The organism is Belliella filtrata (genome assembly GCF_022549775.1).
GTDB lineage: Bacteria > Bacteroidota > Bacteroidia > Cytophagales > Cyclobacteriaceae > Belliella > Belliella filtrata.
Map to the genome: position 1 here is coordinate 1 of NZ_JAKZGP010000037.1, position 49,360 is coordinate 49,360.

Annotated in this window: 31 protein-coding genes and 1 tRNA gene; 19 read left to right on the forward strand and 13 right to left on the reverse strand. The window is 38.6% G+C overall.

The features are described 5' to 3' along the window. Positions 1-178 precede the first annotated feature (178 nt). From lysS to MM239_RS13575, 7 genes are all read right to left on the reverse strand, one after another. Complete coding sequence (gene lysS / locus MM239_RS13545; protein ID WP_241348785.1) at positions 179-1,897, reverse strand: lysine--tRNA ligase; 1,719 nt, start codon at positions 1,895-1,897, stop codon at positions 179-181. A 58-nt stretch (positions 1,898-1,955) separates the two neighbouring features. After that, positions 1,956-3,140, reverse strand: a complete 1,185-nt coding sequence (locus MM239_RS13550; protein ID WP_241348786.1) for a proline dehydrogenase family protein — start codon at positions 3,138-3,140, stop codon at positions 1,956-1,958. Positions 3,141-3,395: 255 nt separating this feature from the next. Next, on the reverse strand, positions 3,396-4,811 hold the full coding sequence (locus MM239_RS13555; protein WP_241348787.1) for an alkaline phosphatase: 1,416 nt from the start codon (positions 4,809-4,811) through the stop codon (positions 3,396-3,398). Positions 4,812-5,071: 260 nt separating this feature from the next. After that, positions 5,072-6,913, reverse strand: coding sequence for an alkaline phosphatase (locus MM239_RS13560; protein WP_241348788.1), 1,842 nt, complete (start codon positions 6,911-6,913; stop codon positions 5,072-5,074). Positions 6,914-7,093: 180 nt separating this feature from the next. After that, positions 7,094-8,647 (reverse strand): RagB/SusD family nutrient uptake outer membrane protein, encoded by a 1,554-nt coding sequence (locus MM239_RS13565; RefSeq protein ID WP_241348789.1) that lies wholly within the window; start codon positions 8,645-8,647, stop codon positions 7,094-7,096. 16 nt (positions 8,648-8,663) lie between these two features. Beyond that, the gene (locus MM239_RS13570) at positions 8,664-11,735 is read right to left on the reverse strand and encodes a SusC/RagA family TonB-linked outer membrane protein (protein ID WP_241348790.1); all 3,072 of its coding nucleotides are present in this window, start codon (positions 11,733-11,735) and stop codon (positions 8,664-8,666) included. A gap of 157 nt (positions 11,736-11,892) precedes the next feature. Further along, on the reverse strand, positions 11,893-15,552 hold the full coding sequence (locus MM239_RS13575; RefSeq protein ID WP_241348791.1) for a helix-turn-helix domain-containing protein: 3,660 nt from the start codon (positions 15,550-15,552) through the stop codon (positions 11,893-11,895). A 246-nt stretch (positions 15,553-15,798) separates the two neighbouring features. On the opposite strand from MM239_RS13575, the gene MM239_RS13580 reads away from it, so the two are divergent. From MM239_RS13580 to MM239_RS13610, 7 genes are all read left to right on the forward strand, one after another. After that, a complete protein-coding gene (locus MM239_RS13580) occupies positions 15,799-16,398 on the forward strand; it encodes a hypothetical protein (RefSeq protein WP_241348792.1) in 600 nt (199 codons plus the stop codon). 235 nt (positions 16,399-16,633) lie between these two features. Continuing rightward, the gene (locus MM239_RS13585) at positions 16,634-17,665 is read left to right on the forward strand and encodes a LacI family DNA-binding transcriptional regulator (RefSeq protein WP_241348793.1); all 1,032 of its coding nucleotides are present in this window, start codon (positions 16,634-16,636) and stop codon (positions 17,663-17,665) included. A gap of 223 nt (positions 17,666-17,888) precedes the next feature. Further along, positions 17,889-21,038, forward strand: coding sequence for a SusC/RagA family TonB-linked outer membrane protein (locus MM239_RS13590; RefSeq protein ID WP_241348794.1), 3,150 nt, complete (start codon positions 17,889-17,891; stop codon positions 21,036-21,038). 23 nt (positions 21,039-21,061) lie between these two features. Next, a complete protein-coding gene (locus tag MM239_RS13595) occupies positions 21,062-22,567 on the forward strand; it encodes a RagB/SusD family nutrient uptake outer membrane protein (RefSeq protein WP_241348795.1) in 1,506 nt (501 codons plus the stop codon). A gap of 142 nt (positions 22,568-22,709) precedes the next feature. After that, positions 22,710-25,028: a GH92 family glycosyl hydrolase gene (locus tag MM239_RS13600; protein ID WP_262918663.1), complete on the forward strand. Its 2,319-nt coding sequence runs from the start codon at positions 22,710-22,712 to the stop codon at positions 25,026-25,028. 194 nt (positions 25,029-25,222) lie between these two features. Beyond that, positions 25,223-27,538 (forward strand): GH92 family glycosyl hydrolase, encoded by a 2,316-nt coding sequence (locus MM239_RS13605; protein WP_241348796.1) that lies wholly within the window; start codon positions 25,223-25,225, stop codon positions 27,536-27,538. Positions 27,539-27,559: 21 nt separating this feature from the next. Continuing rightward, the gene (locus tag MM239_RS13610; RefSeq protein ID WP_241348797.1) at positions 27,560-28,603 is read left to right on the forward strand and encodes a glycoside hydrolase family 43 protein; all 1,044 of its coding nucleotides are present in this window, start codon (positions 27,560-27,562) and stop codon (positions 28,601-28,603) included. A 175-nt stretch (positions 28,604-28,778) separates the two neighbouring features. Here MM239_RS13610 and MM239_RS13615 read toward each other — a convergent pair whose 3' ends face one another. Both MM239_RS13615 and MM239_RS13620 read right to left on the reverse strand, forming a co-directional pair. Then, the gene (locus MM239_RS13615) at positions 28,779-30,605 is read right to left on the reverse strand and encodes a RagB/SusD family nutrient uptake outer membrane protein (protein WP_241348798.1); all 1,827 of its coding nucleotides are present in this window, start codon (positions 30,603-30,605) and stop codon (positions 28,779-28,781) included. Between the two features lie 23 nt (positions 30,606-30,628). Further along, positions 30,629-33,703 (reverse strand): SusC/RagA family TonB-linked outer membrane protein, encoded by a 3,075-nt coding sequence (locus MM239_RS13620; protein ID WP_241348799.1) that lies wholly within the window; start codon positions 33,701-33,703, stop codon positions 30,629-30,631. A gap of 377 nt (positions 33,704-34,080) precedes the next feature. Here MM239_RS13620 and MM239_RS13625 point away from each other — a divergent pair, with 377 nt between their 5' ends. The 10 genes from MM239_RS13625 (at position 34,081) to MM239_RS13670 (ending at position 43,418) form a co-directional block, all read left to right on the forward strand. Continuing rightward, entirely contained in the window at positions 34,081-34,620 is a 540-nt protein-coding gene (locus tag MM239_RS13625; protein WP_241348800.1) for an RNA polymerase sigma-70 factor, read from the forward strand. Positions 34,621-34,775: 155 nt separating this feature from the next. Next, the gene (locus MM239_RS13630; protein ID WP_241348801.1) at positions 34,776-35,765 is read left to right on the forward strand and encodes a FecR family protein; all 990 of its coding nucleotides are present in this window, start codon (positions 34,776-34,778) and stop codon (positions 35,763-35,765) included. 73 nt (positions 35,766-35,838) lie between these two features. After that, positions 35,839-39,087 carry a SusC/RagA family TonB-linked outer membrane protein gene (locus tag MM239_RS13635; protein ID WP_241348802.1) on the forward strand — a complete coding sequence of 1,083 codons (3,249 nt, stop codon included), beginning with the start codon at positions 35,839-35,841 and terminating at the stop codon, positions 39,085-39,087. An 11-nt stretch (positions 39,088-39,098) separates the two neighbouring features. Then, on the forward strand, positions 39,099-40,697 hold the full coding sequence (locus tag MM239_RS13640; RefSeq protein ID WP_241348803.1) for a RagB/SusD family nutrient uptake outer membrane protein: 1,599 nt from the start codon (positions 39,099-39,101) through the stop codon (positions 40,695-40,697). Between the two features lie 339 nt (positions 40,698-41,036). Further along, the gene (locus MM239_RS13645; RefSeq protein WP_241348804.1) at positions 41,037-41,480 is read left to right on the forward strand and encodes a DinB family protein; all 444 of its coding nucleotides are present in this window, start codon (positions 41,037-41,039) and stop codon (positions 41,478-41,480) included. Continuing rightward, positions 41,477-41,941 carry a GNAT family N-acetyltransferase gene (locus tag MM239_RS13650; protein WP_241348805.1) on the forward strand — a complete coding sequence of 155 codons (465 nt, stop codon included), beginning with the start codon at positions 41,477-41,479 and terminating at the stop codon, positions 41,939-41,941. Before MM239_RS13645 ends, MM239_RS13650 begins: the two co-directional genes overlap by 4 nt. A 244-nt stretch (positions 41,942-42,185) precedes the next feature. After that, on the forward strand, positions 42,186-42,368 hold the full coding sequence (locus MM239_RS13655) for a hypothetical protein (protein WP_241348806.1): 183 nt from the start codon (positions 42,186-42,188) through the stop codon (positions 42,366-42,368). Between the two features lie 293 nt (positions 42,369-42,661). After that, complete coding sequence (locus MM239_RS13660; RefSeq protein WP_241348807.1) at positions 42,662-42,838, forward strand: hypothetical protein; 177 nt, start codon at positions 42,662-42,664, stop codon at positions 42,836-42,838. Positions 42,839-42,985: 147 nt separating this feature from the next. Further along, on the forward strand, positions 42,986-43,237 hold the full coding sequence (locus MM239_RS13665; RefSeq protein WP_241348808.1) for a hypothetical protein: 252 nt from the start codon (positions 42,986-42,988) through the stop codon (positions 43,235-43,237). Then, positions 43,227-43,418: a hypothetical protein gene (locus MM239_RS13670; protein ID WP_241348809.1), complete on the forward strand. Its 192-nt coding sequence runs from the start codon at positions 43,227-43,229 to the stop codon at positions 43,416-43,418. The genes MM239_RS13665 and MM239_RS13670 overlap by 11 nt, the downstream gene beginning before the upstream one ends. A gap of 113 nt (positions 43,419-43,531) precedes the next feature. On the opposite strand, the gene MM239_RS13675 is transcribed toward MM239_RS13670, so the two are convergent. Further along, positions 43,532-43,605 (reverse strand) — tRNA-Asn (locus tag MM239_RS13675). Positions 43,606-43,902: 297 nt separating this feature from the next. On the opposite strand from MM239_RS13675, the gene MM239_RS13680 reads away from it, so the two are divergent. Beyond that, positions 43,903-44,556, forward strand: coding sequence for a GDSL-type esterase/lipase family protein (locus MM239_RS13680; RefSeq protein ID WP_241348810.1), 654 nt, complete (start codon positions 43,903-43,905; stop codon positions 44,554-44,556). Between the two features lie 65 nt (positions 44,557-44,621). Here the strand turns inward: MM239_RS13680 and MM239_RS13685 are convergent, their stop codons facing one another. The 3 genes from MM239_RS13685 to MM239_RS13695 form a co-directional block, all read right to left on the reverse strand. After that, positions 44,622-45,230: a YiiX/YebB-like N1pC/P60 family cysteine hydrolase gene (locus MM239_RS13685; RefSeq protein WP_241348811.1), complete on the reverse strand. Its 609-nt coding sequence runs from the start codon at positions 45,228-45,230 to the stop codon at positions 44,622-44,624. A gap of 183 nt (positions 45,231-45,413) precedes the next feature. After that, a complete protein-coding gene (locus MM239_RS13690) occupies positions 45,414-45,701 on the reverse strand; it encodes a hypothetical protein (protein WP_241348812.1) in 288 nt (95 codons plus the stop codon). A gap of 53 nt (positions 45,702-45,754) precedes the next feature. Next, the gene (locus tag MM239_RS13695; protein WP_241348813.1) at positions 45,755-47,425 is read right to left on the reverse strand and encodes a helix-hairpin-helix domain-containing protein; all 1,671 of its coding nucleotides are present in this window, start codon (positions 47,423-47,425) and stop codon (positions 45,755-45,757) included. A gap of 159 nt (positions 47,426-47,584) precedes the next feature. Between MM239_RS13695 and MM239_RS13700 the strand changes: the two genes are divergently transcribed. Further along, the gene (locus MM239_RS13700) at positions 47,585-49,213 is read left to right on the forward strand and encodes a transcriptional regulator (protein WP_241348814.1); all 1,629 of its coding nucleotides are present in this window, start codon (positions 47,585-47,587) and stop codon (positions 49,211-49,213) included. Positions 49,214-49,360: the final 147 nt, after the last annotated feature.

A 49,360-nucleotide genomic window follows, 5' to 3' on the forward strand; every position in this document is an offset into this window, starting at 1 on the left:
TTTTGCCGCCAGCTTCCTTCAGATTCCATCTCACAATGGACACCCTTGCTATTGGCTAGTGGTTGGCGATTACAAACCCCCACAGTGGACTTTCACCACCTAGTTAGTTACCATGCACGGCACACATTAAAAAAACCAAGACCGAAGCCTTGGTTTTTGTTATGGTTAATAAGTCTTGTTATGCCAACCAAGATTCTACTTCTTCTTTGGTTGGATTACTTGCATCAAGCTTAAGTTTTTTCCTTCTTCCACACACATCGTTGAAGAGTTTGTTGACATCTTGCTCTTTGAGTTGCTCAAGGGTATGAATATTCAAATCTCTCAATGCGGGGATCAGTCCTTGAGGTATTCCCAAAGCCATAAAGTCCTCATCAGTCGCAATTTTCACTTTCTTCTCAGGACGCATCTGAGGGAAGAATAGTACCTCTTGAATCGTGGTCTTGTTGGTGAGCATCATGGTCAATCTATCAATACCGATACCAAGCCCAGCTGTAGGTGGCATTCCGTACTCCAATGACCTCAAAAAATCTTCATCCATGGCCATAGCTTCATCATCTCCTCGCGCTGCCAACTTAAGCTGATCTTCAAATCTTTCACGCTGATCTATTGGATCATTGAGTTCAGAATATGCGTTTGCAATCTCTTTTCCATTTACAAATAGCTCAAATCGCTCTACTAACCCAGCTTTGCTTCTATGCTTCTTGGCCAAAGGAGTCATTTCGATAGGGTAATCGGTGATGTATGTAGGCTGAACCAGGTGAGCTTCTACTTTCGCTCCAAATATCTCATCGATCAATTTCCCTTTGCCCATGCTCTGGTCTGTTTCGATACCTAGGTCTTTACATACTGCTCTCAAACCCTGCTCATCCATTTCTGAAACATCAATACCTGTATATTCTTTGATAGAATCATACATGCTAATCTTTCTATAAGGACCTGCAAAATCTATCTCACGATCGCCAACCATCACTTTGGTTGTCCCATGTATGGCATGCGTTACTTTCTCCAACAAATCCTCAACCATCTTCATCATCCACACATAATCTTTGTAGGCGACATAGATTTCCATTGAAGTAAACTCTGGATTGTGGGTTCTGTCCATCCCTTCATTTCTGAACATCTTCCCAAACTCATACACTCCTTCAAATCCACCAACAATCAACCGCTTCAAGTAAAGCTCATTGGCTATCCTTAAGAAAAGTGGCATGTCCAAGGTATTGTGATGCGTCTCAAATGGTCTAGCTGCTGCGCCTCCATGCACTGCTTGCAATATTGGCGTCTCCACTTCCAACCAGCCATTATCATCAAAAAACCTCCTCATGTTAGAGATGATTCTGGATCTGGTGACAAATACTTGCTTCACCTCTGGATTCACTGTCAAGTCAACATAGCGCTGTCTGTACCTCAACTCTGGATCTGTAAATCCATCATACACATTACCTTCTTCGTCTCTTTTGACTACTGGAAGTGGTTTGACTGATTTAGATAGCACTTTCAATTCGGTAACATGAAAAGAAATCTCACCAGTCTGTGTCGTAAAAACGTAACCTTTGACTCCTATAAAATCCCCTATCCCTAATAGCTTTTTGAATACAGTATTGTAATAAGTCTTGTCTTCTCCCTCACAGATATCATCTCTTCTAACATAAATCTGCAGACGACCTGTAGCATCCTGAATTTCAGCAAAAGAAGCTGAACCCATGATCCTTCTACTCATCAATCTACCAGCTATGCTTAGGTCCTTGTAATCGGTTTTGTTGTTTTGGTAATTCTTATGAATATCTGCTGCGGTCACATTGATCGGAAAAGACTCAGCTGGATAAGGATCTATTCCTAATTTGATCAATTCCTCCCTGTCTTTTCTTCTCTCTATTTCCTGTTCACTAAGTAGTTGCATTGTAGTTTATTTATTGACTTTGACTAAGTACTTCAAAATCTGTGTATATAATTCGCTCTTATTTAAGATTTCTTCTTCTGGCAATTTCCTTCTTGATAAGTTCAAACTCTCTGGAGCTCTGACCTGCTACTGCGGTATTTTCTTCTGCCCTCCTACCCAAATATGGCATCACTTTCTCCACTGGGCCGTAAGGTACATATTTCATCACATTGAATCCTTGATCAGCTAGATTAAATGAAATGTTGTCACTCATTCCGTAAAGTTGCGCAAAATATACGCTTGTATCATTGTGACTTACCTGATGTGCTTCCATCAAGTTGCCAAGCAAGATATTGCTTTGCTCATTGTGTGACCCCGCTACCAAATGGATCTCCCCCAAATTCTCCAAACAATAGACAAGTGCAGCATCAAAATCTCTATCAGATGAGGCTTTATCAGGCTGAATGGGACTTGGATAACCTTTCTGTTTTGCTCTTGCCCTTTCTTTTTCCATGTATGCTCCTCTTACCAGTTTTGCACCAAGCTGATAGCCTTTTTCTTTGGCAACTTGATGCGCATTTTTCAACCTCTCCAACATATCATGCCTATACATCTGATAGGTATTGTAGACTATACAAGATTTTTTGTTGTACTTTTCCATGGCTTGGTAGGTAAGTTCATCTATCACATCCTGAAACCACGATTCCTCTGCATCTACCAAAATCTTCGTATTGGCTTCATATGCAGCTTTACACAATTCATCTACTCTGGATTTAAGCTTTTCAAATGCCAATTGCTCCTCCTTGCTAAGCTGCTTTCCTGCTTGAACTTTGGTCATCACTTCGTAACTCCCCAAGCCTGTCACTTTGAATACAGCAAATGGAATTGCTTGATCACCTGCTGATCTCTTTATAGTTCTCAAAAGCTCCTTTTTGGTAGCTTCAAAGCTTACTTCATTACCTTTACCTTCTACAGAGTAATCTAAAATTGTCCCTATTCCAAAGGCTGACAATTCATCAACTGTCTTCTGACAGTCTTCTATATTTTCTCCTCCACAAAAATGCCCGAACATGGTTTTTTTCATCAAGCCTTTGATCGGAAAATTGATCTTGAAAGCCAAATTCGCCATTTTAATCCCCATTTTCACGGCGGCATTATTGTTCATTGTAGCAAAAATGAGATACATTTTCCTCAATTCTGCATCTGATTTAGAAGCAAAAGCTACTTCTAAGTTCTCCAAAGATATTTTGGTTTTTGTGGGCATATTCTGTGTTTGAAGGTGCAAATATACTCTCTGAATCATCGTCTTCCAAACCTTGTATGGACTCTCATGCGATAATTCTAAAAGGATTTTTCTAAAAAAATGTTTTCCAAACATCAATGATAATTATCCCAAAATGAATCACTGGCTGATAACCTCCTATTAATTCAAAAAAAAGGCCTTCAAGAACATCTGATGTCTTTGAAGGCCTTGGCAGGTGGTTCATTTTATGCTTTTAAGATACAATGTATCTATCAATCACAAAGCTGAAGCAAACTCCCTTTTGCTTACTCCTGCCACTTCCAAAAGGAAATTGTGCAACTCGTAGTTTTTCACAAAGCCTGGCAAACGGTCACTTCCTGGCCCAAAAGCCGCAAGCTCTACATAATCTCCTGAGTGATTTGTATTGGCCCAACTCACAGCATTATGCTTGGATAGCATGCCACCAAATAGCTCCATTGGAAGCTTGCTGGTATTGTATAATCCATCTTCACCCATACTAAAGCTTTTTCTCAACGTGTCAGCTTCATCTTTACTGATAGCCACGTTTTGGTGATGCTGGATGATCTCTATCATTTGAGCATTAGACATATTGGCATTGATTTGTTTGAGTAAATGCTCATTGGAGCACTTTACATCAAACAAGGTTTCAAATTTAGCATTCTTTGACCCTGGGTTGAACATTCCGGGGTTTGCATTTCCGTGATCTGTAGTTACTATTACCAATGTATTTTTGTCTTTAGCAGCAAAATCAACAGCTACGCGCACAGCATCATCAAAATCTACTTGATCATACAGTATAGCTGCTGCATCATTGGCATGAGCTGCCCAGTCGACCTTTCCACCTTCTACTTGCATAACAAACCCTTTCTGATTCTTGCTCAAAAGCTCAATGGTCTTTTCAGTCATTTCTGCCAAACTTGGTATATCTCGCTTCAAATCCTCATTATTTTCCCTATCAATAGCATAAGGAAGACCATCTTCCGTAAAGACAGCCATCAAAGGTTTTCCTGCCGTAGCTTTAAGCATTTCTGCTTTGGTTTTGGCTACTTGAAATCCATCCTTTTGAAAATCAGCATAAAGATCTCGCCCATCAGCTCTTTTTGATGGATCAAAAAGTTCTTGCCCTCCTCCCATCATTACATCAAACTTAAGCTTAAGATAGTCTACTGCGATTTCAGGCATGGCATTTCGACTATTTTGATTTACACAAAAAGATGCTGGCGTCGCATGTGTGATTTGTACAGATGTGACACAACCCACTGATTTTCCTGCATCCTTGAATTTTTGAAGTATTGGCTTATGCGCTTCTCCATTGGGCCCTATGTTCAAAGCCCCATTATTGACTCTGTGTCCTCCACCCCATGAAGAACCCGCAGCAGCTGAATCTGTAACAAATGAATTGGCTGAAGCTGTATCCATTAGTGACCTTTTAAGTTCACCAGATTCATACATTGATATCCATGTGGATGATTGGCCGAGCTTGTTTCTCATAAGTATATCAGCCATGTTTAGGGTACCAGAACTCATGCCATCTGACACCATAAAGATGATATTTTTCACCCCATCTAGTTGACGATGAGTCAAAGGCGTTCCAAGAATAGGCCTAGAACCCAATACACCAAAACCTACAGTAGTCAATAATCCATTCCTAAAGAAATCCCGTCTTTTCATTTTTTTAAATTCTTAGATATCCAATTGATTTATTATTATTTCTTTAATTATTCACCTCTCATGATTTCGAAGTTCTTAGGCTGTAATATGTTTAAGCTATCAAGCTCTCAATCAAAAGTCAATGATCAACAACACATTTAGCTCCTTATTTCATCCTTACTATTTCATCCTTCATCCTTCTTATTTCTATAATACCTGCAACTAGCTTGCAATAAACAGAAATATCTACCTCAAACTGGAAAAAGGAATTTAGGAAATTGTTAAGGTTTTTGGTGGTACTTTTTGATAACCTGTATGATTTTGTGATAAACCTCTGTGTTTTCATACACTCCCATGAATAGATCTGCATGCGGTCCGTAAGCAAAAATTGGCACCAAGATCCCTGTATGATCTTCAGTGCTAAACTCAAGCTCAATCTGTCCTTGATCAATATTTCCTTGTGGTAAGGTCAAGCCACCAGTCTCATGGTCTGCAGTGATGATAACTAATGTGCCTGGATATGTATCCGCAAATTTCAATGCTTCCGCTACTGCTTGATCAAAATCTATCAATTCTTCAACTACCTTTTGTGCATCATTTTGATGGCCACCGGTATCGATTTGAGCTCCCTCTATCATCAAGAAAAATGGCCGCTCTTTGCACTTCAAGTAATTCAGGGCTTGTTTGGTGGCTTGTGACAAGAAACCTTTTCTACCTTTTAAAACAGAGGGTAATCCATGATTAGATGCAAAATAACCTAATTTTCCTGCCTTTGAGGAGCTAATCTCTTGGATTGAGGATGCCATGTGAAATCCTGATTTTTCCAAACTGTCCAAAGCACCATTTTTATATCGAAGGAAATCATTTTTTCCTCCAGCTATGAATAAGTCTATGTTACTTCTGCTTAAATCTAGACTTATTCCATTGATGTTATCTCTTTCCTTCTCAAATGCATAAAATGCTGCTGGAGTTGCTCCAGTCACATTGTCAGTTGAGATGATACCATTGCTGAAATTCATTCTTGCCAAAGAAGTAGTCAAATTGCTTTTTGGAAACTGATCATATTGACCTATAGCTCTATTGTTGGCTTTTCGGCCTGTAGCTAAAGCCGTGCCTCCTGCTGCAGAATCTGTAGTAAAATCATCTAAAGCCTGCGTTTTAATTAGTCCCATATGCTTCAAGTTCATAATGTTTAATGCATTTCCATTGGCTACCATACCTGCATGGAGCTGTGCCAAACCTGTACCATCACCGATGAGTAAAATAACCTGATCAACTCGATCATGCAGACCATCATTTTCAAATGAAGGGGTATAAATTTCACTTCTTCCTTCAGCTATTACCAATCGGTTCTTTAAAGTGCTCAAGTATTTTTGTGCTTCGTAAGGCTGATCTGTATTGATAAAGTCAACACCCAATTCATGTAATGCCTTCCAAGAGGACTTTGAATCAGGTGTAGCCCAAAAACGAATAGGTTTCCCAACATCGTGGACTTGTTTTATCACAGCTTTTAACCCCTGTAACTCTTCCTCGATAATCCGACCCTTACCATTCCATACCGAGTAATTTTCAAAGGAAAGGCTGACCATTTCCACCTTTTCTAGCACTATTTCTCCCAAGTCTTTTATACTTTGGTGATCAAAAAAGATGTATTCTGGATAGGCTGAATACTTTTCTGCTGAAGGCCTATTACCAGAAATCACCAATTTGATACCCTTTGGATTTTGCTCACTATATAGAAGATCAACGTATGCTTGACTAGCCTTGATGATATGTTCAAGCGTCTGCTCAGCTTTCGTCTTGATATCCACCAAAAGCACAAATGGCTCGTGTCCTGGATTCAAATCTTTGGCTTGTCCGATGCGTTCAAGGTACAACTTTTCAAAAGTATATTGAGCTGAAATGCTTTCTTGTTCGTGAGCGACAAACAAAGTGTCGTTTCGCAGAATAACATCCACTTCTATTGACGCAGCTTTATTGGCATATGCTGTCCAAAAAGGGACTGCTTGGTGATAATCATTGTGGCTATGTATAGCTATACGCTGTGCGTATGAATTGGCAAAAACAAAAAGAAAAGCTAAACAACAAAAGGCCTGATTTAAAGTGTTTTTTACAACAAACATATATAACATTTAAAATAAATAACAACTGATCCAAACTTTCTGGTCAAATCTAAATTATATCAGAGAAAGCATTTAGATTGTTATTAAATAGTGTTTCAAGGTTGATTACAGTAGAAATAAACAGACCAAAGACTTTGCTTTGGCCTGTCCTCTTACAATTAAACTAATCTATCATTAAATTTACCATCCTTCATTTTGTGCTATTCCCGACACCGAAATGGTATTTGGAGGAATTGGCCACACATGATGTATTGCAGGATTGAAGGTTCTTGCTGGCCATGTTTGATATACTTCAAAGCCAGAATCTGGATTGGTCTTATTGGCATGGTTTCTACCAGTGGCTGGTCTGGCATAAGCCGCTTGAGCATCTCCCCATCTTACCAAATCTAAGTGTCTGTCAGCATATTCACCAGCAAGCTCTACCCTTCTCTCTTGTTTCAAATCTGACAAAGTAGCTCCAGTTTTTGGTGCCAATCCTGCCCTAGACCTTACCAGATTGATAGGTTCATCACCATTTTGACCTTGCATGATCAATGCTTCTGCTTTGATCAACAATATCTCTGCAAACCTGATTAGAGGAACATTCAGATCGGTAGTAGGATAATCACCGTTTGGGTTCAAGTGCACATCTTGAGGGAATCTGTATGGATGCATGTATTTATTGAATTGAATACCTGTCCAAGAGTTACCAGAGTAATACCTTCTTGGATTACCCAAAAATGTAAACTCATCGCCAAAGGCTAACAAAGTAGCTTTTTTGCGCGCATCACCAGACTCAAAAGCATTGTAAAGCTCCAAAGTAGGTGAAAATGTGCCCCAGCCGTTGTACAATCCCCACCCAGTATTTTCAAGCATCACGCCTGGTAATATCTGACCACGTTCTTTGCTAGAAACAGTCGAGAAAACATATTCTGAAGAAAAATTATTGTTTACATAAAACACACTTTCAAAATCAACTTCAGGGTTCCCCGTATTGATTAGCCTCCTATCCGTTGGTGAGTTGATCACCATGTCAGCATACCTGACTGCATCAGCCCACTTTCCATTCTCGTGACCAGCCCAGTACAAGGCATTTTTTGCCAAGTAAGCATAAGCTGCATCTTTGTGAGCCCTGCCTAAATCGCTTGAGTTGTAAGTAGTAAAATAGGGTAGTAATTCTGCTGCTTGCAAGAGATCTTGTTCGATCAACCTGTAGTTTTCGATTACATGAGCAGGTCTGGTGAATTTCAAGTCGTCCATGTTCTCCACAGTGACGATAGGTATACCTGCTCTGTGATCACCATATCTAGGAGAAAGCCACAAGTATGCGTGTGCACGAGCAAAGTATGCTTCTCCCAAAACACGGTTTTTCACATCCTGATTGATGTTCATGTTTGGTACATACCTAAGTACTGTGTTTGCTCTTTGAATTACAGTATAAAGCAATGGATAAATTTGGGCGATTCTTCCCTCCTGTCCTGTTGCTTGAAAATTTCGAATCGCACTTGCTGCTGCATCAGTTCTCCCTTGGTGAAAATCATCACAAGCAGCAATGAAATACATGATTCCTCTTCCAAATAGGTGATCATTGTCCCAGTGTTGATAAAGGCCATTGGCAGCATTGATAGCATCCTCTTCTGATTGCCAATAGTTACCAGAAGTAACACTTCCTTGTGGAATTACATTAGTGAAATCTTCACTACAAGCACTGCTTAGGATAAGCAAGGCTAAGGATAAATATTTTAAAACTTTCATAATTCTTACACTTGAATTAAAGATTGAGATTCAGACCTACAGTAAATGTTCTTGGTAAAGGGAAAGTACCATTGTCGATCACAGGCCCTGCGCCCACTTCTGGGTCCAAACCTGAATATGGAGTAAATGTGATTAGATTTTCTGCGGCTAAATAGACCCTAAGGTTGGTACCTGGCTTCAAGCTTCTCCATACAAAATCCGGAACAGTGTAGCCAAGAGATAGATTTTTGATCCTGAAGTAGTCACCTTTCTCCAAAAACCAATCAGAAGCTTGACCAAAATTGGCATTTGGATCTTGGGTAGAAAGCACAGGAATAGTAGCATTTGGATTACTTGGTGTCCAAGCATCTAGCACTCTCCTATCCAAGTTGTAACCTTGGAGACCTGCATTGTAGGTAGAGAACTTGTAGCCATTGAACAATTTCACTCCTGATACACCTTGACCAAAAAGCTGAAGGTCAAAATTCCTGTATTCTAAGCTGATATTGATGCCATAGTTAAAATCAGGCATGGCATTCCCCATGAAAATCCTGTCGGCATCACTGATTCTTCCATCTCCATTTACATCTTGGAAAATCAAATCCCCAGGTCTAGCATTCGGCTGAATTTTCACCCCTTCTGCATTGACGTACTGATCGATCTGTGCTTGGTTTTGGAAGATACCCAAATGAGGGATCAAATGATAAGAATACAATGGCTGTCCTGGCTCACTTCTGAATGGATAGATGATACTTCTCAAGTTTTGAGTATGCTGGATAAAATCATCCGTAAATTCATCCAAGTCTTGCAAGGTATTTTTGATCGTAGCGATATTTCCTCCAACATTATACTTCAATCTACCAGCTTGACCTGCATAGCTCAAACTCAACTCCAGCCCTTTGTTGGCAACAGTACCTACATTGGCAAGTGCTCCAGTAGGCACACCAGAGTGTGGATCTGGAGAATTTCTTTGGATCAAGCCCCTTGTATATTTTTCATAATATTCGAGTGCCACATTAAGCTTATTGGACAATAATGTCGCATCCAAGCCAACATTGATTGTCTCTGAGCGCTCCCATCTTAAGTTTGGGTTGGTCATCTCATTGATAGACAAGTGTCTATTCCTAAGTCCGGGATCACCAAGTATCACATTATTACCAGCAGCCAAAGGCACATTGAAAGCGTAATTCCCTACTGATGAAATATTCCCTATCTGTCCCCATGAACCTCTTAATTTCAATAGGTTGATCGCTGGTACATTGAAGAACGATTCAGAAGAAATCTTCCAGGCGGCCGATGCAGCATAGAAATAATCTGATTTGGTAGAAGCGGGTAGTCGCGAAGTCTCATCCCTTCTGATACTTCCCATGGCAAAATACCTATCATCATAATCATACATCAACCTTCCAATCGCAGAAGTCAACACATCTTCAAATGCTCCACTACTTGGGATATTCAAAATAGCACCTGCATTACCTGCATACTGAAACCAATCATCTTCTCTGTCAAAATCCTGAACTTGGAAACTAAAAGACTCCTCTTGCCTGTATTGAGCTGTGTACACTCCTGTCAATGCAAAATTATGGCTGCCAAATGATTTGTTGTAGTTCACCTGCTGATCCCAGATCCAACGACTGCTGTTTCCTGATCCTTGATTTAGAAAATTCATATTGCTAGGCCTGCCTATCTCTGGAGCTCTTGGAGAAAAACTCTTGTTGGTCCAAGACCACAAATCGATAGAAAAGCTAGACCTGAAAGTCAAATCCTCCAAAATATCATATTCCCCAAAAGCAATAGCATTCATATTCAGCCTTGGTGAGTTCACGTTTGGTCTAAGTAAAAGTGATACTGGATTGTAGGTATCACCATATGCTCCTGCAAACTGTGAAAGTTCGAATGGAACTGTTCCATGAAATCTTCCTTCCTCATCATAGACAGGAGCCGCAGGATTCATATATATTGCATTAATGATCGCTCCACTGTAGCTACTTCCGGTGTTTGTGCCTCTAGAAATCTCTCTGTTGAAATACACGTTATGCCCAAGTCTGAGCTTGTTAGTGATATCATAATCAGCTTTGATCCTAAATGAGAAAAGCTCATAATCAGTATTGAGTAGTAAGCCTTCTTTTTTATGGTAGCCAAAAGAAGAGCTATACCTACTTTTTTCCGACCCTCCACTTAGTTGTAAGTTCAAATTGGAAACTGCCGCAGTTCTGAAAATCTCATCCATCCAGTTGGTTCTTGTCACTTGACCCCAAGGATTTTGCGCTGGATCATGGGCTGCTGGAGCTATTGCACCAGCATGCTCTGCTGCATTTCTATAAGCTTGAGCGTATTCAGCTGCATTTAGCGCTTGAGGAGTCTTGTAGGCAGACTGGACACCCCTATAGACATCCAATGCTACCTTTGGGGTACCTGATTTTCCACTTTTTGTCGTGATTACTATCACACCAGAAGCAGCCTGCGCTCCGTATATAGCTGCTGCAGCTGCGTCCTTGAGTACTGTCAGCGTCTCTATGTCGTTAGGGTTGATTCTACCACCATAGTATGGCATACCATCCACAACATATAGTGGAGACTCATTGCCAAATGTACCTACCCCTCTGATTACCACTTGTGGGGTACTTCCCGGGTCACCTGATCCTGACACTACACTTACACCGGCTATTTGTCCTTGAAGCATTTGCTGTACACTTGATATAGGCCTGTCAGCTGTACGCGCTACCTGTTCCAATTGTCCCACTGAAGTAGTCAAATCAGCTCTTTTGGCAGTTCCATAACCTATAACCATGAACTCATCCAAATTACTCATCGATTCAGATAGACTCACTCTCAAAAAATCAGACACATTATATCTCAAAACCTGTGTTTCCATTCCAATAAATGAAACAGTAACCTCTCCAGTCACTTCAGGTACATCTAATGTAAATGTCCCGTCAAGTGCTGAAACGGTGCCTCGGTTGCTATTCCCATTTGCAATGATCGTAGCTCCAACAAAAGGGGCTTGATCAACATCAGACACTACCATACCTCGAAGTGTATGCTGTGCTTGTAAGTCCAATCCTGTAAAAACGCACAGAAAAAGGACGTAGTAAAATTTAAATTTCATAAGATTTCATCTATTTGATTTGAATGCAAATTGGTCACAGTGGACATAAAAAAGGTGCAGTATTTATGCTAAAAAAGTGTGCTTTTATTTCAATTTGGTGCATAAATACAACCAAAAAACACGGCTATCTGATCAGTAATAATGCCGTAATACAGCCTTAATGAGCGTTTAACAAACCCCTAGTAAATTTCAACTGATAACGCTTCGGGCTCACACCATGATATTTCTTGAAAAGCTTGCTAAAATGCTTGGGATCATTGAAACCACAGCTATAGCTAATCTCCGAAATATTCATTTGGCTCTGCTGCAATAGCTTTTCTGCCTTCTCCATGCGGAGTTGTATAATAATATCAGAAGGACTCTTATCAATGATCTCTTTGAAAATCCGATAGAGCTTGATTTTAGAGACTTTCATTTCTTCAGCCAAAGATTCAAGTTTGAAATCTGGATTGGAAAAACTAGCCCTAATCTTTGCAAATGCTTCTCTGACTAATTTCTCATTTGGACTTAAGGGTAAAGATTCGTCAACATCTTTCAAAACCTTATCGATAATGAAAGGCTTATCTTTTTGCTTTTTTTCTTTGATCAAATTTTTGATAGTCTTATTAACTAGGGCAACCCCCATGGGAAGTTTTACAAATGTCCCTACCCCCATATCCATAAGCTTTTCTTGAAGTGAAGGCGAAATGTGCTCATAGATATACACTACAGGAATAGCGTATTGCTCTTTTTTTGATTGAATCGCACCAAGAAGTTTAGCTACATTATCTGTCAGTTTTTCGTTATAAATCACCAAGACATCGATCTTTATGGCATGCAGTGCCGAATCTACCATCACTGCCTCATGCTCTGTAATCAAAAAGAATTGATTGGGGTCAAGCATCTTCACCAAACTGTCAGATTCGTATCTCTTTCCAAAAATTAGCACGCTACTTTTCCCCGCTGGAATCTGACTCCTTAAATCCAAATGCTTCCAATGCCTTTGCTCCAATGTATCCTCTTGTCCAGGCAGAACTCCAAAAGGTACATAAACAGCTAAATGCACCTCTTCCTTACTTAGTTTAAGCTCTAACTCTCCTGCTATTTCTTTGAGGATCCTTCGGCCAGCTTGCAAATTCAAATTGAACTGATCAAACTCTGAAAAGGCATCTATCAAGGATTGGCTATCCGTCTTCATTTGAAGATGAATTTTTTGAAAACTTGTATAAAGAAATACTTCCAATATAGCATCTCTATCCAAAAAACGAACGAGAGCTTTAAATAAGAATTGCAAAAACAGTTTCAATCTAGTGACATCAAGTAATACCCAGTCTGAACACAATTCTTCTGAAAAACTATATTTAATCTGATGCTTGATCATGGTATTTTCTAAGTCTTTACTCCAAATTTGAAAAAGATCTGGCAACAAGGTCAGGGAAGAAGAAGGTGGGTCAAGTTGATTGATAAAACTATCTGATTCTAAATCTTGTACAAATGCAAGAACTGGAGATAGCGAATTTAAAATCAAGGACTTGTCCTTTGAATCTCTAAACGAAGCTTCTTCAAGCACCATGTTCAAATCAATCAGATTTGGCTTGATTTCTTTAAGCAAAAATTCAACAAATTCCTTTTTTTCCATATCCATATTTTGCTGTCTATTATGAAGTTCCAAAAGTCTAGATCGCTGTGCTTCAATCTCCTTGTTCTTAGAATCCAAATCCTTGTATTGCTTTTCTAAGGCTTTGGTCTGATCAGCAATCACAGCTGTTCTTTCTACTACCTTTTTCGCGAGTTTGGCCCTCACCTTCTTGAACTGATATTGCCTTACGAGTAAAACTAGCGCCATCAACACTAAAGTGGGGAAAACATAAAAATACCACTTGGTATAAAGTGGAGACTTGATCTGAAAGGCCTTAGACACCATTGCCCCAGAAAAATCATTGAGATTCTTTACCTCCAAAAAATACTCCCCATCCTTCAACCTATCTATAATCAAAGACTCATCACTGGGAAAGCTTTTCCAATCAGGTTGTTGAGGTAAAAGTCTATAAGCATAATTTCCCTTTAAAAAATCTCCAATTCCTATCTCCTTAACAAAAACTTCAATGTGATCAGTTTTGCCTACATTGCTTTGAACTATTTGAAAGATGGGATTAATCTGTTTCTTGTCTAATAGGTCTGGATGAAAATAATTCAATCCATTGACGCCACCGTAATACAAAACCCCATTTGTCGATTGGAAAGAAGCCCCTTCCGAAAACTCAGAAGATTGCCATCCTTCCTCAGGGGAAAAAGTTCTTACTGAGAAATCAAGGATATTAATAAATCCAACACCTTTGGCAGTATGAAACCAAACTTGATCCTGATGTCCGTAAATGCTGTAAACCAAATCACTTAATAAACCATCAGATTGCGTGATATAAGAAACTTCACCTGATACTTCATTCCAAATTGTAATTCCAGCATGAGTGCTGATAAAGACCTCATCTTCTTGAGGATACTTAAAAACAGCGTAGGTACTATTGTCTAACAATCCATCATTGGAATCAAAATAACTGACTTTACCATGGTTTAATACCATTACACCACTTTTTTCAGTAGCTACATACAGCTTGTCTTTATAGAAATTAACACTTCGTACATGCTGTCCATAAAACTCCTCTTGCCCTTCGTAGGAAACAAATTTGTTTAAATTTAGGTCAAAAAGTAATACACCACCCCAAGAGGCTACCCAAATTTGTTTTTTTGCACGATCCTCTGCAAAGCCATAGTTTCTCCTTATAAATCCAGGCTGATTAGTTTCATCAAAAACCTGTTCAACTTTCCCGTTTTTGATTGTAAATACACCTTGGTAAGTCCCCACCCATATGGTCCCCTCACTGTCTTCATAAATTGCCCTTGTTCTTTTCCAGTTCTCATCTTGAAGGCTTTTCGGATAATCAAAAGCCTGAAACTTTCCTTGTCCTTCTTTTCTTAAATATAATCCTGCCCCGTAGTAACCCATCCAGAGTGTCTGATTCCGATCCTGTGCAATGGCTCTGACTGTCTCATTGACCAGCTCAGGGTGTTTTTTAGGATGAGCAAAAACATGCTCAATTTTAGCCCCATTGTTAAGAACTCTAGCGATCCCACCATCCTTCATACCTAGCCAAACGTTATCAAAACTATCTTCCAGTATGCACGTAACCTCACTACTCCTAAGGCCATATATGTTATAAGGATCGGCATGATATTGTTCGATATGCAAAGATCCTCTTGATTCTATTTCTTGTGATGCATAAAACAACCCCATAGACCTCGTCCCCCACCACAAATTACCTAATCTGTCCTTGTAACTACAAAGAAGCCGTTCCTTAGATACAGGTGAGGGGAATGGTAAATCTGACGAAACTTTTGCTTGACATGTAGTGCAGGGCTGAAAATCATCACCCACAAACTCCAATTTATCACCATTGATTAAGCTTACTAAAACAACTCCTTGTTTGTTTAAGCTCAAGCTGGCGATTCGACTTTTGAATGTAAAATTCACAAAACTATCCGACTGACTTTTCAAACTCACACTTTCAGGATCTGACCATATCCAAACGTTATTTTCACTATCGATTTGAATATCGTTCACATAGTTTCCCGCTAAGCTATTCGGATTGCCCAGCTGATGATTATATACTTCAAAATCATTTCCATCAAAAAAATTTAATCCATCCCAAGTTCCAATCCAAATGCCTCCTGAAGGATCATTGATCATCACATTGACAGAGTTGTTGGACAGTCCATGCTGAACCTGATATGTTTTAAATTTGAGATTTTGACAAAATGCACTAAAAGTCAATGAGTACAAAAAAATAAATAAAACCTTCGATGATATTTTACTGATATACATGTGCAAAAATACAGAGAAGTCAGGGTTTGAAAATTAAGCTAACATTAAGATATCATTACCCACTTTCAAAAAACGATTTGATCTCAAACTTAAAAGTCTACTTTAGTATCATCAAATACCAAATCTCTATCAAATCAAAGTAAGGTATCAAGCATTATCAATTTTTGGTTAATTTTGAAGCTTCATCCAACCCCAAAAAATACCATGAAAAAAATCATCTTAAAAACATGTGCAATCTGCATCATTTCCTTGGCTAGTGCATGTCAAGGAGAAAAAAAGGTTGATTCCTATTCGGAAGATTTTATTTCAGAAGAGGAACAATCAAGGATAGATTCTCCACAAAGCTCAAGTTTCAGGCTAAATTTAAAGTTGGGAGAAGGTACATATGAAGCAAATGAAGTAGCAGTAAATGAAGTTCAAGGAGGTACAGAAATTAGTAAAGGGAATTTTGCAGTGATTTTTTATGCAAAGGCAAGTCAAGGAACTCAAAATGAACTGCAAATTCAATTCAATTTAATGGATTTTGAATTCTCACCAGGGAAAGTCAATGTCAAAAAATCAGAGGTCTACCAAAGTGATGTAGTCGATGAAATGGATGTAGTCTTGACTGGTAAAGAAGTTGCAATGGAAATTACCGAAATCACCAAAGTGTCTTCAGAATCAGTAGCAGGTATGACAATGACAAAGTACGAGTTCAGTGGGAGTTTCTCTGGAAAATACAGAAGCATGGGTGGAAAAGAGATTGAAATTAGAAATGGCAGTTTTGAAAATGCCCACCTTTCAGTGACTAAGTATGATCAATGAGGGATTTACAATATAAGTCTAATGGATGTGACCTGTCAATTCCACTACCATAAATATACATAGCTTCATGGGTGAAAAACATTATAAAATATTGATATAAAATCATTTAACCATTAAGTAACGTGACAAAATTGCATCTTAACTAAGTTCAACTTCCAAAGAAAATATAAGTCAAAAGGAATGATAGGTTGATTTAAAGCATATCCTTTTTAAATTAGGGGCTGAAAAAATTTACATGGCAAAGAAAAAGTACTCCATTAAGAAAATTGCAGAAGACTTAGGCATATCTGTAACTACCATATCATTTGTCCTAAACGGAAAGGCTGAGGAAAACAGGATCAGTCCCGCAATGATCGAAAAAGTAAAACGTCACGTAAAAAAAATAGGATATCAACCCAATCAGCTCGCGAAGAGTTTGAGGACGGGTAAATCTAATCTTATCGTCTTCATGGTAGAGGATATTTCCAATCCATTTTTTGCAAATATTGCCAAGCTGATCGAAGATGAAGCTTCCAAGTTAAATTACAAAATCATCTATTGCAGTACCAATAATGATCCTGACAAGACCATGTCAATGATCAACCTTTTTGGCAACTTGCAAGCAGATGGGTTTATCATAACACCACCCAATGGACTTGATGTCAATTTTGTTAAAGAATTGTGCGAAGAACAAGCTCCGATCATCTTATTTGACAGGTACTTGCCAGAGGTAGATTGTAGCCATGTAGTGATCGCAAACTATGAAGGGACTAAGCTTGGGTTGAATCACCTCATTGACAGCGGGTTTCACAAGATTGGATTTATCACCTTGGACTCTGATCAATCCCAAATGCACGATCGACTTGAAGCCTACCAGGATTTGTGTGCCAACCATAGCATGACCGCAAAAATCCTGAAAATACCCTTTTATGCTTTCAAGTCAGGCGAAGAAAGTAACCTAATAAATAACTTTTTGGATGAAAACCCTGAACTTGACGCTATCTTTTTTGCTACCAATTATTTGGCAATTCGAGGTATCAAGCTACTTAAAGATAGAGGGGTAATCATCCCGAATGACTTAGCTGTAATGGCCTTTGATGACAATGACTTCTTCCAGTTTAGCACGCCATCCATTTCTAGTATTGTTCAACCCAAATCCGCAATTGCTACGCAACTCATAGAGCTGATGTTCCAAACTTTGGAAACTGATATAGATCAACGTAAACCAGTAAAAGTTGAACTCCCGGTATCTTTGAACATTAGATCTTCAACTAAAAATTGTAACTAATCATTAATTTTTATAATTTTTCAAGCCGTATCCATATTATAATATTCATTTTCCAAAATCATATAAATCAAAATATCAGCACTTTATCATTTTTTTGAAAAAAAATAGCCCTTAAGTTTTTTAATATAGCTAAAAGCATTTAGCTTTGGATTGCTTCTTTTTCCAACGAAGAAGCATGGGAAACTCCCAGCTATTATTCAATAATTACCAAATTTAAAACCCAATGAAAAACAACCTTTTACCCAAATCACCCAGGAAGTTTACCCAAAACTCGGGGAAACTTTTCAGGCCGAATCCCTTATCAATTCTCTTAGCATTTGTCTTGTTTTGCACCCTCATGAATCCAATGATGGCTACAGCACGACAAGCTGCTAGCACAGCGATCACTGGAAAAGTAACAGATGATCTTGGGGATGGAATTCCTGGAGTCACCATAGTAGAAAAAGGTACAGACAATGGAACTGTCACTGACATTGATGGAAACTACGAAATCAATGTACGCAATAACTCATCTGTTTTAGTATTTAGCTTCATGGGCATGAGACAAATTGAGAGGCGTGTAGGAGAACAATCCACTATCAATGTAGAAATGCAAGGCGATGAACAATCCCTTGAGGAAGTTGTCGTGATTGGATATGGATCACAAAAAAAATCTGATCTCACAGGTGCTGTTTCTTCTGTGAGTTCTACTAGTCTTCAAGAAAGACCTGTGACCAATGTAGAGCAAGCCCTTGCCGGTAGGGCTCCGGGTGTCAATGTATCTACTAACTCTGGGAGACCTGGGGGTAATACCAATATCAGAATCAGAGGTAACAACTCTGTCAATGCGAGTAACAGCCCACTTTACGTAGTAGATGGGGTAATCGGCGCAGGACCTATCAACTACCTGAACCCAAATGATATCGCCTCCATGGAAGTGCTCAAAGATGCCTCTGCAACTGCAATTTATGGAGCAAGAGGTGCCAATGGGGTAATCATCGTCACTACCAAAAGAGGTAGCAAAGACGGTGGTCAAGTCAATTACAGCAGTTTTTACAGTATGGGAGAGATTGCTAACAAAATCGACGTTTTGAACTCAGAACAATTCTTGCAAGTTGAGCAAAACGCTTACAACAACTCCCAAAAATTTGATCCAGATGGATGGGCTGCAGGTAGGTATGAAGACCCTATGAACTACAGGGATAATCTAGACCTATTTGACGCCAATGGAAACCCATTATACAATACAGATTGGCAAGACGAGGCTACCAGAAGAGCTTTCAGTCAGAACCATTCCCTATCCTTCACTGGTGGAGATGAAGACACTTCCTATGGTCTATTTATGAACTATGCAGATGAGCAGGGGATCGTCCTAGAGTCATACCTAAAAAGGTACTCTGGTAGGTTTGTAATGGATGGCAAAGTAAAAGATTGGTTAGATGTAGGTGGCAGTTTGACATTCAATCATATCGAAGAAAACAGAGTCGATGGATCAGTTGGTGGATTAAGTCCCTTGAGGATGATGATCGAGACACTTCCTATCATTCCTGTACAGTATGCAGATGGGACCTACGGAAGCAACATCGACTATCCAAATATGGAGGGTGGTGAAAACCCTGTCAACCTTCTTAGAAACAGACAGAATATACACAATACCCAAACAGTGCTTGGTGATGTGCATAGTGCTATCAAATTCAACGATAACTTACAGTTGAGAAGTAATATTGGTATCAATATCAATAATTTCAAAGAAAGCTGGTATTCCGGTAAAGACCTCAGACAGCTAAGTGCTGATTACAATGGAGAGGCTTGGGTGAGAGACACTAGGACTAATTACTGGCAATTTGAAAATTACCTAAATTACGAAAAAGAGCTAAATGAAAACCACGCAATCAGCGGACTTTTGGGTATAAGTTGGCAACAGTTTGACTACTTCACCAGTAGAGCGGGAACCAGAGGGTTTACTGATGACTTTTATTTGTACAACAACCTAGGACTTGGCTCTGACCCCTTAACTCCAGAATCTGACAGGTATAAATGGGCGATGAATTCCTACTTCGGTAGGTTCAATTATAACCTGATGAGCAAATACCTATTCACCTTTACAGGTCGTGTAGATGGTTCATCAAAGTTTGGTTCGGGTAACAAATATGCATTCTTCCCTTCCGCTGCCTTTGCATGGAGAGTAGCTGATGAAGGGTTCATGCAAGATGTGACTGCTATATCAGACTTGAAATTAAGAAGTAGTTATGGTGTGACTGGTAACTCTGAAATCGGAGTATATCAATCCCTAGCTAGCATGGGTAACTCTACAGCGATCATAGGTGGTCAAAGAGCTCCTGGTGTAGGACTTGGCACACTTCCTAATCCAAATTTGAGATGGGAAAAAACAGCTCAATTCGACATCGGACTGGAGTTTGGAATGTTCAATAACCGTGTAATGCTAGAGGCTGATTACTATTACAAAAAGACTTCTGACATGCTTCTTAGTGCTCCTGTGCCTACCAGTAGTGGATTTGCAAGCATCTATACTAACATTGGTAGTATAGAAAACCAAGGTATTGAACTTAGCATCAACACGGTAAACATCGAGACACGTGATTTCACTTGGACGACTACTTTCAATATCTCAACAAATAGAAATAGGGTCTTAGCTTTAGGAGCAGCAAATGATGACATTTTTCCTGGACCATTTTTCTTATCCAACACCAATATCCTAAGAGTCGGTGAACCAGTGGGTTCATTCTATGGCTTGGTGAGAGAAGGAACATGGGGAAGTGACCAGGCGGATGAAGCAGCTGTATATGGCATGCTCCCTGGAGATGTCAAATATAGAGATGTCAATGGTGACGGACAGATCAATAATAGTGACAGAGAAATTTTAGGAAATGGTATTCCAAAGGGTTTTGGAGCATTATTCAATACTTTTCAATACAAGAACTTTGACTTGACCATAGATATACAATATAGCTATGGAAATGAAATCCTAAACCTAGCCAAGCATGCTGCTGAAGATAGGACAGGGCAAGCAAACAGTTTTGCCACTGTGCTAGAAGGATGGACACCTGAAAACCAAGAAACAATGGTGGCGCAAAACAGACCTTCACGTTCCTATTTCCAATCAAATATTGACTCCAGAATGGTTGAAGATGGATCATTCATTCGTGGAAGAAACTTACTTTTGGGATACAATTTTTCTCAAGATAAGCTTGAAAGATTACATATCAGAAACCTGAGGGTTTATGCTTCAGTACAGAACTTTTTTCTTTTGACCGAATACACAGGGTTTGATCCAGAGGTTAGTACCTATGGGGATGCATTTGCACAAGGGATTACCTTCTATGATTATCCAAAGCCAATTACTTACACCCTAGGTATTAATGTATCATTTTAAATGCCCTTTAAAATAGAAATCACATGAAAAAGTCAATATATAATAACATAAAATACTTCGCGATTCTTACAGGCACTTTCCTGAGTGTTTCTTGTACTGATTTTCTTGAGGAAAGAAATGAATCCAACTACACACAAGAGAACTATTTCCAAACTCCAGAGCATGCAGAAGCAGCTATCAATCACTTGTATAGTGCACTCAGGTTCGTATCTGATGGGGCTGGTACCTATGGTGAAAGCCCATTTATGAGTTTGGAGTTTCCTACAGGTCTGGTAAATACGGAAGTGGGACAAAGTCAATTCAATAATACGCTGAGAAACCTCACAACCAATTCTGAAAACAATTATTTCAATGTATGGTGGGAGCAATCTTACAGAGCTATTGCCAATGCAAATCTGGCTATTGATAGGATTCCAAGTATACAAATGAATGAAACCACCCAGCAAAACTTGATTGCTGAAGCACATTTCATGCGGGCATTTCATTACTTCAACCTTGTGAGACTTTTTGGTGATATTCCTTTAATCACTGTACCTGTGGATGCTGATTCTGACCTTTTGTATCCAAGCAGATCTCCTATTGCAGACATCTATGACCTCATCGTCTCTGACCTACAAATTGCAGAAGAAAGCAACCTTCCTGCAAGTACAACAAATGGAAGGGTAAGTCAAGGCGCTATCAAAGCAACCCTAGCACAGGTCTACCTGACGATGGCTGGATATCCACTTCAGGCGGGAGACAATTACTATGCTTTGGCAGCAGAAAAAGCCAAAGAAGTAATCGATCAAAATACTTATAGCCTATTTGCTACCTATGACGAGCTGCGTGATCCAAGTATGCAATTGTCCGGTGAAATTATCTTCAAAAATCAATACTTAATCGGCTTTGCCACTAGCGGAATGACAGCTTGGCTTTTGCCACGAAGTCGAAATATCTCACAGTTTTCAGATGAATTTGGTGTAATGTACCCCACTGCTGCCTTTATCAACACCCACGAAGAGGGTGATGCTAGAGTAGCAGAAAGAGGCTTCTACTATACTTCTTACCCTAATATCAACAACCCCGCTCAGGAGGTTTCTTTTGGGGCGCATTACATTTATAAGTATTTCGATGAAGAGGCAGTACTCAACACGGCTCAGAGTGATCTTGGATTTACTTTCATCAGGTATGCCGATGTTTTACTGACTTTTGCAGAAGCTGAATTTGAGGCAAATGGAGCGACTACTGATGCCTTAGAAGCTATCAATGCGATAAGGAATCGGGCAAACCTAGCTCCATTTGATGCAAGCTCCCTTACTCGTGAAGCTATTTGGAAAGAAAGATTTCATGAGCTTGCATTTGAAAACAAAACATGGTTTGACATGATACGAAGAAGGCAAGTGCTAAACTTAGCTTCTGGGAATTTTGAAGATTTTGCAGGACATTCATTTTCCTATGGCCCGACACTTAGCGAAAAATACCTGCTCTTTGCCATTCCTCAAAGAGAGATTGATAACAACAACCAACTAACACAAAACCCTGAATGGTAATGTCAAATTGGTAATCTAAATGTAAAAGAACCAACTTAACCAAACCTATAAAACCTGCTCATGGCAAAGGTCTTTCAAGTACCTTTGCTATGAGCAAATTGTTTTCACAAACCAAAAGTACCTCAATAAATCAAAAATCAACATGCAGTTTAAACCTCTAAATTTCTGCCTTTATTGCATGCTTCTTGTAAGTAGCATGCTGCCCTACTTGGTGTCGGGACAAGATTTTCACGTTTTGGAACAAGATCCAGTAGATTGGGTAAATCCGCTCATTGGAACAGATTCAAAGCCTAGTTTTTCCAATGGAAATGTGTACCCAGCAATAGCCCTTCCATGGGGTATGAATTTTTGGACCCCCCAAACTGGCCCGATGGGCAATGGCTGGGCGTATACCTATGGAGCAGACAAGATCAGAGGATTTAAGCAAACACACCAACCCTCACCTTGGATGAACGACTATGGTCAATTTTCATTGATGCCCATGACGGGTAAAATCAAAGTTAATGAAGATGACCGTGCTAGCTGGTTTTCGCACAAAGCTGAAATCGTGAAACCATACTACTATAGCGTGTACTTGGCAGACCATGATGTCACCACTGAAATCACCCCTACTGAAAGGGCGGCCAGATTTAGGTTTACTTTTCCTGAAACAGACAGTGCTTACGTGCTAGTAGATGCCTTTGACAGAGGATCCTATGTAAAAGTAATTCCTCAAGAAAGAAAAATCATAGGCTACACCACAAGAAACAGTGGTGGAGTTCCAGAAAACTTCAAAAACTATTTTGTAATTGTCTTTGACAAGGAGTTCACTTTCAATCAAACTTTTTCCTCTGGAGCATTAGATGAGAAATTAGAAATAGAGGCTGATCATGTTGGTGCTGTGATAGGCTTCAAAACCCAAAAAGGAGAAAAAGTAAATGCCAAAGTAGCTTCTTCCTTTATCAGCTATGAGCAAGCTGAAATCAACATGAAAGAAATAGGTGAACAAGATTTCGAAGCCGTAAAAACTGCCGGTAAGCAGTCATGGAATAAGGAGCTTGGACGGGTAAAAGTCAGTGGTGGTACACCAGATCAGTTTAGAACTTTCTATTCAAGTCTCTATAGAACACTACTTTTCCCAAGAAAATTCTACGAAATAGATGCCAATGGGGATGTGATGCACTACAGCCCATACAATGGTGAAGTACTTCCTGGCTATATGTTTACTGACACAGGATTCTGGGATACTTTCAGGGCACTTTTTCCATTCTTGAACATGATGTACCCAAGCTTGAGTGCAAAAATGCAAGAAGGATTGGTCAATGCCTATAAAGAAAGTGGATGGCTTCCTGAATGGGCTAGCCCTGGTTTGAGAAATGTAATGATAGGTAACAACTCCGCCTCTGTAGTAGCTGATGCTTACTTGAAATTAAGCAAGCAAAATCAGGCAGATTATGATGTAGAGACACTTTTTGAGGCGCTAATCCATGGTGCCAATAATGAAGGGCCACTCACAGCAGTAGGCAGAGCGGGAGCACCATATTACAATGAGCTAGGTTACGTTCCTTATGATGTGAATATCAAAGAAAATGCTGCAAGAACTTTAGAATACGCTTACAATGATTTCACCATTTATCAGCTAGCCAAGGCACTCAATAAGCCAAAGGACGTTGTAGACCTTTACAAGAAAAGGAGTCAAAACTACAAAAACCTATTTGACCCAGAAACCAGACTCATGAGAGGAAAGATGAAGGACGGAAACTTCATGGCTCCTTTCAATCCATTCAAATGGGGAGATGCATTTACAGAAGGAAATAGCTGGCATTATACCTGGTCTGTGTTCCATGATATACAAGGTCTCATAGACCTGATGGGTGGCAAGAAAGGATTTGTAGAGCAACTTGACAATGTCTTCACTTTACCACCAGTGTTTGACGAGAGTTACTACAGGGGTGTGATTCATGAGATAAGAGAAATGCAAGTAGCTGACATGGGACAATATGCCCACGGAAATCAGCCTATTCAGCACATGATTTACCTTTACAATTATGCCAATGAACCATGGAAAGCTCAATATTGGGCAAGGGAAACAATGGATAAAATGTATCTTCCTACGCCTGATGGATACTGTGGGGATGAGGACAATGGGCAGACTTCGGCTTGGTATGTATTTTCAGCACTCGGATTCTATCCTGTCAGCCCAGCCACAGATGAGTACATCATCGGTAGCCCTCTTTTCAAATCTGTAACCTTAGAACTTGAAAATGGAAAAAAAGTCAATATCAATGCTGAAAATAATAATCATGGAAATCGCTATGTAAAATCTATGAAGCTTGATGGAAAAGCATACACCAAAAACTTCATCAAGCATCAAACTTTGATGGATGGCGCTTCTATTTCCTTCACAATGGATGAGAATCCAAACAAAAACAGAGGAGTTAAGGAATCAGATCTACCTTTCTCTATGTCAAGAGAAAAATAAGTTTGATATTTAGTACACAAAAGTCTTTGACAGTAGAAATAACTGTCAAAGACTTTCTTACATAGTGATGTTTTATTTGTCTCAAGAGCATTACTTGTTTCGCGATTTTCTTGATCGGATCATGAACAAAACTCACTTGTAGACTGTCGATATGACTTCAAAAAATTACCTTTATTACTCCATCCCCAAGCACCATGAGTATTACAAAAGTTTCTATACTACTTAGCTTCTTTACTTTAACCACAGCTTTTGCACAAGCTCAAGAAGACAAGCTTTCGCTCATCAAGTATGTTGATCCATTTATCGGAACGGCGAAAATGGGACACACCTATCCTGGAGCTACTGTGCCATTTGGCAGTATTCAACTTAGTCCTGACACGGACACCATACCTTATGCATACGAAGGAAAATACAACCCTGATGTATACCGGTATTGCGCGGGATATCAATATGATGATCCTACTATCGTCGGATTCAGCCACACCCATTTTAGTGGTACTGGACATGCTGATTTGGGTGATCTATTGATGATGCCTACGGTGGGAAAACTAAGGCTAAACCCCGGCACAGCAGATCAGCCAGACAATGGCTATAGGTCAAGATATGCTCATGATGAAGAGTCAGCATCACCAGCCTACTATCAGGTACTTTTGAAGGATTACGATATCAATGTAGAGTTGACGAGCAGCACCAGAGTAGGAATGCATAAATACACTTTTCCAAAAACTGATCAAGGCCATGTAATCCTTGACCTGAAGGCAGGAATCTACCCTTTTGAAGGGAAAAATGTATGGACTTTTATCAGAATAGAAAACGACAGTACAGTCACTGGCTATAGACAAACTCAAGGATGGGCCAGGACAAGGACAGTCTACTTTGCCTTAAAGTTCAGTAAACCTTTCAAATCTTATGGAAATGAAAAGTATGATGAAAAGCAAGTTTATAGAGGGTTTTGGGGCAGGTTTGATCAATCAAAAAACTTTCCCGAAATCGCAGGAAAAGAAATCAGAGCTTATTTCGACTTTGAGTTTGAAGAAAATAGTGATCCATTGATTGCTAAGATGGCCATATCACCAGTAAGTGCAGCAGGGGCTTTGGCTAATATGGAAGCAGAGATTCCCCATTGGGATTTTGAGCAAGTGAAGCGTGAGGGTGAAGCATTATGGGAGCAAGAATTACGCAAAGTGACTGTAGAAATGGACGATCCAGATGACATGTATAATTTTTACACGAGTATGTATCATGCATCTCTTGGTCCCACAGTGTACATGGATGCAGATGGCAGCTACAGAGGATTAGACCAAAACATACATCAAGCCGACGGATTCACCAATTACACCAGCTTTTCACTTTGGGATACTTACAGGGCGCTGCATCCCCTATTCAACATCATACAGCCAGAAAGAAATGCTGATATGATCAATTCTATGCTAGCCCATGCTGATCAAAGTGTACATGGAATGCTACCCATATGGTCTCACTATGCCAATGAAAATTGGTGCATGATCGGCTATCATGCTGTATCGGTAATAGCTGACGCCATGGCAAAAGGAGTCAAAGGCTTTGACCATGAGAAAGCACTCCAAGCTAGCATCAATACTTCAAACACAAACTATTTCGATGGAATCGGCGACTATGTAGCGCTAGGCTATGTTCCAGAAGATAAAAGCGGCTCATCAGTTTCGAAAACACTAGAATATGCGTATGATGATTGGGCTATCGCACAAATGGCAACTCAATTAAAAAAAGATTCAATCGCACAAATCTATAATCATCGATCAGAAAGCTATAAGAATGTCTACGATGAATCTATAGGGTTCACACGACCTAAGCTATCAGATGGATCTTTCCGTACTTCTTTTGACCCACTTGACACCCATGGACAAGGCTTTATAGAAGGCAACTCATGGAACTACAGTCTATATGTACCTCATGATCCGAAATCGCTCATCAAGATGATGGGAGGAAATGAATTGTTTATTCAAAGGCTTGACTCCTTGTTCACCATGGAGCTTCCTGATAAGTATTTTGAAAACACAGAAGATATCACCCGTGAAGGCATCATCGGGAACTATGTACATGGAAATGAGCCTTCACACCATGTGGTTTACCTGTACAACTGGACTTCTCAACCACAAAAATCTCAGGATAAAATCCGAAACATTTTAAAGACCATGTATCAAAACAGCCCTGATGGCTTGGGTGGTAATGATGATTTTGGACAGATGAGCGCATGGTATGTATTTAGTGCTTTAGGTTTCTACCCAGTAGCTCCTGGCGCTACCGAATATGCACTAGGCAGCCCATTGGTCAAAACTGCTTCTCTCCCACTATCAAATGGAAAAACCTTCAGAGTAGTTGCTAAAAATCAAGGGCCAGATCGTCCATTTGTAAAGGCAGTTTACCTCAATGGAAAAGAACTAAAAGAGCCTTTTATAGATCATGCGGACATTACTTCTGGTGGAGTCTTAGAATTCCATATGGATAAGAAGCCAAAAAAGACAAAATAAAACCCCTAAACTTTATAACTCATGCCCCTAAAAACCTTAAAAACATCTCGAATCATATGGCAGTATGGCTTGACCTGCGCACTTGCTTCATCTCTACTCATAGCTTGTGAAAAAAAAAATAAAACCGAAGAGGTGGAAGTTGAAAGTCAAGATACCAGAACCTCGGGAAACCCAATCATAGAAGGATGGTATGCTGATCCAGAAGCTATAATATATGATGATAACTACTGGATTTTCCCAACCTATTCAGCTCCATATGAAAAGCAGCTTCATTTTGACGCCTTTTCTTCCAAAAATCTAGTCGATTGGCAAAAACATGAAAGAATCCTCACATCTCAAGAAGTCAAGTGGGCAGAAAAAGCGATGTGGGCACCTGGTGTAATCCAAAAGAATGGAAAATATTACCTTTTCTTTGGAGCTAATGATGTACATGAAGGAGAAGTTGGTGGAATTGGTGTAGCGGTTGCGGAACAACCTGAGGGCCCATATAAAGACCTTATTGGCAAACCATTGATTCAAGAGATTTGGGATGGTGCCCAGCCTATAGACCAGTTTATCTTCAAAGAAGACGATGACACCTACTATATGTACTATGGAGGTTGGGGACATTGTAATGTGGTAAAGCTGAACGAGGATTTTACAGGTTTAGAACCATTTGAAGATGGAAGTTTACATAAAGAGGTAACTCCGAAAAATTATGTAGAAGGTCCATTTATGTTCAAAAAAGATGGCAAATATTACTTTATGTGGTCGGAAGGAGGCTGGACTGGTCCAGGTTACAAAGTAGCTTATGCCATAGCAGACAGTCCATTTGGGCCATTTGAACGCCAAGGAGTTATATTGGAACAAGATCCAGAAGTAGCCACTGGAGCTGGTCACCATTCGGTTTTGATTCATCCCGATGGAGAAAGTTATTATATGGTGTATCACAGAAGACCACTATCCGAAACTGACCAAAACCACAGGGTAGTATGCCTGGAACCAATGACATTTGATTCTCAAGGAAAAATCAATCCTATCAAACTTACCTTCGAAGGGGTCAAGGCTCACACAATATCTAAGTAAGGTGTTTGGATTGAAGATTTTTTCTTGAACATGGCATTTATTTTAACGTGGATTAAAAACTAAAAAATCTTTGCACAAAGAAAAAAAACTGCCCCCATAGTCTTTTATATGCATATAAAAACTTTGGGGGCAATTGTTTTTTTAACTTGAAAATATGATCAATTCATTTAAAAGATCAATCAATTGTAGTCAAAGGAGGTATATTACTCTCTGCTCCAGCGTAACCTATATTCTGGTTTATTCTTCCACGAGTATTGGTATTGATTGCGTTGGCAGGCACAGGCCAAAGCACATGAAAAGGACTCATTGTAAATAAGTTACCATGTCTTGTCCTAACACCCTTGTTATAGAAGTCAGATTTTTCCATTACCCTATCATAAAAATAGTTGTCAGTAGAAAAGTTTTCAAGGTTATAAGTTTTTCCAGAGGCTGTTGGTTTTCCAGTCTTTGCATAAATATATGCAACCCTAGTAAGCTCAGTTTTTCTAGGTTCTTCATAGAACAACTCTCTAGTCCTTTCATCCAAAATTGTTTCCAGATTCATATCCTCCACGCCATATGGATCACACCCTGCCCTAGTTCTTACTTGATTTACATCATCAGCGGCAGCAGATAAGTTATCTAACCAGTAGTGAGCCTCTGCTCTTAATAAATAAGACTCAGCCAGTCGGAAAATATACCAATCAGAATGTCCCCCTTGAGGTTGAACTCTTTGAGGATCCGGAATGAATACTTTATAATGAGGCCAAGAGTACCAACTTCTAATTGAGTCAGATGTAAGTAAAACACCAGCATCATTACGCATACGTAAGTTTTGTCCATAATCAGGATCTGAATTCTGAAGAGCTGGATTATTATACACCAAATCCTCCATATTCATCCAATTTCCAGGAGCATGTCTCAAGTCTTTTTCATCATCCCAAACAGTATTCATTGAGTACCAATTGCCACGAGTTCTCCCTATTCCTCTACCTATTTGTAACACTTGAGCAATGGGGTCTGTTGCAAGATCAGTAGTTCCTCTGTTTCCTGATGGAGTATTAATGTTTACACTCCAAAAAGGCACAGCTTGTCTCATGGATGTAGTACCTCCAGAGTTTCCATCAGTATCAATTCTATCCATAACCAATAAAATAGCTTCAGTATTTATATTGCTTGATTTGTTATCCGGTCTATGGAGATCCCAAATTACATTTCTATTTGGATCATTTGCATTCACTCCAAACCGATCTCTCATCAAGCTATATGGGCCTTCGTCTATCAACCTAGACGCAGAAGCTGCCGCGTCTTGAAACTCACCAAGTGCTAGGTTTACTTTTGTCAAAAGGTGTTGAATGGCACCTTTAGGCACTCTTCCTCTATCCATCACTTCAGGTACCCATTCTTCAGCAAATTCTAAGTCTTCCTTCATTTTCCTAAGGATTACTTCTCTTTGGGTGGAATAAAAATCCAATTTAGGCTCTCTAATTTCTTCTAAGATTAATGGAACGTCACCAAATTGGTGGGTAAGCTTATAATACCTCAATGCCCTATGAAAATATGCAGTGCCCAAAATATGATTTCTTTCTGCTTCAGACTGATAGTCTTCAGGTTCATCAATTCTTGAGATGACCACATTAGCGTATTTGATACCTTTGAAACCTTCAAACCAATACCAGCCAATTTTATTATAATCTATATGGTTCAATTGAGCATCTGGTGTAAGAATCAAATTCAAATCTTGCGGTGGACTTGACTTATCTGTAGTACCATCTACTGCAATATCTGTAAGAACAATCTCAGTATGAATGGGTGGATTATCACCAGTCCACTCATGCCTCATGTTGCGCTCACAAGCAACTATAGCTCCCCATAACCCACTAGCGACATCATACGTATTTTCAGGAGCATAAAATGATAAAGGTCGCGGTTCTAACCATTCTTCACTACAACCAAGCATGCATATTAGTAAAAAGCATGTTGCAACTTTTTTTATTGGGTTTATTTTAAATATGTTCTTCATGATAAACTTCTTTTTAGATTTGATTAAAGCGTCAAGTCAATTCCCATAGTAAATAGTCTTGGTACAGGTCCAGAATTCTCAGGATCCCAAAAACCCCACTCTGGAGCAAAAACTCCAACATTTCGGACATTCCCATAGAGCCTAAGGTTTTCTATCTTGAATTTTTGAAGTGTTTTCTTAGGTACTGTGTAGGATAATGATACATTCTCTAATCTTACAAATGATCTCAATCTATAAACATTAAATCCACTGGCTCCACCTTCGCTTGAATTGAGTCTAGCCCATTCATTGGAAGGATTCTCTTCAGTCCAGTATGGTGTTATGTATGCATTAGTTCTATCTAAAAAGCCATCTCTATTTTTCATTTGATTAAATGATCCCATATGACCCAAATAGGAGTACATCATCACTCCAATTTCAAAGTTTTTGTAAATTCTAAAATCATTTCTCAAACTAATTCTAAACCTAGGCTGAGTATAACCTTGAAATTGACGATCCGCATTTGTAAACTGTCCATCTCCATCCACGTCGATGACCTTATAATCCCCAGGTCTTACTCCATATTCAGCAGCCTCTGCCGCTTCATGTACTTGCCAAATTCCATCAGTTTTATAATGCCAAATTCTGTCAATTGCTTGACCTATAAACCACTGATTAGCAAAATCATCAAGCTCATTTCCATTTTCATCCAAATCTCCATAAAGGCTTTTTATAACGTTTCTGTTCATTTGGAAATTTCCAATAGAGGTCCATGAAAAATTATTCCTACTTATATTTCTAGACGTTAATGACAATTCTAATCCTCGATTTTGGACTTCACCAAGATTATCATATACCCAACTGAATCCGAGAATATCTGGCAAGCTACGCTGAACCAATAAGTCTGTTGTGGACATGGTATAAGCTTCAATTGTACCATCTAGCTTATTTTGCAAAATTGAAAAATCAAGACCAATATTGATTGCTTGTGTTCTCTCCCATCTTAACCTTGGATTTTCCATCCTATTAACATACAACTGGTTAACAAAGTAAAGCTCTCCATTCGGTCTCTGGTAAAAATATTTACCAGTGGCTAAATCTGAAAGTGCATCATATCTTCCAATATCCCTATTTCCATTACTGCCCCAAGACAATCTCAACTTACCATAGTCAAGCCAATCTAAGTTTATAAAATTCTCATCTGAAAACAACCAACCAACAGCGGCAGAATAAAAAGTAGCTCTAGGATTTAGTTGACCAAATGCGGAATACCCATCCCTTCTTATAGACATGGTAGTAGAATACTTACCATCATAGCTATATATTAATCTTCCCATCAAAGCATCTCCAGTGCTATATTGGTCATGGCTTGAAATTAAAGGGTTGATACCTGCATCAATCTTAGAAAAACCTAACCTGTCATGAGGTTCAAAACCGTTGTTTGACATGGTATTATCCCAACTTTGAAACTGCTCTGCATTTGCCAATAAGGTTACGTTAAAATCGTGTTTCTCCGCAAACTGTTTTTGCCAGGTCAGGATATTATCAATTTGCCAATTATAAACTTTACGTTGTTGGCGAGAAGCATTACCTCCTCTTTCTGCCCATTCAACATGTGCTGCTGACTCATGATTATATCGCTCGTAAAACTCAAACCTGGGTGTAAAATTAGTCCTGAAAGAAAACCCATAAGGTAAATCAAGAGCTGCATAAAGCGTGGAATTAATGGTAAACTCTCTTTGAACCCTGTCTATGTATGTTCTATCATAAGAAGGGTGCTTTCCCCCACTCTGCTCATTATTGGGTCTCCACTTCAAAGATCCATCTTCTTCAAATTCTGTCCCCCACGGGGAAAGTGTTCTAATAGCTCCCCAACCAACAGGCACTTGGCTCTCATCTCTATTGGCAAATTGGGTGTTCATACCTACTGTCAGGAACTTATTAACCTTTCCTTCTAAATTAACCCTTGACCTAAAAGTTTTAAACTCATCTCCTATCACAACACCTTGGTTGTTCAAATACCCCAATGACCAGAAATACTTAAAATCATCTTTGCTACCTGACAAACTAACGGTATGATCTTGCCTCAACCCCGCTTGAAAAACCCTATCGTACCAGTTCACTGACTGACCATTGAAATAATTTTCAATCTCATTAGGCTGTAAATTCAGCCTTTGCAGCCATACAGCCACAGGGTCACCTGCAGACCCATCATATCCGAGCCACTGGTCCATAGAAATATGACTTGGAAGATTTCTAGGATCCGAAAACTGATGCTCTCCAAATCCTCCCCCAGCAAAAGTACTTTTTTGAACCTCTTCCCTGTATGAAATAAAGCCTTCTGGACCATACACTTCAGGGAATCTTGAATTTACTCCCAGTCCAATGTTGGAATTAATATTAATCATTGATCTACCCTCTTTACCTCTTTTTGTATTGATTAATATAACACCACTTGCTGCTTTAGCGCCAAAAACAGCAGCTGCACTTGCATCTTTTAAAACTTCTAAGGTTTCGATATCATTGGGATTAATATCAGCCAATTGTCCGTAGTAAATTGCACCATCCACGACCAGCAAAGGACTATTTCCTGCATTTAAGGAAGTTCTTCCTCTTACTTCTAAAGAACCTCCTCCTTTTGCATCCGTGTTTAATCCAACGTTTAGTCCCGCTGCATTGCCTCTCAAAATGTCTTGTACTGAATTCGGATTCTCGTTTTTGAGCATATCATTCTTTACTGTCGATACAGCACCTGTGATATCTCTCTTTTTCGCCGTTCCATAACCTATCACTACTACTTCCTCAAGATCGGATGTGTTAGATTGCATATGTACATCCAAGACCGACTGGTTTGCTACTACTCTTTCAATGACATCAAAGCCAATAAAAGAAAAAGTCAATGTTGCTCCCTCTGGAACATTGATAAGGTACTTACCATCCAGGTCTGTAACAACCCCATTGGTTGTTCCCTTTACCATTACTGTAACTCCAGGTAATGGCAGTTCTGTTTCATCGAATACTGTCCCTGTAACAGTAGACTGTTGTCCAAGTGCCCAGGTTGAAGACACGAGAAGCAGGAATAGCAATATCCAACTCCTGCTGTAAAATTTCTGTTTCATAAATTTGGGGTTTAAATGTTTTGACATATAGAATCAATTTTAGCTTGATTCCACACCCAATGTAAATGGTTATTGCTAAATTAATTTAGCAAAATGTTATTTTGTCCGCAATCGATTTCGTAAAACATTTCAACCAGCATTCAACAAAGAATACATTTTAAAAAATGGCGTGTCCTTACTTCCATTGCGATCAGATTGAGACCTTAAAATATCCTACCAAAGATCAATTACTAAGTTTTTCAGAAAATTGAATCCGCTGAAAAGTAAAGAACATGATCATTTAAGCACAACTTGATTTAATGATTTGATAATTGGGTTTCTAATTTAATTTTGAAAATTTGAAATTAATTTTAGCGTCTCTGTAATCAGTGTACCTAATGGAATTTTCGGATGAATCACTTTTCTTGCTTATCAAAAAAGGAGATGTAAAATCTTTTGAAAAATTATTTGATAAATATTACAATCAACTAGTAACACAAGCTTTTGCTAGGGTAGAAAACTGGAATGTTTCTGAGGATATCGTACAAGACATTTTCATCGACTTGTGGCAAAAAAAAGAGAAAATTAACATTCAAAGTAGTTTGAAAGGATATCTTCTCAGTTCTGTTAAATACAAAGTTTATAGACACATTGATCAGGCACGAATAACTGATTCACTAAAAGAACACCATGATTTAAGTTATGCTATAACTGGTGATATTTTAACTTTTGAAGAACTATATGAAGAGTTAAATCATTTGTTAGATAAACTTCCTTTAAAAGAACAAGAAGTTTTTAGATTGAGCAGATTTCAGCAGTTAACTACAATGGAAATAGCCGAAAAATTGAACTTGGCACCCCAGACTGTACATAACAAAATGTACCAAACTTTAAGGTTTTTAAGAGCTGAGCTAAAACACCACCTTCTTTTACTTTGATTCACTTTTTACACACTAAGCGTGAAATACTTCATTATTTTACCTGAATACATTACAGAATCATTAACACCTTTTTATTTTCATAACTTTTTGATAATCGAATTTCGAGGTAAGAACTGTGCTTGAAGGACACTTCATTATGTCAAGATAATGAAATGAAAAATCAATTTGAACGTCAAAAAGCTATACAAATCCTTATCGCTAAATCACTTAGAGGTAAATTAGATCTAAAGGAAAAAGAAATTCTTGATCATTGGTATGAACAACAAGGTGATAAGGTGATCTATAAGGGATCGATTGAAAAAAAGCTCAATAAAAAAAGGGCTTTCAAAAAAGTAGAAAAAAAGCTTTTTGGAAGCAATCCAAAAATTCCATTTTGGATTAAGGTTGCCGCCTCAATAGTGTGCATTTCGATGATGATGTATTTACTAAGCAATTCAATTCAAACTCAAGAAGCAGGCACTAATGATTACAACCTAGGTTTTAGAAAAATCGAGAATGAAAATGGAATGAGAAAGCAAGTTATTCTATCTGATGGATCAAAAGTTCTATTAAATGGAAAAAGCACTTTGAGTATCCGTCAAAATTTTGCAAAAGAAAGAATTGTATTTCTATCTGGTGAAGCATTCTTCGAAGTAATGTCTGACAGCCTTAAGCCATTTAGAGTTTTTACAGATTTAACTATTACAGAAGTGTTAGGCACCACATTCAGCATCAAAACACATGGTGCTGCAAATGAAAAGATTGCCGTTAACCAAGGTAAAGTAAAAGTCACCTCAAAATCCCAAGACCATAACCAAAATATCAAGAGTAAAACCCTTAATGCTTCAGAAGCTGTAGAATATTCTCTTACTGACGGACTAAGTAAAGTCAATCAAATTGATCCAAAAACCACATTTGGTTGGGTTAATGGTGTATTATATTTTGAGAACAAGCCGATTTTGGAGGTACTGGAAACACTTGCAGGCTGGTATGGGCTAGAGGAAACAGATTTCAGTCAAGTCAATACAGATTGCAAGGTAACAGGGAGTTACACTAAAGTTACTTTAAAGGAAATACTAGAATCTATAAAATACGCAACTGAAATAAACTATGAGCTTAATGGGAAAAAATTAAAAGTAAAACAAGGAAAATGTAAAGGGTGAAGCTATTGCCGTAGCTACACCCTAAAATGATCAGCAATCAAGGAAAATTTGAAAAACCAATCTTAACAAAAATATGAAAAAAAAGATACTTACGAATCTTTTTATGAAGATTACTATGCACACTATCATCGTCAGCACCCTATTCTATTTGGGAAGTGGCGTAGTCTGGGCATTCAATACTGAGGATCAAGAGTTAAAAAATACCAAACTGGTATTTAGAGAACAATCGATCAATTTAAAATCCTTAATTGGGAAAATTGAACGCGAATCCGATTTCAGATTTGTATACGAAGAGTCTATTGATTTAAGTAAGCAATTAGAAATGCCTAAAGCCCATATAAATCTAGAACAAACTTTAGAGATAGTAAGTGGGCAGCTTAACCTTAAATTCAAGCAAATCAATCACACAATATCTGTACACAACAATTTTAAAGATAGTGATGCAAAGCAAGCAGCGCTAGAATTGATAACAGGTAAAGTGATGGATACTTCCGGAGAACCAATTCCTGGAGCGACGATAATTGTTGAGGGTAGTTCTTTAGGAACGGTTACAGATTCTGAGGGGAACTTTTCTTTGGAAGTCCCACCAGGCGGATCATTGGTTGTATCATTTATTGGGTATAAATCTATTCGTGTAGAAGTGGGTAATCGAACAAACATTCAAGTAACTATGTCAGACGATGAAACTTCATTAGAGGAGTTTGTTGTAGTGGGGTATGGTTCAGTTGAACGTAGAGAACTTACAGGTTCAATTTCCTCCATATCAAGAAAGGACATTATAGCAGAGCCTATTTACTCCTTTGAAGGGATATTACAAGGAAAAGCAGCAGGGGTAGATGTAGTTGCTGACAGCTATAGACCCGGCGCCGGGGCAACAGTAAGGATAAGGGGTTCCAGATCCCTTGTGGCAGGAAATGATCCGCTCATCGTAATGGATGGAGTACCTATAGATGGCAATTTGATGGATATCAACCCTTCAGATATCGAGTCTATTGAAGTATTAAAAGATGCATCAGCTACTGCAATTTACGGATCAAGAGGATCAAATGGCGTGATCCTAGTCACGACAAGAAGAGGTTACAGTGGTGGAACACAAATAGAATACAGTGCATTCTATGGAGTTCAAAATATGTCTAACAGAGTGGACTTGATGTCAGCAGATCAATATATTGAAATGAACAGAGAAGCAGCTAGACATCAGGGAACTTATACGACAGACGAGACACTTTTTCTAGATTGGGAGCTTGAAGCCATCCAGAGAGGAGTAGATACTGATTGGCAAAAAGAAGCTTTTCAAACTGGTTTTCAACAAAATCATCAGTTAAGTGTAAGAGGAGGAACAGAAGACACAAGATATGCTATTTCTGGAACTTACTTAGACCATAAAGCAATAGTCTCAAACAATGATTTTTCAAGGTTTGTAGGAAGAGTAAATCTCGACCAAGATGTTTCGAAAAGCGTAAGAGCAGGAGTATCAGCTCAAGTTACCAGAAGTGTTGAACATAGAGGTGGCGATTTTAGAGAACTGGTACTACGGAGCCCTTTAGATTGGCCAGCAAGAGCCGAAGGCGCACTTGGTAGCGAGTTCGCTGTAGGAGAAAATTTCCCCACATTGGCATTAGACAGAAATCTTTTTATAGACAGGAGGGATAGAACCAGAGTTGTCTCAAACCTCTTTGGGGAAATTGATGTTGTGGATGGGCTTAGTTACCGATTTAACTTTGCACCTGACCTAACATTTTATGACCGTGGCACACATACATGGCAAACTTCAACGGCAAGTGTAAGCAACTCAAAGTCCAATAATATTTTGTTTGAGAACATTGTAAATTTTGACAAATCTTTTGGAGAAAATCATAAAATAAAAGCAACTGGACTATACAGTGTGCAATCTTACACAGAAACTGGTGCCTCAATATCTGTTCGTGGACTCCCATTTGAACAACAAAGGTATCACAACATAGGCACTGCAGAAGAGACCACTGCGAGAAGTTCGTTTCTCAATGAATGGCAGCTTGAATCTTACATGTTAAGGTTGAACTACTCCTTGATGAATAAATATTTGTTTACCCTAACAGGTCGTGTAGATGGATCTTCCAGACTTGCTGAAGGTAATAAATACGGGCTATTTCCATCGGCAGCATTTGCTTGGTTGATCGATCAGGAAGACTTCTTTAAATCGCAGAGTAAGATTGATGAATTAAAACTTAGAATGAGTTATGGAGAAGTTGGGAACACGGGGATAAATCCTTACCAGACTCAAGGTAGGGTTCAAAGAGTAGGCTATGCCTTCGGAGATCAATCAGTTTTTGGATTTCAAAGTGCAGAATTAGCAAACAGTGCCTTAAGATGGGAAAGAACAAGACAAGTTGATCTAGGTATTGACTTTGGATTATTCTCTGGAAGAATTGCTGGAACCATTGGAGTATATCAACAAAATACGCTTGACCTATTGATGAATCGCCAACTTCCTCCAACATCTGGGTTTGTAAGTGTTTTAGAAAACGTTGGAGCCACGCGCAACAGAGGATTTGAATTCAACTTAAGCGTAGTCAATTTTGAATCAAATAGACCTGGCGGATTCAGGTGGTCTACAGATATTATTTTTCATACCAATAAGAACCAAATTACTGAATTGTACGGTGGCAAAGAAGATGATCCAGGAAACAGGTGGTTTATTGGTCAGCCTATAAATGTCTATTTCGATTGGGAGTTTGAAGGTATCTGGCAAGAAAGTGAAAGGTCCTTAGCGGCGGAATTTGGACATGAGCCAGGTGATATCAAATTGAGAGACATCAATAACGATGGAAGGATTGACGCTGCCGATAGAGTGATTTTAGGTTCTGATGTCCCCTCTTGGACAGGTAGTATAAACAACAGGATGTATTACAAAAATTTTGACCTGGCATTCTTTGTCTACACTACTCAAGGCATTACCATATTTAGTGAGGCTGGGGGGACGTCTTTAGGAGGAATGATAAACCTAAGAAGAGGCTATAACCTTAACTCTAGAAATATAAGTTATTGGACTCCTGAAAACCCTAGCAACGAGTTTCCTAGACCCAGAGTGAGAGGACATGATTATTCAACCCCTATGGGATATTTTGATGCCAGTTTTGTAAGGGTGAGAAATATCACGCTTGGTTATAGCCTTCCAGCCGAAAAAGCTGAAAGAATAAAAATTAGTCGTGCTAGAGTATATGGAGGGGTACAAAACCCATTCACTTTCACACAATTCCCTGGATTAGATCCTGAAGGTGCCAGGAATCACGACATGCCGAATTATAGAACATTCTTAGTAGGGATTGAACTAGGATTTTAAATAAAAAAATCATGAAAAATTTCAAATACTTAGGAGTAATAATCCTTTTGTTAAACTCATGTGTGGATTTAACAGAAAATATGATTACTGATACTGTAGCAGATGTTCAGTTTTCAACCCCAGAAGGTATCGATGAAGCATTAATAGGAGCATATCAGCCCCTGAGATGGTTTTATGGAAGAGAACCAGGAATGCTTATGAATTTGTACGGTACAGATTTATTCCAAGAGGGACAAAGTTACAATTCATGGTGGGACAGTTATGGACCAGGACTTAACGCGTCTACTAGACTTGAACCCTCTGGTGATGTCCTTGTATGGGAACACTTTTACAGAGGAATAAACTACGCAAACACAGTAATTAGCAGGGCTGAAAGTATTATAATTGACCAAAATCAACGGAATTTGAAAATTGCAGAAGCCAGGTTCTTAAGAGCACATTATTACTTTGTGCTTGTTCAGCATTTTGGAGCTATTCATTTGACATTAGAAGAAACTAGAGGTGTAGAGTTGGAAGCTTTCAGGACTCCGGTTGATGAAATTTACGAAGCTATTATCCTTGATTTAGCGTACGCTTCAGAACACTTACCTATTCAACAAGTGCAGTATGGCAGACCAACAAAATATGCAGCTATCAACCACTTAGCCAAGGTATATCTGACTATACAAAACTGGGAGAAGGCTGCAGCGTTGGCTATTGAAGTTATTTCAGAAGGGCCATATCAATTGTTAGCTAATTATGCAGACATCTTTGATCCATTTAATCAAAGACATTCAGAAGTTATCTGGTCAGTACAGTGGGGTGACAATCCAGAAGTAAACAACCCTGGAAATGAATTACAAAGATTCTTCTCTCCTAGGCAATGGTTGCTCGCTGGGTTGATTGGTGATGATACTTATCATGTCGGAATAGCCCGTTTCTGGCCAACTGACTATGCCTTGACAGAATTATTTGGAAATGATTACAGAACAATGGAGCTGAATATCAGAAATGATTCTAGATACCAAGCGACGTTTAAAGAAGTTTGGGAGTATAATGATGCGCCAAATATCCCTGCAGGAAAATCCATCGGTGATACTGCAGCATGGTTCACAAATGATCCTATCATGCAAGAACTAACTGATGCGCAAGTTGCCGCCCTGCCTTATCGGTTAATTCGTATCAAAGACAGAAATGACGTTTTCTCCCCTGCTGTTCAAAAACACAGATACCCATATCTAAGAAATAATGGTAGGGATTATATGTACATGAGACTAGGAGAAACCTACCTTATTGCAGCTGAGGCATTGATGATGCAGGGCAAGCTAAATGAAGCAGCATCGTACTTCAACGCTGTCAGAGCCAGAGCTGCTTTTTCAGGTGCTAGCATCCCTCTTATCACACCTGAGCAGCTAAATATAGATCAAATCTTGGATGAAAGAGGAAGGGAACTGGCAGGTGAATTACACAGATGGACGGACTTAAAAAGGACCGGGAAACTACTTGAAAGGGTGAGAAAACACAATCCAAATGCTGCTCCAAACATCAGAGAATACCACCAGCTTCGACCAATACCACAAACTCAAATAGATAGAACACAAAACGAGTTCGGGCAAAACCCAGGATACTAAAGTAATTCAACTCAAAAACAAGTGACTATACATACAAGCTTAAAAATGTAATAAAGTCCTAAAAACCGTAAGAGAATATTGTAATTGATTGATTTATAGCACCAATACTCCCAGGCTTCACTCGCTTATTTATAATAATTGATTGCTAGTCAATAAAAACCTGAAAGGTCTGCGGATTTTAGGAAAGCATTAAAAGTTATACGCTGAAAAATGCGAATCAAGGTTGATTCGCATTTTTTTATTTTATCATAATTTAATTTGCCTCAAGCATCCAATTATGATTTCTGTACCTTAACTTTCAGAACATTTTTTTAGCACCTCACCTTAAATCAAAAAACCATGAAAGACTTCTTCCTGGAGTTATTCGAATATAACTTCCATTCCAATCAAAAACTGATCGCAATTTTCAATCAAGAGCACCACAAGCTATCTGGAAAAGCTTTGGAACTATTCAGCCATATCCTTAATGCACATCAGATCTGGAACAATAGGATCAACCCAAGGCAAAAACCTTTTGGAGTTTGGCAAATACAAGATCTTAATGATTTCAAAAACCTTGATCAAGCGAACTATGAGCAATCTAAAGAAATACTAGAAGCATTCGATCTTTTGAGAGTTATTGATTACAAAAACTCTCATGGACAAGCTTTTAGCAATAATGTGAAATACATCCTATTCCACATCATAAATCACTCAACCTACCATAGGGCTCAGATCACTTCCGAATTAAGAGCTTGCGAAATAGAACCTATCAGCACTGATTTTATTTGGTACAAGAGATGAATACAAGGTTAGCAGACATTCATGATCTGGATGAAATTAGAAAGCTGTTTGTAAACACTATTGAGAACATTTGCCATGCAGATTATGATTCTTCACAAATCAAAGCTTGGACTTCCAGTGTTGAAAATCATCAAAGATGGCTTGATGTAATCAATGACCAATTCACCTTAGTATCAATTTCAACTGGAAAAATCACTGGTTTTTGCTCGGTAGCTAGGGGCAATCACATCGATTTTCTTTTTGTTCATCACCTGCATCAAGGTCAAGGTATCGCCAAGCATTTGTACGACTTGGTCGAATCAAAAGCTAGAGAATTAGGGTACATGAAGCTAACAGCTGAAGTAAGTAAAACTGCGCTTCCATTTTTTCAAAAAGTTGGATTTTCTACTATCTCTGAGAACTTCATCCAAAGAAAAGGAATAGAGTTGATGAATTACAAAATGGAAAAAGCATTGTTCTGATACAGCGGTTTGAGATTATATGCAAAGTCAATTTTGAAGGATTGAGGACTTATGCAGGAGTATTCAAAGAACCCTCCTTTCCTTATGCAGCCTCTGAGATGTCATTGATAAAGGTCTCTATGAAATCAAGGATTTTAGCCTTGATGCAGGTGGAAATCGGTTGTCATCTTTATGCTTTGTGAAATGATTTTTAAGAACGAGGTCTTTGCCTTTGCTCAATTCCTCTTCAACGCTTGCCAGCGTTTTGACCAAACTAAAAGAGGAAAGATACAAAATAGTTAAAGGGCTTGAAGAAACTTATCGCAAGCTAGTGGAATTCAAAAAAGCGAAGAATAGTCCATTGGTTGTCGTGAGAAATGGTGAAATCGTGGAGATTGACCCATTTGATGTGCAACCAACTATTTCGTATAAGCGTGGTCAAGGTTGATTCCTCAGCTTAAATTTTACTTTTTTTAAAAAACTTACAACCAAAAAACTTCGAGGTTTTTAATGGGTATAAAAACAAAAAAGAGGTCGTTTCTGACTTCTTTTTTGAATTGGCTCCCCTTATCAACGATAGTTGCAACCGGAGTAGAGTATTTTTTGTTTTACAAAGAGGACATGAAGGAGTTTAGTAAATAATACTTTTACTCAGCAAGATTGTAAGAAGTAATCGGTCTAATAATATCTTAATGGATTGGATAAAATGATGATAGATAGTAAAGTGTATATTTGTATTGAATGAAGAAACTTTACATTAAAGCAGGTTGTAATGGTGCAGGTAAAACTACTCCTTCCTATACAATTTTGCCTGAAATCTTGGACTGTAAAGAATTTGTTAACGCGGATGAAATTGTAAAAGGAATCTCTCCTTTCCAACCAGAAAAAACTGGTATTGAAGCAGAAAGGTTTATGTAGAAAAGAATCAAAAAGTTATAAGAGTCAGGGGAAAATTTTGCTTTTGAAGCGACGCTTTCTACATGGAGTTATGTGCAATTTGTTGAAAGAGCAAAGGAATTAAATTGTCAGGTAACCTGTTTGTTTTTTTGGTTAGATTCCGATGACTTGGCAGTTTCAAGGGTAGCAAGGCGAGTAAAAGAGGGCGGACATCATATACCTGAAGATGTTATCAGGAGAAGATATAAAAGCGGTCTTGAGAATTTTTTCAGATTATTTCTGCCCAAAGTAGATAACTGGTTATTTGTAAATAATTCTGGAGACACTTATGAAATAGTGGCAGAAGGAGGGGTTAACAACGTCACAATTAATAACGAAGAATTGTGGGAAAGTTTAAAACAAAAATATTATGGAGACTAAAGAGCAATTAAAAGAGGAAAGAGACAAAATAGTTAAAGGGCTTGAAGAAGCTTATCGCAAGCTAGTGGAATTCAAAAAAGCGAAGAATAGTCCATTAGTTGTCGTGAGAAATGGTGAAATCGTGGAGATTGACCCATTTGATGTGCAACCAACTATTTCGTATAAGCGTGGTCAAGGTTGATTCGTCAGCTTAAATTTCACTTTTTTTAAAAAACTTACAACCAAAAAACTTCGAGGTTTTTAATGGGTATAAAAACAAAAAAGAGGTCGTTTCTGACCTCTTTTTTGTATTAGCTCCCCCTCTAGGGCTTGAACCTAGGACCCCATGATTAACAGTCATGTGCTCTAACCAACTGAGCTAAGGAGGAATTTTTTATGTTTTTCGCTAACCCTTTCCGTTAACGTGATGCAAACATAACAGGATGTTTGATTTTTTCCAAACCCTATTCTTAAAAAAATTTACCTTAAAAACTCAATTTTCCATTTTCACCTATGAATCAGCCACTTATTTTTTTTCATTTTTTGGAAAATTTCCCCCTCTAAATTTTCCGTCTCTTCGTCATATGCCTTCTTTATCAAGTTTTGAGTGTTATACTTATAACATTTTCCTTTCTCATGTGACAAAAAAATCTTTATCTTTCTCAATCAAAAACTTAATAAAACCCATGAAAATTCACATAACCTTCTTTGCACTTTTACTACTAACTTCACTTAGTGTATTGGCACAGCAACAAGTAAAAGTAGCCTGTGTAGGCAATAGTATCACACAAGGCCCTGGCAGAGACCATCCAGATAGCTATCCACTACAACTTCAAGAACTCCTAGGTAAGGATTATTTGGTGAAAAATTTTGGTGTTAGCGGTAGAACACTTTTGAAGAATGGTGACTTCCCTTACTGGAATGAACCTCAATTTGATGAAGTGAAGGCATTTTCTCCTGAAATCTTAATCATCAAACTGGGCACCAATGATTCCAAACCTCAAAACTGGAAGTTTAAAGATGAGTTCAAAAGTGATTACATTGACTTAGTCAATACTTTAAAAGAAAGCATGCCAGAAAATGGTCGCGTTTACATTTGCATCCCTGTGCCTGTAGCAGAAGACAATTGGGGTATCAATGAAAAGGTAATGATCGAAGACATCAAACCTCTCCTTCTCGAAATAGCTGAAGCTACTCAATCCACAATCATCGACTTACACACTCCACTCAGCAAGCTTCCTGAGCTACTTCCTGACGGTGTACATCCCAACAAAGAAGGGTTAGGAATCATGGCAAAAACCATTGCTTCAACTATCTCTATCCATGCCACAAAAGAGTAATAACTCATCAAGAAAGTCTTACAGAATTCTAACTTCATAAGCTTCCTTGAACAAAAGGATAATTCCTATTCCCTAAAATCTTTAATCATTTCTAATACAGGTGACCTGGACATCCCTCCTGGATTGAGTCCGGGCTCACCTTCTGGAATTGCAACACCTAGTTTTTCAAAATAGTCCACCCAAACTGAGAATACCTCCCCTGTCTCTGGATCTTTATAAGTCATAGGTTCTGGCATAAATAGATCTTCCTGATCATTTGCTGCCTTGAATGAAAAATGTATCAATTCCGAGCAATAAAAAGCATCATTTTCAAAATCAAATACACTATCGTAAGGCTTGCCAAGATGCTTTTTACCCTCAGCTATGGCTTTTGGGATCAAATGTTGATATGAATCCTTTAGCCTTCCTACCATTACTTTTGGCTTCCCATGCTCATCAAGGTGCTTGCTCATAAAATCATCAATTGTTGTAAGCACCACACCCCTTCCGACTGCTTCCAAAACATACCAATCTTCTCCTTCTTTTGTCAGTATTCCATTATGAGAAAAACTATTCCCATCAAACCCATGCGTCACCTTTCTAATGGCATCACAGAAATCTCCACAATCACCATCTTGAAACAATATATCTCCTTCCTGAAATTCAAATGATGACTTACAGGCTACAAAAGCCAAAGATAAAAAGATGAAAAACCTTGAAAACGAGCTTACCATATAAATATTTCCCTTCAATCTATTAGACCCTAAAACTATCGGCATTATAAATCAATCGATTACAACGTTCTTTTGCGGATTTTAGGTAGCCATCAAAACAGCTGCTTTACAAACTTCAATAACTGGGCAAAGATTCATTAACAGCTAGATAACCAAAAAGAAAAACAGTAAAGATACTCCTAGAATGAGGATCATTTTCTTTGATTTATCCTTGACTGCTTCTGTGATTTTCCTTTTCCTAAGTACCAAAACAGCAATGCTTAATCCAAAAAACTGCAAAGCAATGCCAACACCATTGAGTAACCCCATAGGTGCATCAATAAGATGATACTGCGTGTTCCCTAAAGCCAATAAGCATAAAACTATCCCAGTAATTCCAAATATAAATGAGCGCTGCAAAAGCAAATCCTCATCTTTTTCCATCCAATTCATATATTTTCTTTTTCCTTAAGATCATTTTTGTAAAAACTTACTAGACCAAGCTATTACTTTTTACTTTTAGCCTTTTGCTTTTCAAAGTATTGCTCGATTTCTTGTAGGTTCATGGCATTGAGCGTCATGGCTGAGGTAAGCCCTCCCTTTCTACCCACAAGCACACCATACCTCATATCTGCATAACCTTCCATGGCATGAGCATCAGGATTGACTGACAACTTAACCCCTTGCTTGAGGGCATAATGAACCCATCTCCAATCCAGGTCAAGCCTCCATGGATTTGCATTGATCTCGATGGCTACATTATGGGTTGCACATGCATCTATGATCACTTTGTGGTCTACTGGGTAGCCTTCTCTGCGGAGCAAAAGTCTGCCAGTAGGATGACCTAGTATCGTAGTATAAGGATTTTCGATGGCTTTGAGTAATCTCGCAGTAGCACGCTTGCGATCCATAGACAAGGCTGAGTGGATAGAAGAAACTATAAAATCAAAACTTGCTAATACATCCTCAGGATAGTCTAAGCTACCATCTGTTAGAATATCACTTTCGATACCTTTAAAAATCTTAAATGGAGCCAATTCTTTGTTGAGTTCATCTATCTCACGCTGTTGCTTTTGGACTTTTTCTATATCCAGACCTCCTGCATAGCTAGCTGTTCTACTATGATCAGAAATGCCCAAATATTCGTATCCTAAAGATTTACAATGCTCAGCCATTTGCCTCAGCGTGTGTTTACCATCACTGTAAGTAGAATGATTGTGTAAAATCCCTTTCAAATCATCCTCTTCCAAGAGTTTTTCCCCTCCTTCACTTGCCCATTCGAATTCAAAAAAACCTTCTCTCAACTCCTCAGGAATCCGCGGCAAGCCTAATGCTTGGTAAGCTGCCTCTTCTGAATCATATTTCTCCTTTGAGAGTATGCTTGCTAGAGTTTGATTTTCTTTTGCAGGATAAATCAAATGAGCTTTACTTCCTATTCGAAGCAACTTTTCATTTATAAAGTCTTTCTTCTGAGTGAAATGAATAACTAATTGGAGATCAATGGATGAAAAACTGCCCCTCCACTTATATGGACTACTCCTTTTAACATCCCGATTTATAGCCTCTATAGCTTCCAAGCTCTTAATCACTAAAACTCGATCTTCAGCCGCTATCAAAAGTTCTATCACTTCCACAATCTCCATTTTCCTTGCAAATTCACCAACAAAGTCAATTTGGCCAACGCCTTCAAGTCTCTTGATGGTATTTACCAAATCCAGCACTTGATCTTCTACATCAGCATATAGCCATTTCCCAGAATTGGAAGCTTTGAACGCTAATGCTTGGATGATACTCTCTTGGGTTTTTTCCCCAAAGCCCTTAGCCTTGGCCACTTGTCCAGACTGACAAGCTTCCAATAGCTCATGAGTAGAAGTAATACCCATTTCTTGCCAAAGTATTTTGACCTTCTTGGGACCTAGGCCTTTGACTTCTAATACCTCTAGAATCCCAGTTGGTGTTTTTTCGAGTAATTCACCTAAGCTTGTGTGACTCCCTTCATTTTCTAATGCAAAAATCACCTCGGCGATACTCTTCCCAATACCTGAAATCTGCTGTAATTCAGCTATTGATTTTCCTATTACATTTATATCCTCCCCTCTCTCCAAAATATTGACAGCTGTCTGGTAGCTTCGGATTTTGAAACTGTTTTCATCGTGAAGCTCCATGAGCTTGATCATGAGCTTAAGTTTTCTAACTATTTCTTTCTGATCCAAGGTTTCTAAATTGGTTTGTTGTAGATATTGACAAATGTCCGTATTAATTGTTTCAAAATAAAATCTTAAGCAGTATCTTAAGCATGAATGTTCGAATTGCGATCTCCAAAAGTAAAATCAACTATGAAGAGAAATATTATACTTGGTGTTATCTTGATCTTGCTACACGCAGAGTCAATGGCACAGGTCAAATTCACCGACCGAGTTGAACTTGAGGTGAAGTATGCTGAGAATGATTTTATGACGATGTTCACTCCAGAAGGACTTATTGCTTTTAGGTCTAATAAAGAAAAGGGATTGAGTAGCCAAACTTACTTTGAATTAGTAGGAATTGACAATGATCTTAATCCTAAAGAAATCAGTAAAACGCCAGTCAAATCAGGATATGAACTGATCGGTTACGACTGGCATAAGGGGTACATCTATGCCTTATTCCAAAAAGGAAATTCCAACATAAGTGAAGACCGTTACATCCTGAAGATAGACATCAATAGTCCGAAAAACACTGAAATCTCTATAAAAAATGTTTTAGACATGAGTTTAAAAGAGTTTTTTGTAATGGATGATAAGTTAATTTTCATGGGTGATTCAGAATCTTTACCCGTCATCCAATTGTTTGATTTGGAAACTTCCAATGTCATCACAGCACCTGGAATTTATTCAAAAAATTCAAAAATTTTGCAATTGAGACGAGATGAGGAGTTAGGTGTCATAGATGTCTTGATCAGTAAAAGAGACCAATTCAAGACCAAACAGGTGCTTATATTGACATTTGATCTTGAAGGAAACAAAATCCGTGAAGTGAATATAGATGGACTCAAAGACCCCAAAATAGAAATCATAGAAGGGATCCTGACGCCTATGAATTCATACCAACAATCATTGATAGGCACTTATGGAAAGAAGAGACAAGAGGCATATCAAGGTATCTACTTGACAGAAATCAATGAGTTCGGAGAGCTTGACAATAGCTATTTTACACTTGAGAATCTTGAGAATTTTTACAATTACTTGCCTGAAAAAACTAAAGAGAGAAGAAAGAAAAGTCTTGAGAAAAGTCTAAAAAAAGGTGTTGTCCCAGCTATAAGACCCGTTCTCTCTACTCGAGAAGTCATTACACTAACAGATGGGTATTTGATATATTCAGACTTATTTACGGCGAATAACCCGCGCTATGCACCAAGAGACGGCATGTATGCCAATAGTCTCTACAGGTACAATCCCTATAACCCATATTTCAACAACATGTTCTTTGACCCTTATATGGGCTACAGAGGCATGCCTGGAGGAGCTAATTTTAACAACATGAGAGAGGGAGAGTACAAATTTCAAGCTGCACACCTGTTTCATGTTTCTTTTGATGGAGAAATCATCTGGGAAAATGCCATCAGACTTACCAATAAATTAACGCCAAACCCAAGTAAGTTTGGGGAGATCAGTTACATAGACAATAAACTTCACTATATGTTCTTAGATGGTAAACAACTTTCCCTCACCTACATGGTCAATGGAGAAAAATTATTTGAAAATGAGCTGTTTGACATAGAACTGGTGAATGAAAATGAAAGAATAAGAGATACAAATGAAAACAGCTTGATGTTGCAATGGTGGTATGATAATTTTTATTTACTCTCTGGCAAGCAATCCGTTAAGTATCAAGATGCACAAGGGAAACAAAATGTTAGAGATGTATTTTTTATCACAAAAATCGAAGTGAATGGTGATTTATTTGAGTTTGAGGAAGATGATTAAGCTCGAAAGCCAGACTCATAAAATCGGGTAGGAGAAACGGGATTAATTCCCGTTTCGACCTCCCACACCACCGTACGTACCGTTCGGTATACGGCGGTTCCTTGCTTTACGCCCTCTAAGAGAACGGGTTGACGTTGTTTTCAGTTA

Coding starts and splice junctions, on each gene's coding strand:
- lysS (WP_241348785.1), bottom strand. CDS start 1,897: ATGCAACTACTTAGTGAACAGGAAATAGAGAGAAGAAAAGACAGGGAG.
- MM239_RS13550 (WP_241348786.1), bottom strand. CDS start 3,140: ATGCCCACAAAAACCAAAATATCTTTGGAGAACTTAGAAGTAGCTTTT.
- MM239_RS13555 (WP_241348787.1), bottom strand. CDS start 4,811: ATGAAAAGACGGGATTTCTTTAGGAATGGATTATTGACTACTGTAGGT.
- MM239_RS13560 (WP_241348788.1), bottom strand. CDS start 6,913: ATGTTTGTTGTAAAAAACACTTTAAATCAGGCCTTTTGTTGTTTAGCT.
- MM239_RS13565 (WP_241348789.1), bottom strand. CDS start 8,647: ATGAAAGTTTTAAAATATTTATCCTTAGCCTTGCTTATCCTAAGCAGT.
- MM239_RS13570 (WP_241348790.1), bottom strand. CDS start 11,735: ATGAAATTTAAATTTTACTACGTCCTTTTTCTGTGCGTTTTTACAGGA.
- MM239_RS13580 (WP_241348792.1), top strand. CDS start 15,799: ATGAAAAAAATCATCTTAAAAACATGTGCAATCTGCATCATTTCCTTG.
- MM239_RS13585 (WP_241348793.1), top strand. CDS start 16,634: ATGGCAAAGAAAAAGTACTCCATTAAGAAAATTGCAGAAGACTTAGGC.
- MM239_RS13590 (WP_241348794.1), top strand. CDS start 17,889: ATGAAAAACAACCTTTTACCCAAATCACCCAGGAAGTTTACCCAAAAC.
- MM239_RS13595 (WP_241348795.1), top strand. CDS start 21,062: ATGAAAAAGTCAATATATAATAACATAAAATACTTCGCGATTCTTACA.
- MM239_RS13600 (WP_262918663.1), top strand. CDS start 22,710: ATGCAGTTTAAACCTCTAAATTTCTGCCTTTATTGCATGCTTCTTGTA.
- MM239_RS13605 (WP_241348796.1), top strand. CDS start 25,223: ATGAGTATTACAAAAGTTTCTATACTACTTAGCTTCTTTACTTTAACC.
- MM239_RS13610 (WP_241348797.1), top strand. CDS start 27,560: ATGCCCCTAAAAACCTTAAAAACATCTCGAATCATATGGCAGTATGGC.
- MM239_RS13615 (WP_241348798.1), bottom strand. CDS start 30,605: ATGAAGAACATATTTAAAATAAACCCAATAAAAAAAGTTGCAACATGC.
- MM239_RS13620 (WP_241348799.1), bottom strand. CDS start 33,703: ATGAAACAGAAATTTTACAGCAGGAGTTGGATATTGCTATTCCTGCTT.
- MM239_RS13625 (WP_241348800.1), top strand. CDS start 34,081: ATGGAATTTTCGGATGAATCACTTTTCTTGCTTATCAAAAAAGGAGAT.
- MM239_RS13630 (WP_241348801.1), top strand. CDS start 34,776: ATGAAAAATCAATTTGAACGTCAAAAAGCTATACAAATCCTTATCGCT.
- MM239_RS13635 (WP_241348802.1), top strand. CDS start 35,839: ATGAAAAAAAAGATACTTACGAATCTTTTTATGAAGATTACTATGCAC.
- MM239_RS13640 (WP_241348803.1), top strand. CDS start 39,099: ATGAAAAATTTCAAATACTTAGGAGTAATAATCCTTTTGTTAAACTCA.
- MM239_RS13645 (WP_241348804.1), top strand. CDS start 41,037: ATGAAAGACTTCTTCCTGGAGTTATTCGAATATAACTTCCATTCCAAT.
- MM239_RS13650 (WP_241348805.1), top strand. CDS start 41,477: ATGAATACAAGGTTAGCAGACATTCATGATCTGGATGAAATTAGAAAG.
- MM239_RS13660 (WP_241348807.1), top strand. CDS start 42,662: ATGAAGAAACTTTACATTAAAGCAGGTTGTAATGGTGCAGGTAAAACT.
- MM239_RS13670 (WP_241348809.1), top strand. CDS start 43,227: ATGGAGACTAAAGAGCAATTAAAAGAGGAAAGAGACAAAATAGTTAAA.
- MM239_RS13680 (WP_241348810.1), top strand. CDS start 43,903: ATGAAAATTCACATAACCTTCTTTGCACTTTTACTACTAACTTCACTT.
- MM239_RS13690 (WP_241348812.1), bottom strand. CDS start 45,701: ATGAATTGGATGGAAAAAGATGAGGATTTGCTTTTGCAGCGCTCATTT.
- MM239_RS13695 (WP_241348813.1), bottom strand. CDS start 47,425: ATGATCAAGCTCATGGAGCTTCACGATGAAAACAGTTTCAAAATCCGA.
- MM239_RS13700 (WP_241348814.1), top strand. CDS start 47,585: ATGAAGAGAAATATTATACTTGGTGTTATCTTGATCTTGCTACACGCA.